The sequence below is a fragment of the Alteromonas aquimaris genome, assembly GCF_026183695.1.
Classification (GTDB): Bacteria; Pseudomonadota; Gammaproteobacteria; order Enterobacterales; family Alteromonadaceae; genus Alteromonas; species Alteromonas aquimaris.
On record NZ_JAPFRD010000010.1, the window covers coordinates 336,429 to 394,099 of the forward strand.

General features: G+C 44.1%; 55 protein-coding genes (1 of these 55 only partly in view). 24 read left to right on the forward strand and 31 right to left on the reverse strand.

Translation table 11 applies throughout. The features are described 5' to 3' along the window. On the forward strand, window positions 1-194 hold the final stretch of the coding sequence (gene sppA, locus OPS25_RS09135; protein WP_265617409.1) for a signal peptide peptidase SppA. It extends 1,669 nt beyond the left edge of the window; the window shows 194 of its 1,863 coding nt (coding positions 1,670-1,863); the start codon falls outside the window, past its left edge; the stop codon is at window positions 192-194. Continuing rightward, on the forward strand, window positions 179-721 hold the full coding sequence (locus OPS25_RS09140) for a SprT family zinc-dependent metalloprotease (RefSeq protein ID WP_265617410.1): 543 nt from the start codon (window positions 179-181) through the stop codon (window positions 719-721). The genes sppA and OPS25_RS09140 overlap by 16 nt, the downstream gene beginning before the upstream one ends. Window positions 722-742: 21 nt before the next feature. On the opposite strand, the gene yfbV is transcribed toward OPS25_RS09140, so the two are convergent. Next, the gene (yfbV, locus tag OPS25_RS09145) at window positions 743-1,192 is read right to left on the reverse strand and encodes a terminus macrodomain insulation protein YfbV (protein ID WP_265617411.1); all 450 of its coding nucleotides are present in this window, start codon (window positions 1,190-1,192) and stop codon (window positions 743-745) included. A 297-nt stretch (window positions 1,193-1,489) separates the two neighbouring features. Between yfbV and trxB the strand changes: the two genes are divergently transcribed. The 4 genes from trxB to infA all read left to right on the forward strand — a co-directional run bounded on the left by trxB (window position 1,490) and on the right by infA (window position 4,267). Then, the gene (trxB, locus tag OPS25_RS09150) at window positions 1,490-2,452 is read left to right on the forward strand and encodes a thioredoxin-disulfide reductase (protein WP_265617412.1); all 963 of its coding nucleotides are present in this window, start codon (window positions 1,490-1,492) and stop codon (window positions 2,450-2,452) included. Between the two features lie 66 nt (window positions 2,453-2,518). After that, the gene (gene aat / locus OPS25_RS09155) at window positions 2,519-3,262 is read left to right on the forward strand and encodes a leucyl/phenylalanyl-tRNA--protein transferase (RefSeq protein WP_265617413.1); all 744 of its coding nucleotides are present in this window, start codon (window positions 2,519-2,521) and stop codon (window positions 3,260-3,262) included. Then, window positions 3,259-3,972: an arginyltransferase gene (locus OPS25_RS09160; RefSeq protein WP_265617414.1), complete on the forward strand. Its 714-nt coding sequence runs from the start codon at window positions 3,259-3,261 to the stop codon at window positions 3,970-3,972. The genes aat and OPS25_RS09160 overlap by 4 nt, the downstream gene beginning before the upstream one ends. Window positions 3,973-4,048: 76 nt before the next feature. Continuing rightward, window positions 4,049-4,267, forward strand: a complete 219-nt coding sequence (gene infA, locus OPS25_RS09165; protein WP_008844395.1) for a translation initiation factor IF-1 — start codon at window positions 4,049-4,051, stop codon at window positions 4,265-4,267. Window positions 4,268-4,703: 436 nt separating this feature from the next. Here infA and OPS25_RS09170 read toward each other — a convergent pair whose 3' ends face one another. The 4 genes from OPS25_RS09170 to OPS25_RS09185 all read right to left on the reverse strand — a co-directional run bounded on the left by OPS25_RS09170 (window position 4,704) and on the right by OPS25_RS09185 (window position 11,023). Continuing rightward, entirely contained in the window at window positions 4,704-7,850 is a 3,147-nt protein-coding gene (locus OPS25_RS09170) for an efflux RND transporter permease subunit (protein WP_265617415.1), read from the reverse strand. Next, on the reverse strand, window positions 7,850-9,076 hold the full coding sequence (locus tag OPS25_RS09175) for an efflux RND transporter periplasmic adaptor subunit (RefSeq protein WP_265617583.1): 1,227 nt from the start codon (window positions 9,074-9,076) through the stop codon (window positions 7,850-7,852). Before OPS25_RS09175 ends, OPS25_RS09170 begins: the two co-directional genes overlap by 1 nt. Before the next feature lie 271 nt (window positions 9,077-9,347). Beyond that, window positions 9,348-10,274 (reverse strand): electron transfer flavoprotein subunit alpha/FixB family protein, encoded by a 927-nt coding sequence (locus OPS25_RS09180; protein WP_265617416.1) that lies wholly within the window; start codon window positions 10,272-10,274, stop codon window positions 9,348-9,350. Continuing rightward, a complete protein-coding gene (locus OPS25_RS09185) occupies window positions 10,274-11,023 on the reverse strand; it encodes an electron transfer flavoprotein subunit beta/FixA family protein (protein WP_265617417.1) in 750 nt (249 codons plus the stop codon). The genes OPS25_RS09180 and OPS25_RS09185 overlap by 1 nt, the downstream gene beginning before the upstream one ends. A 285-nt stretch (window positions 11,024-11,308) precedes the next feature. Between OPS25_RS09185 and OPS25_RS09190 the strand changes: the two genes are divergently transcribed. The 5 genes from OPS25_RS09190 to fldA all read left to right on the forward strand — a co-directional run bounded on the left by OPS25_RS09190 (window position 11,309) and on the right by fldA (window position 15,285). Continuing rightward, a complete protein-coding gene (locus OPS25_RS09190; protein ID WP_265617418.1) occupies window positions 11,309-12,955 on the forward strand; it encodes an electron transfer flavoprotein-ubiquinone oxidoreductase in 1,647 nt (548 codons plus the stop codon). Window positions 12,956-13,054: 99 nt separating this feature from the next. Further along, entirely contained in the window at window positions 13,055-13,456 is a 402-nt protein-coding gene (locus OPS25_RS09195) for an H-NS histone family protein (RefSeq protein WP_265617419.1), read from the forward strand. Window positions 13,457-13,579: 123 nt separating this feature from the next. Further along, window positions 13,580-14,365: an alpha/beta fold hydrolase gene (locus OPS25_RS09200; protein ID WP_265617420.1), complete on the forward strand. Its 786-nt coding sequence runs from the start codon at window positions 13,580-13,582 to the stop codon at window positions 14,363-14,365. 152 nt (window positions 14,366-14,517) lie between these two features. Then, window positions 14,518-14,736 (forward strand): DUF2788 domain-containing protein, encoded by a 219-nt coding sequence (locus tag OPS25_RS09205; RefSeq protein WP_265617421.1) that lies wholly within the window; start codon window positions 14,518-14,520, stop codon window positions 14,734-14,736. Between the two features lie 24 nt (window positions 14,737-14,760). After that, window positions 14,761-15,285, forward strand: a complete 525-nt coding sequence (fldA, locus tag OPS25_RS09210) for a flavodoxin FldA (protein ID WP_265617422.1) — start codon at window positions 14,761-14,763, stop codon at window positions 15,283-15,285. A 481-nt stretch (window positions 15,286-15,766) separates the two neighbouring features. Here fldA and OPS25_RS09215 read toward each other — a convergent pair whose 3' ends face one another. Further along, window positions 15,767-17,773: a methyl-accepting chemotaxis protein gene (locus OPS25_RS09215; RefSeq protein ID WP_265617423.1), complete on the reverse strand. Its 2,007-nt coding sequence runs from the start codon at window positions 17,771-17,773 to the stop codon at window positions 15,767-15,769. Between the two features lie 451 nt (window positions 17,774-18,224). Here OPS25_RS09215 and fur point away from each other — a divergent pair, with 451 nt between their 5' ends. Beyond that, on the forward strand, window positions 18,225-18,650 hold the full coding sequence (fur, locus tag OPS25_RS09220) for a ferric iron uptake transcriptional regulator (protein WP_265617424.1): 426 nt from the start codon (window positions 18,225-18,227) through the stop codon (window positions 18,648-18,650). Between the two features lie 71 nt (window positions 18,651-18,721). On the opposite strand, the gene OPS25_RS09225 is transcribed toward fur, so the two are convergent. The 4 genes from OPS25_RS09225 to OPS25_RS09240 are packed head-to-tail and all read right to left on the reverse strand — an operon-like array spanning window position 18,722 to window position 21,985. Continuing rightward, a complete protein-coding gene (locus OPS25_RS09225) occupies window positions 18,722-19,585 on the reverse strand; it encodes a D-amino acid aminotransferase (RefSeq protein ID WP_265617425.1) in 864 nt (287 codons plus the stop codon). Window positions 19,586-19,597: 12 nt separating this feature from the next. After that, the gene (locus OPS25_RS09230; RefSeq protein WP_265617426.1) at window positions 19,598-20,548 is read right to left on the reverse strand and encodes a 5-oxoprolinase subunit C family protein; all 951 of its coding nucleotides are present in this window, start codon (window positions 20,546-20,548) and stop codon (window positions 19,598-19,600) included. Further along, entirely contained in the window at window positions 20,538-21,227 is a 690-nt protein-coding gene (locus tag OPS25_RS09235) for a 5-oxoprolinase subunit B family protein (RefSeq protein ID WP_265617427.1), read from the reverse strand. Before OPS25_RS09235 ends, OPS25_RS09230 begins: the two co-directional genes overlap by 11 nt. 11 nt (window positions 21,228-21,238) lie before the next feature. Beyond that, window positions 21,239-21,985, reverse strand: a complete 747-nt coding sequence (locus OPS25_RS09240; protein WP_265617428.1) for a 5-oxoprolinase subunit PxpA — start codon at window positions 21,983-21,985, stop codon at window positions 21,239-21,241. 84 nt (window positions 21,986-22,069) lie between these two features. On the opposite strand from OPS25_RS09240, the gene OPS25_RS09245 reads away from it, so the two are divergent. From OPS25_RS09245 to OPS25_RS09265, 5 genes are all read left to right on the forward strand, one after another. After that, the gene (locus tag OPS25_RS09245) at window positions 22,070-22,906 is read left to right on the forward strand and encodes a CvfB family protein (protein ID WP_265617429.1); all 837 of its coding nucleotides are present in this window, start codon (window positions 22,070-22,072) and stop codon (window positions 22,904-22,906) included. Between the two features lie 5 nt (window positions 22,907-22,911). After that, window positions 22,912-23,310, forward strand: a complete 399-nt coding sequence (locus OPS25_RS09250) for an OsmC family protein (RefSeq protein WP_265617584.1) — start codon at window positions 22,912-22,914, stop codon at window positions 23,308-23,310. A 192-nt stretch (window positions 23,311-23,502) separates the two neighbouring features. Then, the gene (locus OPS25_RS09255) at window positions 23,503-24,588 is read left to right on the forward strand and encodes an efflux RND transporter periplasmic adaptor subunit (protein ID WP_265617430.1); all 1,086 of its coding nucleotides are present in this window, start codon (window positions 23,503-23,505) and stop codon (window positions 24,586-24,588) included. A gap of 34 nt (window positions 24,589-24,622) precedes the next feature. Further along, complete coding sequence (locus tag OPS25_RS09260) at window positions 24,623-27,952, forward strand: efflux RND transporter permease subunit (protein WP_265617431.1); 3,330 nt, start codon at window positions 24,623-24,625, stop codon at window positions 27,950-27,952. Further along, a complete protein-coding gene (locus tag OPS25_RS09265; RefSeq protein WP_265617432.1) occupies window positions 27,945-31,010 on the forward strand; it encodes an efflux RND transporter permease subunit in 3,066 nt (1,021 codons plus the stop codon). The genes OPS25_RS09260 and OPS25_RS09265 overlap by 8 nt, the downstream gene beginning before the upstream one ends. Before the next feature lie 630 nt (window positions 31,011-31,640). Here OPS25_RS09265 and OPS25_RS09270 read toward each other — a convergent pair. The 3 genes from OPS25_RS09270 to OPS25_RS09280 form a co-directional block, all read right to left on the reverse strand. Next, window positions 31,641-32,435 (reverse strand): DUF2189 domain-containing protein, encoded by a 795-nt coding sequence (locus OPS25_RS09270; RefSeq protein ID WP_265617433.1) that lies wholly within the window; start codon window positions 32,433-32,435, stop codon window positions 31,641-31,643. Between the two features lie 620 nt (window positions 32,436-33,055). Then, window positions 33,056-34,195, reverse strand: a complete 1,140-nt coding sequence (locus tag OPS25_RS09275) for an energy transducer TonB (protein ID WP_265617434.1) — start codon at window positions 34,193-34,195, stop codon at window positions 33,056-33,058. Window positions 34,196-34,316: 121 nt separating this feature from the next. Next, entirely contained in the window at window positions 34,317-34,838 is a 522-nt protein-coding gene (locus tag OPS25_RS09280; protein ID WP_265617435.1) for a lecithin retinol acyltransferase family protein, read from the reverse strand. Window positions 34,839-35,137: 299 nt separating this feature from the next. Between OPS25_RS09280 and OPS25_RS09285 the strand changes: the two genes are divergently transcribed. The 6 genes from OPS25_RS09285 (at window position 35,138) to OPS25_RS09310 (ending at window position 42,019) form a co-directional block, all read left to right on the forward strand. Further along, window positions 35,138-36,361, forward strand: a complete 1,224-nt coding sequence (locus OPS25_RS09285) for a pyridoxal phosphate-dependent aminotransferase (RefSeq protein ID WP_265617436.1) — start codon at window positions 35,138-35,140, stop codon at window positions 36,359-36,361. Window positions 36,362-36,363: 2 nt separating this feature from the next. Continuing rightward, entirely contained in the window at window positions 36,364-37,005 is a 642-nt protein-coding gene (gene yfbR / locus OPS25_RS09290; RefSeq protein WP_265617437.1) for a 5'-deoxynucleotidase, read from the forward strand. 14 nt (window positions 37,006-37,019) lie between these two features. Then, the gene (locus OPS25_RS09295; RefSeq protein ID WP_407080227.1) at window positions 37,020-38,378 is read left to right on the forward strand and encodes an anti-phage deoxyguanosine triphosphatase; all 1,359 of its coding nucleotides are present in this window, start codon (window positions 37,020-37,022) and stop codon (window positions 38,376-38,378) included. Between the two features lie 764 nt (window positions 38,379-39,142). After that, a complete protein-coding gene (locus OPS25_RS09300) occupies window positions 39,143-39,517 on the forward strand; it encodes a deoxyguanosinetriphosphate triphosphohydrolase (protein WP_265617438.1) in 375 nt (124 codons plus the stop codon). Between the two features lie 43 nt (window positions 39,518-39,560). Continuing rightward, window positions 39,561-40,031, forward strand: coding sequence for a YchJ family protein (locus OPS25_RS09305; protein ID WP_265617439.1), 471 nt, complete (start codon window positions 39,561-39,563; stop codon window positions 40,029-40,031). Between the two features lie 164 nt (window positions 40,032-40,195). Continuing rightward, on the forward strand, window positions 40,196-42,019 hold the full coding sequence (locus tag OPS25_RS09310; protein WP_265617440.1) for a M2 family metallopeptidase: 1,824 nt from the start codon (window positions 40,196-40,198) through the stop codon (window positions 42,017-42,019). A 310-nt stretch (window positions 42,020-42,329) separates the two neighbouring features. On the opposite strand, the gene OPS25_RS09315 is transcribed toward OPS25_RS09310, so the two are convergent. The 16 genes from OPS25_RS09315 to yceD all read right to left on the reverse strand — a co-directional run bounded on the left by OPS25_RS09315 (window position 42,330) and on the right by yceD (window position 54,764). After that, entirely contained in the window at window positions 42,330-42,827 is a 498-nt protein-coding gene (locus OPS25_RS09315) for a flavodoxin family protein (protein ID WP_265617441.1), read from the reverse strand. Beyond that, a complete protein-coding gene (locus OPS25_RS09320) occupies window positions 42,827-43,252 on the reverse strand; it encodes a VOC family protein (RefSeq protein ID WP_265617442.1) in 426 nt (141 codons plus the stop codon). The genes OPS25_RS09315 and OPS25_RS09320 overlap by 1 nt, the downstream gene beginning before the upstream one ends. A gap of 442 nt (window positions 43,253-43,694) precedes the next feature. Continuing rightward, window positions 43,695-44,258 carry a pyridoxamine 5'-phosphate oxidase family protein gene (locus tag OPS25_RS09325; RefSeq protein ID WP_265617443.1) on the reverse strand — a complete coding sequence of 188 codons (564 nt, stop codon included), beginning with the start codon at window positions 44,256-44,258 and terminating at the stop codon, window positions 43,695-43,697. Further along, on the reverse strand, window positions 44,251-45,024 hold the full coding sequence (locus OPS25_RS09330) for a TatD family hydrolase (protein ID WP_265617444.1): 774 nt from the start codon (window positions 45,022-45,024) through the stop codon (window positions 44,251-44,253). The genes OPS25_RS09325 and OPS25_RS09330 overlap by 8 nt, the downstream gene beginning before the upstream one ends. 12 nt (window positions 45,025-45,036) lie before the next feature. Beyond that, a complete protein-coding gene (gene holB / locus OPS25_RS09335; RefSeq protein WP_265617445.1) occupies window positions 45,037-45,924 on the reverse strand; it encodes a DNA polymerase III subunit delta' in 888 nt (295 codons plus the stop codon). Continuing rightward, window positions 45,924-46,541 carry a dTMP kinase gene (tmk, locus tag OPS25_RS09340; protein WP_265617446.1) on the reverse strand — a complete coding sequence of 206 codons (618 nt, stop codon included), beginning with the start codon at window positions 46,539-46,541 and terminating at the stop codon, window positions 45,924-45,926. Before tmk ends, holB begins: the two co-directional genes overlap by 1 nt. 3 nt (window positions 46,542-46,544) lie before the next feature. Continuing rightward, window positions 46,545-47,567, reverse strand: a complete 1,023-nt coding sequence (mltG, locus tag OPS25_RS09345) for an endolytic transglycosylase MltG (RefSeq protein ID WP_265617447.1) — start codon at window positions 47,565-47,567, stop codon at window positions 46,545-46,547. Continuing rightward, window positions 47,551-48,360 carry an aminodeoxychorismate lyase gene (pabC, locus tag OPS25_RS09350; RefSeq protein ID WP_265617448.1) on the reverse strand — a complete coding sequence of 270 codons (810 nt, stop codon included), beginning with the start codon at window positions 48,358-48,360 and terminating at the stop codon, window positions 47,551-47,553. Before pabC ends, mltG begins: the two co-directional genes overlap by 17 nt. 229 nt (window positions 48,361-48,589) lie before the next feature. Further along, the gene (fabF, locus tag OPS25_RS09355; RefSeq protein ID WP_265617449.1) at window positions 48,590-49,831 is read right to left on the reverse strand and encodes a beta-ketoacyl-ACP synthase II; all 1,242 of its coding nucleotides are present in this window, start codon (window positions 49,829-49,831) and stop codon (window positions 48,590-48,592) included. Between the two features lie 73 nt (window positions 49,832-49,904). Beyond that, entirely contained in the window at window positions 49,905-50,144 is a 240-nt protein-coding gene (acpP, locus tag OPS25_RS09360; protein WP_044056889.1) for an acyl carrier protein, read from the reverse strand. 196 nt (window positions 50,145-50,340) lie between these two features. Then, window positions 50,341-51,084 carry a 3-oxoacyl-ACP reductase FabG gene (fabG, locus tag OPS25_RS09365; protein ID WP_265617450.1) on the reverse strand — a complete coding sequence of 248 codons (744 nt, stop codon included), beginning with the start codon at window positions 51,082-51,084 and terminating at the stop codon, window positions 50,341-50,343. A 22-nt stretch (window positions 51,085-51,106) separates the two neighbouring features. Further along, window positions 51,107-52,030 carry an ACP S-malonyltransferase gene (gene fabD, locus OPS25_RS09370; protein WP_265617451.1) on the reverse strand — a complete coding sequence of 308 codons (924 nt, stop codon included), beginning with the start codon at window positions 52,028-52,030 and terminating at the stop codon, window positions 51,107-51,109. A 27-nt stretch (window positions 52,031-52,057) separates the two neighbouring features. Beyond that, on the reverse strand, window positions 52,058-53,023 hold the full coding sequence (locus OPS25_RS09375) for a beta-ketoacyl-ACP synthase III (RefSeq protein ID WP_265617452.1): 966 nt from the start codon (window positions 53,021-53,023) through the stop codon (window positions 52,058-52,060). Next, window positions 53,020-54,045, reverse strand: a complete 1,026-nt coding sequence (plsX, locus tag OPS25_RS09380) for a phosphate acyltransferase PlsX (RefSeq protein WP_265617453.1) — start codon at window positions 54,043-54,045, stop codon at window positions 53,020-53,022. Before plsX ends, OPS25_RS09375 begins: the two co-directional genes overlap by 4 nt. A 17-nt stretch (window positions 54,046-54,062) precedes the next feature. Further along, window positions 54,063-54,233 (reverse strand): 50S ribosomal protein L32, encoded by a 171-nt coding sequence (gene rpmF / locus OPS25_RS09385; RefSeq protein WP_169209236.1) that lies wholly within the window; start codon window positions 54,231-54,233, stop codon window positions 54,063-54,065. Window positions 54,234-54,236: 3 nt separating this feature from the next. Next, window positions 54,237-54,764, reverse strand: a complete 528-nt coding sequence (yceD, locus tag OPS25_RS09390; protein WP_265617454.1) for a 23S rRNA accumulation protein YceD — start codon at window positions 54,762-54,764, stop codon at window positions 54,237-54,239. 162 nt (window positions 54,765-54,926) lie between these two features. On the opposite strand from yceD, the gene OPS25_RS09395 reads away from it, so the two are divergent. Further along, window positions 54,927-55,544: a Maf family protein gene (locus tag OPS25_RS09395; protein WP_265617455.1), complete on the forward strand. Its 618-nt coding sequence runs from the start codon at window positions 54,927-54,929 to the stop codon at window positions 55,542-55,544. Here the strand turns inward: OPS25_RS09395 and OPS25_RS09400 are convergent. Then, complete coding sequence (locus tag OPS25_RS09400; protein WP_265617456.1) at window positions 55,529-56,197, reverse strand: HAD family hydrolase; 669 nt, start codon at window positions 56,195-56,197, stop codon at window positions 55,529-55,531. The genes OPS25_RS09395 and OPS25_RS09400 overlap by 16 nt on opposite strands. After that, on the reverse strand, window positions 56,194-57,138 hold the full coding sequence (gene rluC, locus OPS25_RS09405; RefSeq protein WP_265617457.1) for a 23S rRNA pseudouridine(955/2504/2580) synthase RluC: 945 nt from the start codon (window positions 57,136-57,138) through the stop codon (window positions 56,194-56,196). The genes OPS25_RS09400 and rluC overlap by 4 nt, the downstream gene beginning before the upstream one ends. Window positions 57,139-57,671: the final 533 nt, after the last annotated feature.

A 57,671-nucleotide genomic window follows, 5' to 3' on the forward strand; every position in this document is an offset into this window, starting at 1 on the left:
TAACTCCCCATGAACAATTCTGGAATGAATTTTTTGGACAAGCAATGATCTGGGCAGCAAAACTTCAGTTCTCCAATTCTAATAGTGCGTTGGCAGGAATAGTAAGAACGGTGGTTAATGAGTTTAATGTAGTTAATCAGCTCAATGATCCGCAGGGCGTTTACGTCCTGTGTATACAATGTCAGGTAAAATAAAACTTAGCGAAATGCAAGTTGACTTGGTGCACCAACGCAGTAGCCAGTTGGTGCATCAAGCGTCTAAATATTTTCAACAAAGCTTCCCTGCCCCAACAATTTCATTTCGACGGTCGGGAAAAAATGCTGGCACTGCTTTTTTACAACAAAATCGTATTAACTTACATCCCGTTTTATTAAAAGAGAACTGGCAGGAATATTTCGATCAAGTTATTCCCCATGAAATAGCGCACCTAATCGTATTTCAACACTTTGGTCTGCAACGGGTGATAAAAACGGGATTATTTCGAAAGCAGTCTGTCACTGTGAAACCACACGGAGAGGAGTGGCAACATGTAATGAAAACAGTATTTGGTGCAGAAGCTCACACTACCCATAGTCTTGATACTTCTTCCTTACAAATCAAAACATTTGCCTACCGCTGTCAATGCCAAAAAGTGGAATTAACGCAGCGAAGACATAATCGAATATGTAAAGGGACTACCTACCGATGTCGACGTTGTAAAGAAGACTTAATACCTTGCTGAGCAGAGATACATTAAGGTGTATTATTTGAACCAATTGCGGGTAAACATTTTATCAACATCCTCAAACGCTACTTTTAGGAGTTGAGCTAGTTCTCTGTATTGAGGCCGCGATTTTAACGAACTTAATTGACACCCCTGGGCACGCATTTTAGCGTGAATATCGTGGTACCAATGTTTAAGTTGCGGAGGCAATGTTTGGTTGGAGCGATGCCCTAACCAAAAGAGTCCTTGCATAGGTAGGCTTAAGAAAAACGCACCAATTGCCAGAGACTGTGGTAAATAGTCGAGTCCAAAGGTGTTAATCATAATCGCGCAGGCAAGCACCGCCATTGGTGGCATAGTCTTCAGGGCGAATTTAGTCGTTGCGACGACACGACTATCGGGAAAGTAAGCGTATAATTCCTTTCTGACAGGCCAGGTGTTCATATAGGATTGGCCTTCCCGGAAAATATTAGCTACAGATTGAGACACATTGCACCCCGCTATTACTACGAACTCAATGGCAAGCGTTACCATCTCATAAAAAAACATTTATATAATACGCGACTTTTCTCAGTATAGCCTAGAAAGTTGTTCAAAATTACAAAAATGTAAAGTTTCTTGTGGCCTATTATATGACCCATGGCTTTCAGAAACTCGTTTCACTGCTTTCATCCCTTGGCTTCAGATCTTTCTAATAACGTTAGAAAATAGGCATCTTCCATTGAATGTGCTAAATTCGGCCCCACAAATCTGAGACAGTTTCATGAAAAATTTTTGGAGAAAAAAATGGCAGAAAGCAGACATGTGCGCCTTTTAATTTTAGGATCGGGTCCTGCGGGCTATTCAGCCGCAGTATATGCAGCGCGTGCAAATCTGGAACCTGTTTTATTAACCGGTATCCAACAAGGCGGTCAGCTAACTACCACTACGGATGTTGAAAACTGGCCCGGCGACCCAGAGGGATTAACAGGACCTGATCTGATGGTCAGAATGCAAAAGCATGCGGAGAAGTTTGATACTGAAATTATCTTTGACCATATCAACAAAACAGACCTCTCAAAGCGTCCTTACACTCTTCATGGCGACAATGGCACGTATACCTGTGATGCCTTAATCATTGCCACCGGCGCATCCGCAAAGTATCTTGGACTTGAATCTGAACAAGCATTTATGGGTAAAGGTGTATCTGCCTGCGCTACCTGTGATGGCTTTTTCTATCGCAACCAAAAGGTTGCCGTTGTGGGGGGCGGTAATACAGCAGTGGAGGAAGCACTATATCTATCCAACATCGCTTCTGAAGTGCATGTTATTCATCGTCGTGAAACGTTTCGCAGCGAGAAAATTCTTGAACAACGTCTTCGTGAAAAAGCAGAAAATGGCAACGTAGTCCTTCATTTAAATCGCACTCTTGATGAAGTATTGGGAGACGAAATGGGGGTAAATAAAATTCGTATTGCTGACACCCAATCTGATGCAAAAGAAGAACTGGACGTCATGGGTTTATTTATAGCTATCGGACACAAACCTAATACCGATATTTTCGCCGGCCAACTTGAAATGAAAGATGGCTATATTATTGTCAATAGCGGACTTAACGGTAATGCGACGCAAACCAGTGTCGAAGGTGTATTTGCGGCTGGTGATGTCAGCGACCATGTTTATCGTCAGGCGATAACATCTGCAGGAACCGGCTGTATGGCGGCCCTTGATGCCGAGAAATATCTTGATGGTATTAAAATGGAGCAGTAGGGTGTTGTTTATTACAGGCTAAGGTGCTTTACCTTAGCCTAATTTTCTTATTCCATCTCTTTACCTATGATTGAAATTCCGTATCTACATCCTAAAAGTCCCTTCCCTGAGGTATCGACTGCTCTTGACGAGCCAAACGGGTTACTTGCGTTTGGTGGCGGACTCGATGTGAGTCGTCTGTTTACTGCTTACTCACAGGGTATCTTTCCGTGGTTTAGCGAAGAAGAACCTATTCTCTGGTGGTCCCCTGATCCGCGCGCTATTATTTATTTAAATGAGTTTCATATTTCTCGCTCCTTACGTAAGTTAGCCAATAAAAAGCGTTACCAGGTAACCCTTAATCGGAACTTTAAGGCGGTAATTGCAAAGTGTGCTGAAATTCCTCGCCACCTGCCAGGGAGCACTGAGCTTAGCGGTACCTGGATTACCGAGGATATGGTCACTGCTTATCGTGCGTTGCACGAATCTGGACTCGCCCATTCGGTTGAAGTGTGGGATGAAGACCAACTGGTAGGGGGACTGTACGGCGTGGGAATTGGCAAGGTTTTTTGTGGTGAATCAATGTTTCACACGCGCACAGATAGTTCGAAACTTGCATTAATGGCTTTGGTAAAACATATGCAAAAATTTGAAATGGCATTTATTGATTGTCAGCTTCCTACTCCGCATTTAAAGAGTCTGGGAGCCAAAACCGTGCAGCGTGACCAATTTATTCATTCATTGCACAAAAATAATGCGACAGTAGACGAAGAGGGATATTTACTTGATGCATATTGTGATGCCTGGAAAGCACAGGAAATCACGCCATGAAATTTGGCATCACGCAAGCTTTTTCATGTAGTTATCTGCCCGACGAACATGAGCAGCTACTTGTGTTTGCTGGTGAAGAAAAACTTATCGCTTACCGTTATGCGCAACTTATTCAAGTGGGGTTTCGCCGCAGTGGTGAACAAATTTATCGGCCTCACTGCCCACACTGTCACGCCTGCGAATCCATAAGGGTGCCTGTTTCTCAATTTGTTCCCTCAAAAAGTCAAAAACGCATTCTTTCTCGCAATAAAATGATTAGAACGGTACTAAGCAGCGCTCCTCAACCATCATATTATCCACTTTACGAAAACTACATTTCGACTCGCCATATAGATGGCAGCATGTACCCGCCCAGTGAAGAGCAATTTGAAAGTTTTATTACCTGTTCGTGGCAACCGCCTATGTTTATTGAAGCGTATGACGATCAACAATTAATTGCTGTTGCGGTAACTGACGTTATTGAAGATGGTTTTGGTCATTCCGGTTTCTCAGCGCTTTATACTTTTTTTAACCCGGCATACGCGGACCGGTCAATCGGCACCTTCATGATTTTGCAACAAATTAAGTTTGCAGCCCGGCTAAATAAAAATTGGCTATACTTAGGCTATCAGGTAGATGGATGTAAAAAAATGAATTATAAGACACGTTTTTTACCTCACGAGAGGTTTAGTGAAGGAAAATGGTGTAGAATAGATAAAAAATCGGCCTAAGCGCTTTACACATGGAGCCAGATTGGTTAATGTCTGCGCGGCAAAAAATATAGACTTACTGAGGTAACTGCTTTCAATGGCAAAAGAAGATTGTATCGAAATGGAAGGGACGGTATTGGATACCCTGCCAAACACCATGTTTCGCGTAGAGCTTGAAAACGGTCACGTAGTGACTGCTCATATTTCGGGAAAAATGCGCAAAAACTATATTCGTATTTTAACTGGCGATAAAGTGACGGTTGAAATGACACCCTACGATTTAACGAAAGGTCGTATAATCTATCGTGCCAGATAAGCATTGTGCCTATCAGCAATAAATCTCGATAAGTACAAAGCCTCCCCTGCTAACAGGTGAGGCTTTTTCTTATGTCAAATGCCGGTAATCCAGGTTCATCAGTATTTTAACAGCCGCCATTAATTCCAAATATGGCCCTCTCCGATTGCCAGACATTGTTTTAGATAACTAGCGAGAAGTATTGCTGACACCACTGACTGGCTTTATCGATTTCATAACCGACTATCTGCATGGCGTCTCTGGCCCCCTTTATCATTTGGCCGCGTAGATAAGCATCGCCCCGATTGCCTGTTCCCCAACATGGGTTTTTCTCCCGTTCTAGGGTGTTTGGGTACTAGCCCCCGCCACGCCGATAAATGCCGCCCGCTTTAAACCCTTGCCCCTGACCGACTCCGGCAAACAAAGCGGGTTAGTGCTAGTACTCCGTTTTGACTGCCTATTGCGGGATAGAGACAGTGTCAGTCACCTTCTCTTTCTGGCGTTTCCTGAATAATCCGCGTACATCGTCAAGGATAAGATACAGAGATGGAACTAACAGCAGCGTGATAACGGTGGCAAACAAAATACCAAAAGCCAGAGATATCGCCATCGGTATCACTATTTGCGCCTGTAAGCTACGCTCAAAAACAATAGGGAGCAAGCCCATAAATGTTGTCAGCGATGTCAGAATTATCGCTCTGAAGCGTTGTGTTCCAGCACTTATCGCTGCTTCTATTAGGCTATGTCCCTCTTTCCGCGCACGGTTAACGAAGTCCACCATAATCAAGCTGTCATTAACGACTACCCCGGATAGTGCGATGATACCGCAGATAGACAACACACTCACCGCTTTACCCAACAAAAGGTGTCCAACAATAGCTCCGACAATACCAAAGGGTATCACTGACATGATGATTAAAGGCTGCGAATATGAGCGTAACGGAATGGCCAACAATGCATAAATTGCGAATAATGCGAAGAGCAAGCCTTTAGCTAGACTGAGCATCGCTTCGCCCTGCTCTCTTGACGCTCCTTGCAACTGAAAGTTGACCTGAGGATAGCGTGCTTTTAACTCTGGCATAACGGTAGTAATGACTTCTCGAGTAACTTCGCTAGGATCAAGCAATGCTTTATCTACCTTCGCCGTCACCGTAACAGATCGATCACCATCTACCCGAATAATCGAATCAAAGCCTTTGCCTACGGTCATTTCTCCCACTTCTTCAAACGGTATATCATCACCGTTGGGCGCTCTGACCCGCATTGATTCTAAATGTTCAATTGAATTGCGCTCAGATTCCGGATAACGAACCATAACTTTGATTTCTTCTTCGTCACGCTGTAAACGTTGAACCTCAGCACCGTAAAAACCATAGCGTACTTGTTGACCTAATTGTTGCAAGGTAATTCCAAGGGCATCGGCTTGAGCTTTAAGGGAGAGCTGAACTTCGTCACTGCCGCCGGCAAACGTATCATTAATATCTGCAACACCATCGTAAGTAGCTAGTTTGTCCTTGAGTTCATCACTGATGCTTCGCAGGGCTTCGATATCATTAGAGGAAAATTCGAAACTTAAGTCAGCCCCTCCTCCTGGTCCACCGGGCGCACCAATATTGAATGACTTAACCCCCGGGATTTCCACCATTTCATCACGCCACTTTTGATGGATGTCGAAATCCGTCATGTCTCGATTTTCACCCTTAGTGAGTTCCACAAAGATTTGCCCCCCAAGGTTTCCAGTATCAAAGGCGATAGCGTGTTGCACCACCTTTTCACCATTTTCTTTTTTGATTTTATCATCCATGCGATGCATCGCTTTTTGCAAACTGGCGATGGCGTTGTCACGTTGTGAAAGTGATGAGCCAGGTTCCATTTCTACCGTCGCCATCATGAAGTCGCTCGGAATATCAGGGAAAAACACAAATCTTACCAAGCCCCCACCAAATAAGCCTATGGTTAAAATCAACATCGCTATAAACGTGGCAAGGGTCGTGTAGCGATTTTTTATCGCCTTTTTTAAAAATGGGGCGTAACGATACTCTACGAAGGTTTTAATGCCTTCACTAAAGATATCTCTGAATCGTTGTAATCGGTTAGCTTTTTGCGGGTCATAAGGCTTCATATTCATATGCACTAAATGAGCCGGCAGAATTAACTTCGATTCAATTAATGAGAATATTAAACAGATAATGACCACTGCGCCTATGGTTTTCCAAATTACGCCAAACGGACCAGAAACCATTAGCATGGGTGAAAAGGCAGCGATAGTGGTTAGTACACCAAAGGTCGCGGGCATGGCCACCTTTTTAACTCCTGCAATAACGTTGTCGGTACTATGACCTTTGCGGTCAATTTCAGAATACGCCGACTCGCCCATTATAATGGCGTCATCCACCACTATCCCCAGTACAAGAATAAACGCAAACAAACTTAACAGGTTAATTGAGACACCAACCATATCAAGTGGCAATACAAGCAGCGTACCTAAGAAGCAAACCGGTAAACCTACAATTACCCAGAATGCTAACTTGATCTTCAAAAATAGCGACAAAACCAAAAATACTAACAACGCGCCAAAAAACATATTTTCCAGCATCATGTTCAGGCGATCGGCGAGATAAAATGAGCTATCCCCCCATGTGGCGGCTTTAATGTGAGCAGGAAACGTCTTTTCTGCCTCTTCAATATATCCGTTCACGGCTTTGGATATTTCCAGCGCATTTTGGTCGCCAACGGCTCTGACCCGCATACTTACGGAGGGTTTGCCGTCGAACAAAGAATACTGATTTTCCTGTACAAAACCGTCATTAATACGCGCTATATCACCTAGACTAACCCGGCTTCCTGCTTCGTTATTGAGTAACACGATTTGTGCGAAGTCCCAACCTGTGTAAGCCTGCCCTTTTGTTCGAAGCAAAATATCGCCATTTTCGGTACGAATTGAACCACCAGGTAAATCAATACTAGATTGTCTGATTTTGTTGACAACTTCAGCGAAGGTTAGGTTGTACTTTTGCAGATCAACTTCCGACAACTCGATGGATATCTCATAGTCTCGCGCTCCAACTACTTCCACACTGGAAATGCCCGGCAGATTAGCGATGGTATCCCGCATGTCTTTGGCAAACTCTTTAAGTTCGCGTTCCGATGCATCACCATATACCGACACCCAAATTACATCCTGCTGAATCTTTTGCCGGTAAACCACAGGCTTTTCTGTATTCAACGGAAAGGTAGGAATCGCATCCACCTGCACCTTAACTTCGTCCAAAACATCTTGAACGTCATAGTCTTCTTCTACTTCTATGGAAACTGTTCCCATTCCCTCAGTAGCGGTCGAGGTGATTTGTTTTATGCCCTCAAGGTTTTTTACCGCCTCTTCTATTTTAACAATGACACCTTCTTCCACTTCCTGAGGCGCCGCCCCTAAATACGGTACCCTTACATTGATAATATTGATGTCGAACGCAGGGAAAATTTGCTTCTGGATACCGAAGGCGCCCATTATCCCACCAACAATGAGGATCCACATCAATAAGTTAGCTGCGACCGAATTGCGAGCAAACCATGCGATGATGCCATGCTGAGTATCGATTTTATCCATCAGTTGGCCGCCTCTTGTGCAGCAATACTGGAAGTATCATCCTCTTTGTCATTCTCTGGAGATGCACTTGCAGGAACTTCATCACCGGGTAAACGCACTTTCATCCCATCATAAGGATTAGGTACAGCGCTGGTAATAACCTGACTCTCTTCATCCAAACCTGATGAAATATAAACATGCTGGGCGTTTGTACGCACTACTTCTACCGGACTGATTTTGACTTCGCGGGCGTCCGTAACCTGTAACACAGTATTGTCAAGGCGAAGTACATTTCGCGGCAGCACAAATAATCGTTGAGATTGAGTTCCGGTAATTTCAGCTTGTACAAACTGGCCAAACCTTAGTGGCGTTTTATCAATGTCTTCTCTGGCATATGGGTCGTCCAGTTGAGCGATAACATAGATAACACGGCTCCCCGCATCTAGAATTCCTTCTGAACGAACAAGCTCAGCTTCCCACGCTTTTTTCTTTCCTGCCACCGAGGCTGTCAGGGTAACTGGTGCGGCCTTATTTATTTGACGTTTAAGGTCAATAAACGCCATCTCGCTGTCTGGAATAGGCAGTCGTATCTCAGCTTGGTCGGTTGAATAAATGCTGCCGACAATAGAACCAGTTGAGATAAACTGACCTAAATCAACATTTCGTGAAACCACTAAACCGTCATATGGTGCTCTTATTTCTGTGCGCTTAAGGTTGCGCTTAGCACGTTCAAATTTTGCTTCAGCCGCCTTTACATTCGCCTGTGCGGTAGCTAACTGAGGCTTTCTCAGCCCTAGTTCTGGGGCGACAGTGGAGTTTACCGAACGCCATTCTTGCTCAGCCACTTTACTTCGTGCCTTTTCTTCGGTTAGGGCAGCTTTAGCCTGCGCTAACTCTGCTTCTGCCAACTTAAGATCAGTAGCGTAATCTTCCTGTTCCAGGCGAACCAGAAGATCCCCTTTTTTAAATAAGCCCCCCGCCACAAACGTTTCAGAGACTTCCACAACTTTTCCGCTTACCTGCGTACTGATATTGGTTTGGTGCTTTGGTAACACATTCCCTTGCGAATATACTTTGAAGCGTACGTCTTCGCTGTTGATCTGCTGGGCGTCGACTAAAAACGCCTTCGTTTCTACAGGTTTTTGCTCTGGAGGCTTTTTTGCACTAATCAAAAGTGCCGCCGCAAAAATTGCAACTAGAATGATAAGTAAAGGAATACCGCTTTTCATTAACATGGAATTTCGCAATGCCATTCTTTTTCCCTTTAAGGCAATTAACTGGAATGTGTAATAACGTGTGACTTTTACATCCACACCATAACAGCGGTTAAATTTTTATTGTCTGCTATACAGGTCCACTGTCATACATTTATCTTAAAAATGCACAGGTTAGTTTATCGGGAATATTTAAAAGAGGCTTGTGATAGATTGTTAGAAAATGTGTATTAGAGAAATAAAAAAGGTGGCACTACAATGTGCCACCTTTTTTAGTTAAAAGCTGAATTTTACGGAGGACTTTTTAAAGTTTACTCTCCAATTCAGGCAAAACTTCAAATAGGTCGGCTACCAGCCCGTAATCAGCGACCTGAAAAATAGGCGCCTCTTCATCTTTATTAATAGCAACAATAACCTTTGAATCTTTCATACCGGCCAAATGCTGTATTGCTCCCGATATGCCCACCGCAATGTAAAGCTGTGGTGCAACTATTTTACCTGTCTGCCCCACTTGCATATCGTTAGGTACAAAACCCGCATCCACTGCTGCACGCGATGCCCCTATAGCTGCGCCAAGTTTATCTGCAATACCTTCAAGCAACTTAAAGTTTTCACCATTCTGCATGCCGCGCCCACCAGATATAACGACCTCTGCAGCTGTTAATTCAGGACGCTCGGATTCAGTTAATTCTTCTTTGACGAATGCTGATTTCTCCGCTTCTATTACTTCATCGATACTTTCAATGGGCGCAGAATTATTTGATCCAACCGAATCAAATGCCGATGCTCGCACTGTCAACACTTTTACCGTGTCCTCTGATTGTACCGTCGCGATAGCATTTCCTGCATAAATCGGGCGCACAAAGGTATCAGCAGTTTCTACCTCAATAACATCAGAAATTTGTGCTACGTCCAACAAAGCAGCAACCCGAGGCATAAAGTTCTTGCCTGTAGTAGTGGCGGCGGCAAGGATATGGGTGTATCCCTGTGCCAATGAAACCATTAGATCTGCAATGTTTTCTGCAAGTTGGTGACCGTAGGCAGCATTATCTGCCAATAACACTTTTTTAACCCCATCTATTTTTGCAGCAGTCTCTGCCACCGCGTGGCAATTTTCACCCACCACTAATACGTGAATGTCATCGCCCATTTTCGCAGCAGAACCAACAACTTTAGCAGTCTCAGGCTTAAGATGAATATTATCGTGTTCAGCGTAAATTAAAATAGACATCAGATCACCTTCGCTTCGTTTTTGAGTTTATCAACCAGTTCTGCCACATCTGCTACTTTTACCCCACCCTCACGCTTAGGCGGTGGTGTTACTTTGATAATTTTCACCTTGGATTCCAACGGCACGCCATAGTCAGCAGCAGATTTAACATCCAAAGGCTTACGTTTGGCTTTCATAATATTAGGTAGTGATGCGTAACGAGGTTCGTTCAAGCGTAAATCGGTAGTGACGACTGCAGGTAGATTGAGCGCGACAGTTTGCAATCCACCATCTATTTCACGGGTGACATTGACTTTGTCGCCTTCAATGGTCACTTCAGATGCAAATGTCCCCTGCGGCATGCCGGTTAACGCAGCTAGCATTTGACCGGTCTGATTATTGTCAGAATCGATACTTTGCTTCCCTAAAATAACCAACTGGGGCTGTTCTTCTTCGACCACTTTCGCAAGCAACTTGGCGACTTGAAGTGAGTCCAAGTTGCTATCAACCTCAATCTGCAGGCCACGGTCAGCACCTAAAGCTAAAGCGGTTCTAATCTGCTCTTGACAACTTTTGTCACCTATCGAGACGACAACCACTTCTGTGGCTACGCCTTTTTCTTTTAAACGTACGGCTTCTTCAACCGCAATTTCACAAAATGGGTTAATCGCCATTTTTGCATTAGTCAGGTCGACGCCGGATTCATCGGCTTTTACTCTCACCTTGACGTTATAATCGATAGCTCGTTTTACCGGGACGAGTATTTTCATGATTTACCTCAATCGTTGAGTTTTAAGGCATTGCGGATCTTACGTGTTATCCAATTATTTGGTTGGATCTATTTAAAAAAACACGACAAAAACACATTACTTACCTATGCCTTATCTTATGTAGGGAGTTTACGTTAACGTAAACTGGATTGAAATGTACTTACTGTTGACGTAAACGTCAACCTGCTTTACCTTTCCCACCCAATATAATTACATAAAATTGACAACTGCATTGCTGCTTTCAGCTATAGTGCAGATATAAATAACGAAAATGAGGAGCCGGTTGTGGAACGAGAATCGATGGAATTTGACGTGGTGATTGTTGGTGCAGGCCCAGCAGGACTTTCAACTGCCTGTCGATTGATGCAATTGGCGAAAGAAAATGACCAGGAGCTCATGGTCTGCGTGGTTGAAAAAGGCTCTGAAGTTGGGGCCCATATCCTTTCAGGTGCAGTATTTGAGCCCCGGGCACTGAACGAACTTTTTCCTGATTGGAAAGAAAAAGGAGCGCCGCTTAATACACCGGTTACCAAAGATGAAATTTACCTGCTTTCTAACGAGAATGATGCGAAAAAACTTCCTATTGCTATGACGCCTAAAACCATGCATAACGATGGCAATTATATCGTTTCCATGGGTAACGTTTGTCGTTGGCTAGCAGAACAAGCAGAATCTTTAGGCGTTGAAGTGTTTCCCGGTTTCCCAGCCGCACAAATTATTTACAATGACGACGGAAGTGTGGGCGGCGTTATCACTGGGGACATGGGAGTGGGTGCCAATGGTGAACGCAAAGATAGTTACATGCCAGGGATGGAATTGCGTGCAAAATACACCGTTTTTGCGGAAGGAAGCCGGGGCCATCTGGGTAAGGAGCTCATAGAGAAATTTGACCTTGATAAGGAAGCCACAGCCCAGCATTACGCAATCGGATTTAAAGAAATTTGGGATATTGACCCATCCTTACACCAGCCAGGTTTGGTCGTACATAGCGCCGGGTGGCCATTGGATAGCGCCTCAGGTGGTAGTTATTTGTATCATGCTGAAGACAACCAGGTCCTGGTAGGCCTAATTGTCGATTTAGATTATAAAAATCCTTATTTAAGCCCCTTTCACGAGTTTCAGCGATTAAAGCACCACCCTTTGTTTAGTCAGTATCTAAAGGGGGGAAAACGAGTATGCTATGGTGCCAGGGCCATCACCAAAGGAGGGTTGAACTCGCTACCTAAAATGACCTTCCCTGGGGGTTTACTTGTGGGTTGTAATGCAGGCACACTGAACTTCGCGAAAATCAAAGGCAATCACACAGCGATGAAATCGGGAATGTTGGCCGCCGAAGCTATTTTCGAGTCCTTAAATGAAGCTGATAGCGCTCCTGTTGAAATTACTTCATTTTCGGAGAAATTCAAACAATCTTGGGTGCACGAAGAGCTCTATAAATCCCGTAATTTTGGTCCTGCTATTCATAAATTCGGTAATTTCTGGGGTGGAGCATTTAATACCATTGAGCAAAATCTCTTCGGGGGTAATATGTTTGTCACCCTTAAAGATGACACCAAAGATTTCGCGAAAATGGAAACCGTTGACGCCCACGAAAAAATTTCATATCCGAAGCCAGATGGCGAGTTGAGTTTTGATAAACTGTCGTCTGTCTTCCTTTCAAACACCAATCACGAAGAAGACCAACCTTGTCACTTGCAGTTAAAAGATGAATCAATTCCGATTGAAGTAAATTTACCTAAATTTGACGAGCCAGCACAACGGTACTGTCCGGCCGGTGTTTATGAGGTGGTGGAAGAAGCGGGCCAACCAAAATTTCAAATCAATGCGCAAAACTGTATACACTGTAAAACCTGCGATATAAAAGATCCTTCACAAAATATTCGGTGGGTAACACCGGAAGGTACGGGTGGACCAAATTATCCAAATATGTAAAGTTAATTAATTTTAAAAAGCGGATAATATCCGCTTTTTTTTTAGGTCAATTTTACATAATATAAATTTGGACTGGTGTTCAAATTTTAAGGCTTTTAAATGAATGATTTTTTAAATGTACTGACCCATGGAAGACGTTTACAGGGAGCCGTTAAAGATTTAACCATCGCTGAATTAGAAGACGTTCAGCAAAAATTGAATGCAATATTACAAAAGAAAAAGGCTAAAGAAGAGAAACTTCAACAAGAAGAAAAAGAACGACTTGCCAGCGCTGAAAAAATACATTCTCAGATGAAAGCAATGGGTGTGAACTTTGAAGATTTGCAGAAGCTAAATGCGGTTAAGGGTACCACGGGTAAACCTAAAAAGAAACGGCCTGTCAAATACCAAATTAAAGACAACCAAGGTGAACTTCACTCTTGGACTGGCATAGGCCGGATGCCTAAAGTCTTTAAAGAAGCTTTAGAAAAAGGTAAAAAATTAGAAAACTTTTCTATTTAAATCCCTTTTGCCGATATTTTCTGCTCTACCGTTTCCATAACCAAAAACGGATTCTAATAACCATGTATTAGGCAGGTGGCTCAGCCACCTGCCTAATATTTATTCTTGCGAAAATATATTGATATGTTAGAAACATTACATGCTGAAAAGCATCAAATTGATAAAAATGCCCCCTGGTTAATTCTTCTTCATGGATTATTTGGAAGTCTGGATAATCTTGCCGTGGTAAAACGCCACTTTGCATCATCCTATAATATCTTGAATATCGATTTACCTGATCACGGCGGTTCACTCAAGCTTGATCATTTTTCTTTTAAGCTGTGGGTTGATTTATTGGCTTCAACCTTAACAGCCCATCAGATAGAAACCTGCTATGTTCTCGGTCATTCACTGGGGGGGAAACTGGCAATGCAATTGGCGTTAGCAATGCCGGATAGGGTTAAAGGCTTAATTGTTGCTGATATAGCGCCAGTGCGGTATCCCCCTCGTCACCGTCAGGTTTTTCAAGGTCTGAACAATGTTGAGTTAACGCAAATCACTACGCGCAAGGCGGCCGAAAAGCAGTTAGCCGTTTACATTCCTGAGGTCGGTGTCAGACAATTTTTGCTCAAAAGTCTGGTTCAAGATGATGATAAAAGGTGGCAATGGCGCTTTAACCTGCAAAATCTAATAGCCCATTATGATGATATTTGCGATTGGCCCGCCAGTCAGCAGTCTTACCTCGGGCCCACCCTTTTTATAAAAGGTGCATTGTCAGATTATTTAACTCTCAAACATCAGACACAGGTACTTCAATACTTTCCCAACTCGAGTGCAAAAGTATTGCAGGGGGCCGGGCATTGGCTACATGCCGAAAAACCACAGGCATTCAATCGAAGTGTTGAACACTTTTTAGAACAGCAGGTTTGATTTAAAACTTTTTCACCTATTCCAAACCACTTTTTGTAGTTACGTAATGCGAATGATTTTCTGTTGCCAAATATCAGCTATACACTACGCGACATACATAGTTTGTGCTATAGTTGCCGCCCTATCGAATTGAGCAAAACATATTAAACTGTATGATTGCCGAAAATTACGAAACAATTGAAACCGTTGTATTGTATGTAACCCTATTCGGGCTATTTGCGCTGATGAGCTATGCAGTTCACGACGTGTTAAAGAAGAACGATGTTCCGTTAATCGGCCGCATTGTTGCTTACGGCGTGCTAGGTTTGGGCGCATTGGGTTTTGTGGCAAAAGGTGTTATTGAGTTATTCTGGCTCAGTACTGGGGTATAATTTTTAGTTTTTAAGAGGTTAAATATGGCAAGCGTTGGCCTATTTTTTGGCAGCGATACGGGAAATACCGAACACGTTGCTAAGATGATTCAGAAAGAATTAGGTAAACAGCTAATAGATGTGCGAGATATTGCAAAGAGTACGAAAGAAGATATCGCAAATTTTGACCTATTAATTTTTGGCATACCAACTTGGTACTATGGTGAAGCGCAGTGTGATTGGGATGACTTTTTCCCTGAATTGGAAGAGATTGATTTTACCGATAAATTAGTAGCTATCTTTGGTTGTGGTGATCAAGAAGATTACGCTGAATATTTCTTAGATGCGATGGGGATGATAAGAGACATTGTCGAGCCCAAAGGCGCAATATTAGTAGGTGCCTGGCCTACAGAAGGTTATGATTTTGAAGCTTCTAAAGGCTTACAGGATGACAACCATTTTGTTGGTTTAGGGATTGATGAAGACCGTCAGCCAGAGTTAACCGATCAGCGTGTTAAGACATGGTGTAAACAATTGCACGAAGAACTCTGTTTAGCAGAATTAGCCTAACCTGGGGAAGGCTCCACTTCATTTCTTATGAAAGAGCCTTACCAGAGTCCCTTCTATTGAGTTAACGCTACCATCACAAAGAACTAGCATAAGCCGCCTTCGCTCATCTGAGCGCAATTTAATTCAACTAGAATTCCCAAACGCAAATCAGCTCGTCCTTCCCGCCCAGGCGGGAACCTCTTAAACGGAAGTTATAGACCCAAAAAGCACTTTTTAATTACCGAGGAGTAACAACCAGATCCTCCGCCTGCGCGGAGGAAGACGGAATATAATACCTGCGCGGAGGAAGACGGAATATAACACCTGCGCGGAGGAAGGAATATAATACCTGCGCGGAGGAATACGGGATCCAACGCCTGGGCGGGGGAAGACGCTGGCTTTATGCAGATATATCAGAGAAGGTCGCTAAAAGGACGTGCTGTAATAACTAAATTCACTCGCGGTTAGTGCGTGTATATAGTTTACTACGACTCGCTAATGTCTACAGTGTAAACCTTTCCACGGCGCGTTTGAGAGATTCGACCTGAGCGTCTAATCGCATGACGGATTCGTTTGATAAACGGGTACTTTCTGCGCTTGAATCGGCCAGGCTGACAATCGTATTCAGACTATCCGCCACATCGGCCAGTAACTTATCCTGCATACGCGTATCGTCAACGATATGGTGATTTATTTGACTGAGTGCTTCGATAATTTTGCGGATGTCGTCTACTTGCTCACTTACCTGGCTGGTAATGGTGACTCCATCCTTAGCTTGTTCACGTCCAAGGTTGATGGCTTTTACTGCTTGTGCGGCATCTTGTTGTACATTTCCTATCATCGATTCAATTTCTTCAGTTGAATCATGTGTTCTTGTGGCTAAGGTGCGTACTTCATCTGCCACCACCGCAAACCCTCTACCTTGTTCCCCTGCTCGTGCCGCTTCGATAGCAGCATTCAGGGCCAGTAAGTTAGTCTGTTCTGCAATGGTTTTGATCACATCTAAAATACTGCCGATATTGCGGCTGTTCTGATCCAAGCGATGGATGATAGTAGCAGACTCTTCGGCCTGAGAAGCCTGACTTTCAACCTGCCTACGGTTTTCCTGAACCAACTGAAAAATATGATCGCTTTGTTTTGATACCGAATTCAGCTTTTCCATCGCAAGATTAATTTGTTCTAGATTACTTCTGCTGGTGCTTTGCACATTTTCTGTATTCCTGGAGGTGAGTTGCACCTGTTCACGTTGCTGGTCAACATCCTGTAAACTTCGCTCTCCCATAGAAACACTTTCTTTGGTAACGGCAATAAGCTGCTTTTCCTGTTTTAGAATATTACCAATAAGCTCACGCAGATTATCCGTTAAACTGTTTACTTTGCGTGCTAAATCGGAAAATTCGTCATTACCTTCGTCCCGCAACTTTTTAGATAGATCACCTTTACTCAACATGGTTAAACCACGATTTATTCTTGCAAGAGGTCTGGCTATACTGCGGGTTGAGATAACCGCCAGAATTGCTGCGGCAATGAGTCCAAAGACTGAAACAATGACATTTCTGACAAGGTTGTTTTGTACTGTTTCCAAGATGTCGTTCTGTCCATCAAGGCTCGATTGACGGACGTTTTCAAACAAGGTATTGATATTTTCAAGGGCCACATTCAGGGCTTCAGAAGCTAATTCGCGATGGCGATTACTTGCTGCTATTTGCTCCAGCTTTTGCAATTGCAATGACACTAGACTGTTCTCTCCCTGCAGCCCATCCAGTAGCTGCTCATACTGTTCATTGAACATAGCCACAGTTCCACCATCATCCACATCTTGAGCTAATCTATTTAAATAATCCTTATCTACTTGCAAATTACTTAGTTGGTACTTTAAATCTTCCACAATGTTTTGCGTAACTTGTTCGTCATTTGTCGTACCTAGCTCGCTGATAGCGGTATTCATCGTGAGCAGCTTATTGTCAATGGTTGTTCCAGCACCAATTAATGTATTTACCGTTGGGTCATCGCTATCCAGATAAGACAAGTCAAGCATCAGCGCACTCCCCTCGTCAGCAACACGCAACACTTCTTCTAACTTTGTCGCTAATTGCGCCTCTAACGTGAGCCGTTGTCCAATTGCTTCATACATCGCAACGCTTTCTTTTAAATACTTATCACTGGACGCGACCGCTGATTTTAGCGTATCGCTGGATTCGATAAGAGAGACAAGTTGGTTACGTTGTTGAACAAAGGTTTCAGCTTTGGTTTCAAACTCATTGCGGTTACCAAGCAGTCCTTCTGCCGTTGATTCGTGATACCCGTTTGCGGTGATTCGAGCAAGATTAAGTATGTCGGTTTTAACTTCAACCATTTGCGCCTGCACGGGCATTTTTTCTTCTACCACCACCACAGCTGACTGACGAATATCGTTCAAGCCAAAGTACGATAAAATACTGGTTAATAATAATAAGCAACCGAAAAGCGCAAATCCCAAGGTGATTTTTTTAACGACAGTTAACTGCATGCAATGTCTCACTCATGTTGTTTCCTATTTCCACTTTTTATTATGAGTTGTCGGGTGGAAACGAATTTACTTTTCTTTACGTTACCCGACTAATTAAAGCAGACGGCTGCTAGTAAATAAGTCACGTAAACGGATAAAGTTAATACAAGTATACGCGCACGAATTTATTCGCCATATTAGGCCTGAATTAGTTTTCTGGTTGTGCACGATTGGATATTAAAATACCCAAAACTTATACCACAAAAAATACAGCTTTATTAAAGTTATCGTAACTTTTTTATAAATCTTAAGAAACATTCGGCGATTTAATCATCTTTTTCACACCGCTTACTCGCCATCAACGAGCGTGCTAATTTTGAGCAGTTGTCATTTTCTGGGCGGCTTTTACTTCCAAATCTGACCAAGTTACCTATAATAGAAGCTATCTTTAAGCAGCCAGCTATTACAATCTATGGATCAAAATAAAGAATTAAAAAAAGCGGGACTAAAAGTTACCCTTCCAAGATTGAAAATTTTGCAAATTCTCCAAGAACCGGAAAACCAACACATTAGCGCTGAAGATGTGTATAAAATTTTGATCGAACACGGGGAAGAAATTGGGCTGGCAACGGTATACCGCGTGCTAAACCAATTTGATGATGCAGGAATCCTCAATCGTCACCACTTTGAAGGCGGTAAATCAGTCTTTGAGATTAGCCATAAAGCACATCATGATCATCTTGTCTGTTTAAAGTGTGGCAAAGTTATAGAATTTGAAGACGACATCATCGAGCAACGCCAAGTAGAAGTGGCCAAGAGAAATAATATGACTCTCACTCACCATAGTCTTTATTTATATGGTGAATGCAATCTCGGCAATTGTGAAGAGCAAGATTAGTCAGTTTCTTTCTAATAAAAAGCCTGCTCATGAGCAGGCTTTTTTTATGTATTGATCAATGAAAACAAATCTTAGTTAAATTTATAGCGATCGTACGCGAGCAACGCTTTGCGCCAAAGCGGCCCAGGCTTTCCATCTCCAATCAAATTATCATCAACGCTTACCACGGGCGCCACCTCTTTACTCGAGCTGGTTAGCCAAATTTCGTCAGCATTCATTAATTTTTCAGTTGAAATAGTTACTTCTTCAACTTGGATATTTTCATTAATTAAACTTTCGATGAGCAGCTTTCGAGTAATCCCCGGTAACAGCTGATTATCCAGCGGGGGGGTCCTTACAATACCCTGTTCTACAATAAACACGTTACTCGTTGTGGCTTCGGTTATTTCGTTTTGGTGGTTAAACAATATAGATTCGTGCTTACCATCTCGTTTTGCTTCCTGAAAATGCAAAACGTTCCCTAATAATGACGTTGACTTGATATGACAACGCTGCCAGCGCAAATCTTTCGCTAATGAAACATGTAACCCCTTAACTTCATCAGGGTGCGCCGACTGTGAAGGTGGTATCCGAAAAGCAAACGCGAATACCGTTGGCGTTAAATTCTCACTGTAGCCATGATTACGGGTCATTTCCATCCCCCGGCTAACATGAAGGTACACGCCAATGCTGGGCCCCAAATGCGCGCCATTTTTATCTAACAAAGACTGAATAACCCTCTGCCAGCTTTCACGATCAAAAGGATTCTCTATTTCCAATGCTCGTAACCCATTTTCCATGCGTTGCATATGAGCAGAAAAGCCCACTATTCGCCCGCCAAAGCTCGGTATAACCTCATAAATACCATCTCCAAATAAAAACCCTCTATCCATCGGGGATATTTTGGCTTCACTCAACGGCAAATACTGGTGGTTTAAAAATGCTATAGTCGTCATATGATTTTTTTCTTATAAACTCTCTGTTAAATAGCGTACTCTTTTAGACCTAGCGAGCAGCCAGTTGGTTCGCGCATCATCCGCTGCGCGCTCTTGGAAACACACTACACCATCGACCGGGGTTTGCACTAATCGCGGTATATCATAAGGTGCAACACAGCCTATTTTAGGGTATCCACCCAGGGTCTGGCGATCTCTTAGCATGATGATAGGCTGACCATCGGAAGGAAATTGAATAGCCCCAAAATTTATCCCTTCTGAACGCATATTGCTTATCTTAGAGGACACCGCTGGTCCTTGTAGACGGTACCCCATGCGATTAATATCTGAGGTGACTTTATAATCCGCAGAAAAAAACCGTCTACGCGCTAACGGTAGAAACTCCTCAACCTGGTAACCCGGTATGACATCAATGGGTTTCATAGAATCGTAAGCAGGTATCAGCCAGGCGGGCACTTCTTTGCTCTCGATGCTACCTACTCTGATAGGAATAGTATCACCCGTCACCAGGGGTTTACCATTTCCGTGTAAGCCGCCTATGCCTTCTCGCATGACGGTGCACACGCTGCCCATTACATGTTTTAGCAGCCATTTTCCGCCCAAGGCGACATACATTTTTGCCGTCGGGCAGTCCGCAGAGATCACTACCTTATCTGCTGGCACCACCGCATGCGTTTTCCACGAAGAACACTCCTCTCCATTGATCACCACTTTTACTGCGGGGCCCGTGACCGCGATTGCCATTGAGGCGTTAACCGTAAACGCGAGTGATCCAATGCATTCAAGTGTTGGTTCGGACTCCTCATTGCCACACAACCAGTTAGCCCAAAAATAAGCCTCCTCATCCATTGGGCCAGCTTCAGAAAATCCCCGTTCCTGCCCGTAGAGTCGCCCCTTATCGACAATAATTGCACATAAACCGGGGTCATCAATGACAATTCCAATAGGCAATTTATTTGTCACTTGCAATCTCCTCAAACTGTTCCTGCGTGATCGCAAAAAAAGTAACGTGATCTCCCACGGCAAATTCAGGTAAATCTCCGGGATCGTTTAAATTATGGTACCACGGGCAAAGGCCCAATAAATTCCATCCTCCTGGCGAACTAAAGGGATAAATAGCAGTTTGTCTTTCGGCAATTGCGACAGCGCCTTGCGGGACTTTTTTACGAGGGGTGGCCAGTCGCGGGCAAATGAGTTCATCCGGTAACTCTCCCATATAAGCAAAACCTGGCGCGAACCCTACCGCAAATACCTGGAAAGTATGGGTGGTATGCAGGTCGATAATTTCTTCTCTTTCTAGCCCAGTATGATTTTTTATTTGTTCAAAATCATCCGTTTGGGGTGCACTATACCAAACAGGAATTTGGTGATGTGAGCTCTCTTCATGCATAGTCGTTTCGACTGCAAGTTCGGCAAGGTATCGGTAGACAAAGTGGCTATCAACCCTGAAACAATCGAAACATACCAGCAATGAATCGTACGCTGGAACTACCGATCTAATCCACTTAGGCTGAGCGGTGGTTATGGCGAGTAAATACTGCTGAACGCGTTGATTTGCCAGTAGTGGATCCCCGGAAAAATAGACAATCATGCCGTCAATCCCAGCATGCTCAATTTTTCTCACGTGTTTAAATAATTTCATTCCAACATTCACTAGACAGCTGTGTCAGGATTGTCTATTAGATGACGCAGGGCTTGCGCCATCTTTATTGCATCGTGGGTGTCACCATGGACACAAAGCGTTTCAGCGTGCAGCAACAGACTATTGCCACTCTCAGTAATAACACATCCTTCCTGTATAAGTTTTTTACTCTGTTGTAAGGCTTTCTCGAATGACAGAACCGCGTGTTTCTCACGACGTGAAACCAGTGCACCCTGGTCGGTGTAGCAACGATCAGCAAAGGCTTCGAAACGTATAGTCACCCCTTTATCAAGCCCCTCCTTTTGAAATAAGTTGAAATCTGGGTGGGCTGGCATAACCAACTCTAAGTTAGCCCCTTTAAAATTGGCCACTGCATCCATGACCGCATGGCGGACTAAGGGTAACCTCAACATATCGTTGTAAAGCGCACCATGGGGTTTTACGAAAGAGATAGCGATTTCCTCACATACGGCCATACCATGCAACGCACTTATCTGATAGTGCAACATGGCAATTATCTCCTCGGCGTTCATCGCCAAACTTCGTCTACCGAATCCCTGCAGATCAGGATACGCGGGGTGCGCGCCCACCTCCACATTGTGCAGTTTTGCTAGCCTTAGCGCCTGTTGTATCGCTAACGGGTCGCCAGCATGAAAACCGCAGGCTATATTTGCCTGGTCGATTATCGGCATAATTGCCTCCTCCACCGGCATTCTCCATGCACCAAAACTTTCACCCAAATCACAATTTAATTTCATAAATGTTCAGCTTATCCCTACATTTAGTTATCATTGCATGCGTAATTCTATCCACATATGGCCCTTATGATAAACATTGGCAAGATGAATCGACTAACAGTTTCTGCTGAACTCCCCTTTGGCTTTCACCTTTCTACGCCCGAGGAAGCAGATCGTTTAGTTACATTGATGATTGAAGATGCACCCGCTAACATAAAACAAGGGGATGAAGTCGATGTGTTTGTTGGCACTGATGAACACGGCGAACTGATTGCTTTTCCCACCGCTCCCAGAGTGATGCTTGACGAAGCAGCTGTGCTTACGGCCGTTTCCGTGACTGACTTTGGTGCTTTTTTCGATTGGGGGCTTGCAAAAGATCTACTCGTAAAACCCCGTCAACAGGAATTCCCAATCCATCAGGGCATGCGTTGCCTAGTTCACGTTTACCTGGATGAGCAAACGGGCAGAATAATGGGTGCCACACGTCTTCACCCATTTTATCAGGAGCAGAACCATTACCTCAAAGAAGGTGATGAAGTGCGCTGTCAGGTTTATGCCAAGACCCCGCTTGGCTACAAGATACTCATCAATCAGAACTGTCTGGGCTTAATTTTTCAAAGCGATGCTTTTAAGCCCTTGCAAATTGGCGATGAAACAGCGGGCTTTATTAAAACAATTCGCGAAGATGGTAAAATTGATGTGGCTTTACAACCCAAGTTGCACAAAGGTCGAGCGAGTTTAGAACAACAGATTCTTGATGATTTAGATGCCCATGGAGGCTTCTCAACAATAACCGACAAAAGCCCTGCTGATGATATCTATAAGCGGTTCAATGTGAGCAAGGGAGCCTATAAAAAGGCGCTTGGGTCGTTATATAAACAACGCCGCATAACAATCAATCCAAACATGATAAAACTTAACCAGGAAACTGCGAAAAAATGAGTACCATGCAAGCACAAGTTAAATGGGACAAAGATCTTACCTTTACCGGACAAACCGACTCAGGTTATAAAACGGTGATGGATGGCAGCGGACAAGCCGTGTCACCGATGGAGTCAGTATTGGTTGCTACAGGTGCATGTTCAAGTATCGACGTCGTAGACATATTGAAAAAAGGACGTTTTGAAATCAATCACTGCGAATGTGAGCTACGCGCAGAACGTGCTGATTCACCGCCAAAAGTTTTCACGAAAATTCACGCACATTATAAGGTTGAAGGAACGGGCTTGACAGACAAGGCTGTGGCACGAGCTGTTGATTTGTCTGTTGAAAAATACTGTTCGGTAATGTTGATGCTGAAAGATGCAGTAAAAATCTCAACATCCTATGAAATTATCACCACTTAACTAATTTGGTGATAAACACCATCATTTGGCGAAATCAGCTATCTTTGTGTCTAAGCTGATTTCCACCCCCCTTCTCGAATATACGTAACCCGTTGATTTAATATAGAAATATTAATAACTACATCTATGGCACAGCGAATGCTATTTGGTGTTATTCATATTATATGACACTAAAACGTAAAGGTTACGTCCATGGATAAGCCACTAACTAAGATAACTAAAGCAATTCTGTTTAGCGCCCTTTTCACCTCCCCCTTCCTTCTTACTGGTTGCGGTAATGCTGATGCCACCTTATCCGCTGAATCGGCAAAAGCTGAAGAGCAAAAAGTGCTGTCGATTCCGGTGGAGGTGTATGAAGCTCGACTAGGCAAAATTGCTTCAAATTACACCACAACCGCTATCCTTGAAGCCAAAGAAGAAGCATTTGTTGTGGCACGTGCGTCGGGCATTATTGAAAACATCTACGTAGAAGAAGGTGATTACGTAGAAAAAGGCCAGGTTCTTGCTCAGCTCGACCCTAATCGTTATGAGTTGAGTCTTAAAAAGGCCCGCGCTGATTTAAGAGGCATTGAGCAAGAGTTGGCCAAAATAGATAAGGTATATTCAAAAAAGCTCGTCAGCGATGATACCTATGACAAACTCTCTGCCCAATATGAATCGATTAAAGCAACTGTCAAGTTAGCGGAACTGGATCTGAAAGAAGCCACTATTGTTGCGCCTATCAGTGGATATATCGCTGAACGCAATGCCAAGGTAGGTAACCTTACTGAGTCATTTCAACGCGAACGCATGTTCCATATTGTCCAACAAGACATATTTCAAGGTGTCGTATATCTACCAGAGAGTGAGTTACCAAGGATCCGCAAAGATCAACAGGCTTCGCTTATCGTACCCGCTTTAAGTAGCACTGCTATCCCCGCATATATTGAACGCATCAGCCCGGTCATTGACGCCAAAACAGGTACATTTAAAGTCACTTTAAATGTACCAAACGAAAATTCGCAGCTGATGGCAGGAATGTTTACTGAAGTAGCAATCAATTACGATACGCACGAAAATGCGACGTTATTGCCTCGCCAGGCAATAATTTCAATCGATAACACGAATAGTGTGTTTGTCGTAGAAGATGGCGTGGCAAAAAAACGTGACGTTACACTGGGTTATGAAGAAGGCAATACCATAGAGATCTTATCTGGGGTAAAACACTCAGAACGCGTTGTTACTGTTGGTCATCAGAATCTAAAAGACAGTGCGCCTGTTGAAGTGGTAAGCAGCTAGTTAGCATCAGATAATAATACTTGGAGCCAGAACCATGCGCATTGTTGATATTGCTGTAAAACGTCCCGTGGCCGTTGCTATGTTTACGTTTGCCATCCTATTGTTTGGGATGGTAGCGTTGAATAGACTCTCGGTTAACTTACTGCCCGATTTGTCCTATCCTACTTTAACTATCCGTACCGACTACACAGGTGCAGCTCCAACTGAAGTTGAACAACTGGTTTCAAAGCCAATTGAAGAAGCGATTGGAGTGGTGAAAGCCGTCCGTAACGTGAAATCGGTTTCCCGCCCAGAGCAGTCCGATGTTATTTTAGAGTTTGCCTGGGGAACAGATATGGACTTCGCCAGTCTGGAGGTACGAGAGAAGCTAGACATTCTTCAGTTACCTTTAGATGTAGACAAGCCAAGGCTGTTACGCTTTAACCCTAGCTTTGACCCTGTTTTAAAAATGGGCCTGGGGCTCAGCGAAAGTAATCAGCAAGCAGATGAGGCTTCTTTCGTTTATGCAATGAAATCGATGCGCTTATTTGCAGAAAAACAAATTAAGCGAGATCTTGAGTCAATTGAAGGGGTTGCCTCAGTTAAAGTAGGTGGGGGGCTGGAAAACGAAATTCAAATCCTTATCGATCAACGCAAAGCCAGTCAACTTAATATCAAACTCAAAACAATTGTCGACCGATTAAAAAGCGAAAACGTGAATGCTGCTGGGGGCCGTATAAACGATGGTAGTCAGACTTACCTAGTCAGAACGCTAAACCAATTCTCTTCTCTTGATGAAATTGAACAACTCTACATTGGCCATGTGGAAGGCCGTGCATTGCAACTTAAAGATGTTGCTACTGTAACGTCTGGATTCAAAGAACGCGACGCAGTTACACGTTTTGATGGTCTAGAAGGAATCGAAATCGCTATCTATAAAGAAGGCGATGCTAATGCAGTAGACGTTTCTCGTCGCGTTCAGGAACGCCTGGACAATATCAAACAATCAATGCCGCCACTTTATGAGCTAAAAACCACTTATGATCAAAGTATTTTTATTAAAGGGGCTATAGCGGATGTCAAATCGGCCGCCTTAGTAGGCGGTCTTCTGGCTATGTTGGTGCTATACCTGTTTCTGCGCGAGTTCTGGCCTACGCTGATAATTTCAATTTCTATCCCCGTATCAGTCATCGCGACGTTCAACCTGATGTACGGACACGATATCAGCCTAAATATAATGAGTTTAGGAGGGATCGCTTTGGCCGTAGGACTGCTGGTAGATAACAGTATCGTGGTGCTGGAAAATATAGATCGGCATAAACAAAAACAGCGCGCGATGGGTGAAGTGCAGACCGCTGACGCCGCTGCTACCGGAACGAAAGAAGTGTCTTCTGCCATCTTGGCTTCCACGCTAACCACACTAGCAGTGTTTGTGCCGTTAATCTTTGTAGAAGGCATTGCGGGCCAGCTTTTCCGTGATCAGGCTTTAACAGTTTCCTTCGCTTTAGTGGCATCATTGGTTATTGCATTAACCCTTATTCCCTGCCTGGCCAGCAGAAAAAAAAGCCACTCTCCCGCTCACGCAGATGTATTTTTAACGACCAAAGCGAAAACAACGCCGCAGACACGAGTGGGTAAAATTCTTTTTTGGCTATTTTTTCCCATTACTTTCTTGTTACGTTTCGTTTTCATCTATCTCCCTGCAGGATTAATGACAATACTCATTGGTATGTGGCGGATTGGCAGTCGCGCAGTGCACCTCATTTTTACACCTTTTTGCTGGGCGTTTACGGCAGGGTTCCGTGTCCTTGAAAATTTCTATAATGGCCTCCTGAAGGTTGCTCTCTCAGCCAGAATTGTTGTACTAACAATCACCATAGCCATCACAGCTGGAGCCTTGATGCTTATCCCAAGACTGGGTATGGAGTTGATCCCCACCATGTCGCAGGGAGAGTTTTATGTTGACGTTACCTTACCGGCCGGCTCCACAGTAGAGCAAACCGATAGAGCGTTAGCTGATTTAGCGCGCCATACAGAAAACTTCGAAGAGGTGGCACGAAGCTATTCTCTTGCAGGTACCGGCAGCTTATTAAGTGCCTCTCCCACCCAAGGTGGCGACCATTGGGGACGCTTAAATGTAGTGATGGAGCCTGGCAGTAATGAGGACGCCTTACTGAATGTAAAAGATGCGATGCGAAAACACCTGCTTCGCCAACCTGGTGTGCAGAGCACTTTCGGCGAGCCTGAGTTATTCTCTTTTGCTGCGCCTATTCAAATTGAATTACAGGGTTATGATCTGATGCAATTGCAGGCTTATAGTCAACAAATTCAACAACGACTCACGGAGAGTAAGCGTTTCGCCGATGTTACACGAACTTTGCGCGATGGAACCCCTGAACTTAAAGTGGTATTTGACCACCCTCGCCTTGCACAGCTCAACCTAAATGCTGCTGACATTTCAGAACTGATTGCTACCCAGGTCGGAGGACGCGTGGCGACTCAATTCAGTTTTGATGAGCGAAAAATAGACGTGCTCGTGCGGACCAATGATAACCAACGGGATGATATTCAAGATGTCAGGGCTATTATCGTTAATCCAGAGAGCGAGCATCCCATCCCACTCGAAGCCGTTGCCGATGTATTTATGAGCTCAGGACCAAGCGAAATCACTCGAGTAGGTCAGCAACGCGTGGTGCTAATCGAAGCCAACCTTGCTTTTGGTGATTTAAATCAAGGTGTTGCAGAAGCACAAAGTCTTCTTAATTCTTTAACCTTGCCGGTGGCGCTAACAGCGTCTATTGCAGGACAAAGCGAAGACATGCAAAACAGTTTTCGGTCACTCCAATTTGCGTTGTTATCGGCGGTTTTCATGGTATATCTGGTGATGGCAGCGCAGTTCGAGTCTTTGTTGCATCCTCTTCTTATTCTATTTGCCGTTCCACTCGCTGCGGCTGGCTCTATTTATGGTTTGTGGTTGACTGGTACGACAGTCAGCGTGGTTGTGTTTATCGGGCTGATTATGCTTAGCGGGATTGTCGTCAATAACGCTATCGTGCTGGTTGATCGCATCAACCAGCTACGCAATCAGGGCATGGATAAACACTATGCAATCATTGATGCGGCCAGAAGTCGTTTAAGACCTATCGTAATGACATCATTAACCACTATTCTGGGTTTGATACCATTAACAATTGGTTTTGGTGATGGCGCAGAGGTTCGCGCCCCAATGGCAGTCACGGTCATTTCCGGCTTACTGTTTGCCACCTTGCTTACCCTTGTGCTAATCCCGGTGTTATACAGCCTGTTTGACGTAAAACGCTACGCGGACATTTCTACGGTTCAGCTGGTGCCACGTGATAATAATGAGGAGCGTACCTATGGATAAGTTTGCAGTGGCCGGTGCCGGCTTAGCGCGATTTGCCATGAAACGTCCCGTTACTGTGTGTATGGTTTTCTTTTCGCTGTTAATTTTTGGCATTACCGCAGGAAAGTTGCTGCCATTGGAGAAATTCCCTGGCATCGACATCCCACAGATGGTTGTTCAGGTGCCTTATCAAAATGCCACGCCTTCTGAAATTGAACGTCTCATCACTCGTCCGGTAGAAGAAGCCATAGCAACGATGTCAGGTATAAAACGCCTACAAGCCACTTCATTTGAAGATCGTGCTGAAATTATGGTTGAGTTCGCCTGGGATGAAAATATCAAAGCAAAAAGTATTGAAGCAAGGGAGAAAGTGGATGCAATTCGTCATCTGCTACCTGACGATGTTGAACGGGTGATGGTATTTAAATTTAATACCAATGATATGCCTATCTTTCAGCTCCGCGTATCCAGTGAAAGAGACTTATCCAATGCCTACGATTTATTAGATCGTAATTTAAAACGTCAAATAGAGCGTGTACCTGGCGTATCCAAGGTCGAATTATACGGCGTGCTACAAAAACAAGTTGCCATACGCCTCATTCCTGAGCGTATCGCCTCATTACATGTCGATACTGCGCAACTTTATGATGCCCTAAGCAAAGCGAATTTTTCCCTGACAGCCGGACATTTACGTGGCGAAGGTCAAAACATTCTGGTTAATCCCGTAGGGCAATTCACCGATTTAAACGATTATAAACAGCTAATTATTCAACCGGGTCTTCAGTTACAGGATATTGCCAACATTACATATGAGACGCCTCGCAGAACTGAAGGGCGGCATTTGGATCGAACCTTTGCAGTAGGTTTCAATGTGTTTCGTGAATCGAGCAGTAATCTGGTGGAAGTATCCAATGCGGTGATGAGAGTTGTAGAAAATGCTAAACAGGATCCCGCGTTTAACGGCATCAATCTGTTTGTCATGGACGATATAGCCAAAAGTGTCACCTCTTCACTTTCTGATTTGATAAAAGCCGGCCTGCTGGGAGCAGCGTTATCAATTGTCGTGCTGTTCTTGTTTCTTCGGCAAATAACAACAACTTTGATTGTAGTCTTGTCTGTTCCCTTCTCCATATGTATTACGCTAGGCGCGATGTATATGTTCGGCTACACCCTCAACGTTTTATCATTGATGGGTCTGTTACTGGCGGTAGGCATGTTAGTAGATAACGCGGTGGTAGTCACTGAAAGCATTTTTCAGGAACGTGAACATCACACCAATACCGCCGCCGCGACGCAGGCCGGAGTGAGTAAAGTGAGCCTCGCCGTGATTGCAGGAACTGCCACCACCGCCATCGTTTTTTTACCTAACATCGTGGGAGTGAAAATTGATGTCACCATCTTTTTAGAACACGTTGCGATTGCGATTTGCATCTCATTATTTGCTTCGTTAATTATTTCGCAAACGCTGATCCCGCTGTTGACCAGCAAGTTGCCAGTTCAGCGTCAAAAAGCATCACCAGTGCCGGGCTATATCAACAGGTACCGTCTCATCTTGGGTTGGACAATGAAAAATCAGGGCAAAACAGCGATTGTCGCGCTGTTAATTCTGGTGAGCACGGTCATTCCCATGCAAGTAGTAACGGGTGACGAAGAAGGAAATAATGATCCGCAAAGAGTCTGGCTTAATTATCATATAACGCATAACTACAGTCTGGAAGAGGTAGAGCGAACCGTTAACAAAATGGAAGCGTTTTTGTACGCAAATCAAAATAAATTCTATATAAAACAAGTTTATTCATATTTTACCGCAGGCTACGCAGTTTCCGGTATTACGTTGCACGACAATCTGCCTGTTGATGTAAATCAGCTAAAAAAACAGATCCGCGAAGCCATGCCAGCGTTTGCCCGAGCACGCCCTTCCTTTCAGTGGGACGAAGGCAATGGCGGCGGTGTTAAGCTTACCTTGTTGGGAGAATCCTCTGAACGGTTGCGTGAAATAGCAAACGACATTACTCCGATTATAGCGTCGATAGAAGGCTTAGCCGATGTGCGTCCTGATTTTGGCGGCGAGCGGCAGGAAATTCAAATCCGCTTGGACAGAGAAAAAATTAATCGCTACCAGTTAAATACCGCCGATGTTGCGCAGTTAATATCGACTGCCCTGAGAGGGAGAAATTTACGCACATTTCGTTACGCAGAGGTTGGCGAGATCAATGTGAGTTTGATGTACGGTAAGGATATGCAGGAGTCGGTAGAAAGCTTGAAGAACCTGCATTTAACTTACCTTGATGGTAAAACGCTAACGCTAAACATGATTGCAGACATTACCGTGAAACCACAACCCTCCGTGATTACGCGGAATTTCCGACAGAATGCTATTACCATCGGCGGCAATCTCGAAAGTGAGCTGACAATGGAGCAAGCGCGTGAACGAATTGAAGCGGCTATGGCGTATGTTGCGCTCCCCAATGGTTATTCATGGACACTTGATGGTAGCTTTAGCCGACAAGACGAGGCGAACGGTGTCATGCAAATGAATCTTTTGTTGGCGGTGTGTATGATTTATGTAGTGATGGCAGCCCTGTTCGAATCACTACTGCTTCCATCAGCGGTGATCACCTCCTTACTCTTCTCGTTTACTGGTGTGTTCTGGGCATTTATGCTCACAGGAACACCCATGTCGATTATGGGAATGATTGGTATGCTGATCCTTATGGGGATCGTCGTGAACAATGGCATCGTGTTGGTGGACAGGGTCAATCAACTCATTGCTGACGGGAAGCCTCTTTATGATGCCGTAATAGATGGCTGTGCTTCACGCATCCGGCCCATTCTAATGACTGTGGCCACAACTGTGTTAGGGTTAGTGCCGCTGGCAATTGGTGCCACGCGCATCGGCGGCGATGGCCCCCCCTATTCGCCTATGGCCATCGCAATTATTGGCGGACTGTTATTTTCAACGCTAACCAGCTTATTTCTGGTCCCTCTTACCTATGTTGCGTTGCTAAAACTTAGATGCCACAGTCAAAAGTTGCTACTCGAAAGCCGCGCGAGGGTTACCCGCTGGGTAAGAATATGAGCTAATTCTCCCTAGCCCCCCTGCCGCAAATTAACTTAATCGGCTGCTTCGTTATGCAGCCTTTTGACTTCAATGTTAAGTTTCGTTGGCAAGTAAGACCCGCATGTGAAAAGTGATGCACTTTGCGCGCCCCATCATTTTTGCAAAATGAGTAAGGTTGACCTCGGTGCTTCAGGTCGAATTTTCGCTGTCACCTGCTTCACATCTGCCTGGTCCGTACTAGCCACACTTCCCCCCTGCGAGCCAGGGTGTCCGTTAGCATATAATCGTCATATTAAGCTAAGCTGTGGCGGCAGCCTTTATATTAGGTGTCACAGCTTTGTAGATGGGTAGTTGCATTGGGGAATCGAATCAGCCAATGCGATCATTAAGTACTCTTGCGCCTATATAATCAGTCAACGCGTTGTTGGCGTGAAATCCCCCCTAAATAAAAAACTTCTCCCAACACCTCTGTCTCAACGAGGGGATGGAAAAATTTTCTGCACATTTTGCGAATGCGTTATCCGTTCTCACTTTGTACAGCTCTAAATTTACTACTGCAGCGGAAGTGGGGACGAAAAGAGATAAGAAAGCAGATTTCCGACGTGCTCACTTGTCGGAAATCCTATGTTGCTAAAAATGTTTAACAAATTATACGTAATTGCGTGGTTTTTTGGTGGTGATAGCATCTATGTATGCATGCCAGGAAGCATAGCCGAGCAATGGCATTAAAAAGATAAAGCCAATAAATGCCGTCAAAAAGCCCAGGACAACGCAAGAAAATATTATGCCTGCCCAAATAAACATAGGTAGCTTATTTTCCCATACAGCGTTGACGCTGGTTAATACGGCCGTGGCTAAATCAACTTTTCTTTCCATTAATATCGGTTGGGTAAAGGCGCTTATGAATAATAAGATTACGGTAAATATCATACCGACAAAGGTACCAACGGCTAAAAACGGTATAAAACTTTGATATGTCTCGTCATAGCTTGGAGGGTAAAGTGCATGGATGAGCGAGGCTACCCGTAGCCAAAATATCATAAGCACAATGAGTAGTACGGCAAAGCCCCACTCATGCACTGCATTTCGCTTCATTGCCCGCAGTGAATGTCGCAAGCTGGGTTTATGCTGCTTTTCCATCTCCCAACTGACATCATATAACCCAGCCGCTAAAAACGGGCCAAGTAACATAAAACAGACTATGGCCGGCATAATGACCAAGTGCCACCCTGTCATCGCGACCAGTGCGGTGATAGCCCATGGAATAAGTGCAAACATAATTCCGTAAAACAACGAGATTCCTGGAGCGCGCTTCATATCCTGAAAGCCTAGCGATAACCACTTTATCGGATCGCTTATATCTAACTCTTTGCATGGGATAACCCTTGCTATGCCACTTTCTGTGATGGCGTTCCGTGGTGTTTCTTTAAAGTGCTGCGACATATTTCCCCCGAAAAATAATGATCAGGTATAACCGATGCGATAATTCACAACTTACCTACATTTACGATAGGCACAGATCGGTAGCTTCTCAACTTTTTCACAAATATTTAAACACTTTTGAGGAAAGAAGGAACTTTCCTCTTCGATAAATGTTCAGCTCTACTCTCTTTTGAAAATATTCCGGGGAGTCAAAAGCCGATAAAGAAATGATTTTGGAAATATAAGTTAAGTTCGTCCTCGCCATGTTTGTTGGAGAAAGATTTCGCCCTATCCACAAGTGGAGCACACCACCTATCGCTCATAGCGTTCTATTATCCTATTGCTTTGATGGGAAGATATCTGTGCTCGCATTCTTAGTGTGCAAACTTTGTCTCTCGTACACTTGTTCACGAAAATAATTATGTTAAACGACGCATTATTTAATTTAGCAAATACCGTAAGGGCTGACGTTATATCAGCTAAAGATGTTTTACGAAGCAGGACTCACTTTATCGCGTATCCCTATTTAATTGTTCAAGGCCTGCGAACGTGCAGGCACTTTAGTCAGCCGTGTTGATTTAACTGAGAGGAACGAGATTACCGGCTCTGTACCATTCTGTCTGGTATTGAATCAACGCATTTTAGAGGTTGAATCGTCTGACAAAAAAACGATAATTGGTTTGCTGCCCTTTAACTGACACCGCTTTACCTTCGACAAACTTAGGTGCAAAGCGCCATTTCTCTATCGCTTTTTTCGCGGCCTCACCAAACAAACTGCCTCCCTGTGTTGCCTTAATCTCAGCGTTTCTTACAAACCCTTTGTCATCAATTTCGTAGCTGATCAGCGCACTGCCTTCTTTTTGTAACGATTCATAATTGTTAGGGTAATCTGCTTCAATTCGATAGATGGGCTGAGCATACTGATTTTCATTCCAAGGGGTCATTTTACCAATTGCCACGCAGTGTTCCGTTGCCTTTTCAGACTCACCAGCATCTTCAAAGAAGGCAACTAAACGCCCACGAGACAAGAGCGCTAAGCGGTGATTGGCCTCGCCGAGGTGTTCAAATGATTGAACGATATTTTCTAATTGGGCGATGGCCTTATCTTCGTCACCTGCGATCTTCAAAAAGTCAGCTTGTAAGAACTGCACCATTATCAGCCTTTCGTCCTGTATATTCAGGTGCTTGCTCATCATAGCAATTGCTCTATCCATATATTTTACAATGGAGGAATTGAATGAAGGGAGATAAGCCGCCGACTTAATCGCTAAAGCCCCCTGATAGTAAAGCGCAATAGCCGCTTCAGGATCGCCTAAATCATCTAATGCGCCAGGCATTTTCAGAATGATTTTTCTAAGATAGTCAACATGCTGCTTACGGAAGAGTCGCTCGGTTTTTTCATCCAGCGAATCCATCGCATCTACTATGGTGATATAAAGTTCAAACAGCTCCGCAGAGTATTTTCCATAACGCTTTTCATACCGGCGTTCTACCTCCATAAAGACTGAGATGGCATCTTTATACTGATAGTTCGCTACCAACATATTGCCATAATTAAAAATTAAGGCTTCAGTATTTACACTATTCTCTCCAAACTTTTCTACCCCTAAATGATAGGATTTTTCGGCTAGTTTTAGTGCCTTTTTATGTTGGTTAGCTGCGAGCGCCGATTGAAACTCACTGTAGACATCAGAGAAAGCATCGGCGTAGGCAAAAAGACTGACAGAATAAAGGATAAGCGCACTGCAGGAGGTCAATAAAGTGGGGCGAATTTGCGACATTGGTTTTCTTATTTTTTATAGGTTTTTGGTTACTATACAACCTTTAATCGCTTATGTGTAATTTTTAGTCAGAGCCTGCCTCAAAGTAGTTGGGGCGCTAAAGGAGGCTGCTGAAAATGATTTAAAAGCACGCTAATTGCCAATTCACGGGCGTTGAATAGTGCCTTGAGATAGAGGCGTTAAGCTGAGCGAAGCGCGTTATGGCTGGGTTGGTACCAGTCATACATCGGTTTACATAACGATTACAGTTGTTTTCTACCACATCATATTTTGAATACTGAAAAATTGTTTGTGCAGTACGCCGGATTATGTCGGGGCTGGTAAGGGCATTCAACTTTTTATCGCAGGCAACAAATATTTTCTCACCGCTGCGGTTTGCTAAGAATCGCGCTGGCGAAATTGCCCGGATAAGCCCTGTTCCAGCTAGTTCGACAATTTTTCCATCTAACCATATGCCGGTATGTTGAAACACGCCATAAATCCCACAACACACAATGGCTCCGTCCACCGGCTCAACTTCGCCTTTACATTCGCCGGGAAAGACTCGCACATCACCCGATGCCTTTTGTTGCTCACGGGCATATTCGACACCTGCCGCTGCGGCAACTAAACCCGCCCCAAGCCAAATCAATGGTATAGGCATAACACCTCACTAAAATTTACCGTCATCAATAGTGCCCCGCTATGTATATATATATGTGCTGGCTAGTCTGAGTTCAAAGGGTACTTTGTAACGGAATATTATTTGATGTTTGCAATTTCATACTAACCTATGATGGCGAAGACAAAGATATTTCTGGTTAAAATAATTCTAATCAATACCAGTGTAGAAGAAATCTTAGTCACCTTGCTGAATGATTACTATTTCATTTAAAAATAGTACTTAACACTACACCCCACGGTACGATACTCTGATCCCACTACTATTGAATTGTGGATTCTATGAAATCTGTATCTCGCTCTCACAAATTGGATAATGTTTGTTATGACATTCGCGGTCCTATCGCGGTTCAAGCCAGGAAAATGGAGGATGAAGGTCATCGTATTCTCAAGCTGAATATTGGCAACCCTGCTCCATTTGGGTTTGACGCACCAGATGATATTTTGCGAGACGTCATTCACAACCTGCCGACTTCGCAGGGATACTCAGACTCTGCAGGTATCTATGCGGCGCGTGTAGCTGTCATGCAGTACTATCAACAGATGAACATCAAAGATATTCGCGTAGATGATGTATTTATTGGCAATGGTGTATCAGAGATGATCATGATTGCAATGCAGGCCTTGCTCAATACCGGTGACGAAGTGTTACTGCCCAGCCCGGATTACCCATTGTGGACTGCGGCTGTTAGTCTCTCTTCAGGAACGCCTGTTCACTATGTTTGCGACGAACACGCTGACTGGTTTCCTGATATAGACGATATCAAAAGTAAGTTAACACCGAATACGCGGGCCATCGTCCTGATTAACCCCAATAACCCGACTGGCGCGGTATACAGTAAGGCGCTTTTAGAAGACATCATTGAACTGGCCCGGCAGCATAGCTTAATTGTATTTAGCGACGAAATTTACGACAAAATCTTATATGACAAAGCAGAACATACCTGCATTGCATCGCTGTCAGACGAGATATTTTGTGTGACCCTGGGTGGCTTATCCAAGAATTATCGCGTCGCCGGTTTTCGGGCTGGCTGGTTAGTAGTGAGTGGTAATAAACGGGTAGCCAAAGATTATATCGATGGCATTAATATGCTCTGTTCTATGCGGATGTGCGCAAATGTTCCCTGCCAAACAGCCATTCAAACGGCGTTAGGCGGGTACCAAAGCATTAACGACTTAATCGCTGAAGGCGGCCGACTGAAAATGCAGCGTGATCTCGCCACTTCAATGCTTAATGAAATAGATGGCATTCATTGCGTAAAACCGATGGGTGCAATGTATTGTTTCGCCCGGGTTGATGAGAAGAAGTTCAGTATAAAAAATGATGAACAAATGGTGTTAGATCTCTTAAGCTCAGAGAAGATATTGCTGGTGCACGGCCGCGCATTTAATATGCGTCAGGGCACCTATTTTCGTTTAGTATTTTTACCTCATAGCGATATTCTTGGACCTGCGCTTTCGCGTATCCAGAACTTTTTCAAACATTACCAGCAAATTGGGACGTAAACGTGGAACAAGGTAGTCATTTTTTTGCGCATTTAGCGCGTATGAAACTTATACATCGCTGGCCATTGATGCACAATGTTCGTATTGAAAATGTGCAGGAACACAGCTTACAGGTAGCCATGGTGGCCCATGCGTTGGCACTTATTAAGAACCGTTTTTTCGAAGGCGAGCTGAATCCCGATCGCATTGCCACGCTGGCAATGTTTCACGACGTTTCTGAGGTATTGACCGGCGATTTACCTACACCTGTAAAGTATTTTAATCCAGCGATTAAAGAAGAGTATAAAAAGATTGAGACAGCGGCTGAACAGGCGTTGATCGACATGGCTCCCGAAGCATTTAAAGATGATTATGCGCGCCTGATAGACGGGGCGTATCATAGTAAAGAAGAAGCTTTTATCGTCAAAGCCGCTGATGTTCTATGTGCTTATTTGAAAACGTTAGAAGAGTTAGCGGCAGGAAACAGAGAGTTTAAGTTGGCCAAAAAACGACTCGATAAAATGCTGAAAGAATATCATTCTCCTGAGGTCGATTATTTTCTGACCCAATATGTGCCGAGTTTTTCGTTGAGTCTGGACGAGATAACTCAGGAGGAAAGCGAATTTGTGAAACGCAGTGCCGATACAACTAACCAGGAAGAATAAAGGACTTTATGACTATGCCTACAGGCAACAAACCTATGAATGCTGATTGGGACACCGCCTGGTTGGAGCGACATCTTCCACGCACACAGAACAGAGATGGCGATCATCGCAATCCCTTTCAGCGGGATAAAGCGCGAGTACTTCATTCGGCCGCTTTTCGGCGCCTGCAGGCGAAAACGCAAGTCTTGGGTGTGGGTATTAGCGATTTTTACCGCACCCGACTTACCCATTCTCTGGAAGCCGCCCAAATAGGTACGGGTATCGCAGCGCAATTACAGCAAAAGTTTCCCGCTGAGACTCAGCTACTTAAACTGGATGGTAATTTAATCGAAACCTTGTGTCTTGCACACGATATTGGCCACCCTCCATTTGGGCATGGTGGCGAAATCGCACTGCACTTCATGATGCAGGAACATGGCGGTTTTGAGGGCAACGGGCAGACCTTCCGGATAGTTACCCGTTTAGAACCTTACACTGAGCATCACGGGATGAACCTGTGCCGCCGCAGTATACTAGGGTTGATAAAGTATCCTAACTTCATCGACGTGTTAACCCATCACCAATCAGCCGCACGTCCAGCATCATTACGCAAAGTGAAAGCTGAGCATGGTAAGCCCCCAAAGGGGCTATATCGTTGTGATGAGGCTTTATTTAATTGGTTGCTGGAGCCCTTACCTGACGCAGATAAAGCCCTGTTCATGAACATTCATGAGTATGAAGACGGTCATCACAAGACGCGATTTAAGTCTTTCGATTGTTCCATCATGGAGCTTGCAGACGATATCGCTTATGGCATTCACGATCTAGAAGATGCCATAGCCATGCAGATGATTAGTTTCAACGATTTTATTGTCGGCGTAGCGGATCCAGTAAGGGGATTTGAGATCCCGTGGCTTTCAAATGAAATCCATTTACTATCAGAAAAGCTTTTTAGTCGTTATCAGTTTGAACGAAAAAATGCGATAGGAGCGCTGGTAAATTGCTTTATTACCGCCATAAAGGTTCATCGCAATGAGCAATTCGAGCACCCTCTACTTGCGTACAATGCCCACCTTCCAGAGACACATCTACATGCGTTAGGCCAATTTAAGCGTTTTGTGTTCGAAAAAGTGATTCGAAAACCTGAAGTTCAGTTACTTGAATATAAAGGTCAACAGATAGTGATGGAATTGTTTGAGGCCTTTTCCTCTGATCCTGAGCGCTTATTACCTGAAAGTACCCGCGAGCAGTGGCGTGAAGCGGAAAAAAGTGAGAATGGCCCGCGCGTAATTGCCGATTATATTTCTGGGATGACTGACGAGTTTGCAGCGCGATTGTACGCCACAATGTTTATTCCCAAGCACGGTAGCGGCAAAGAAGTATTAACACCTTAATTGTAAAACTGATCCCCAAGCCCAAGTCGGGGTCGAAATGAAAGATATACGAGCTAGCCTGACCAGAGCGTGATTTAATCGAACTCAACTAATGCTGCTCAAAAGTGTAAAGAGCCTCGCCCACTGGGAGATAGAGGCGAATATCAATTACGCATTATATTGGCTCGAAGGGCGCTAGTTTAACATTCACTTTTCAGCATAGCGCCTTGATTAGATACTCGCCTTTATACCCTGAATTGGTCAAACATTAACGCAGCTTGGTATTAAAAGGGCTGCTGTGGGTTTGTGCTCTAGCTCATTTCCTTACTCATATTATCTTTGCTCGACAGCTTCGGAGCGAATGTGTGGGGAAAACGAATAGACCCCCTCATATACCAGTCGACTTTTGCATGCTCATTATACTCGTTTGCTTGCCCGGACCTTGCCCAATCCACTCCCCAGAAAAATATGTAAACACGGGTAACCGCTGCATGAATTTAATCTTTCTCACTGTAATTAAGCCATAGTTCACTGCGGGGAGTCGTCAAATGTCATAGCGTTCCCTACCCTGACTATCTCACCAATGGACTTCTCCTCTAGTTACTTAGAAAGCGCAAATTACGCAAGCAGTTACGCTGGAACAGCGGTAAATAAGCGCAAGACCAGTGGATACGATTAGCTTTTCTTTCTTCGCATGGTGAACATTTTCAAAATTTTTCTTGCACAGTAGTAATTTTTAAAATACTGTATATTCGTACACTGTATAAATAAACAAGGAAATCGCTATGACCGCTAACGTTTTTCAATTACCTTTGCCTATAGAGTATCAACCCCAACCTAAAAAGGCTCCCGTTACAGGTAAACCGAAAGGCTGGTCTTATCTTTTAGCAAAAACGCTCGCATTCTCCAAAGATGCCACCCATGCCATACGTATTCAGCAGCCAAGTCAGGAAGTGATACCTTGTTGGATAAAAAAACTCATTATGGCGGGACAATGCAACACTATTTTTGTGGAAGATATGCAGCTGCCCTTAAACGAGCAACAGCAGATTATCGAATTATGCAGTTTACATTCTGTAGCACTGATTAGTGTCAGAAAAAATTCCGCGTTTACATCTCCCAGCTTTCATAACATTTGTTCGGGGACTTGGCTTAATTAACTTAGCCCGCTAGACTCGTGTCCACAAATGTGGAGTAAATAGTATGGCGAGCAATTGTTATTGCAGCAGTGGTAAAAAATTTCAAAACTGTTGCCAACCCATTTTGAATGGGGAACAAAGTGCAAATTCAGCTGAAGCGCTTATGCGGTCGCGCTACACAGCGTATTGCACGCATAATTATTTCTACATACTCAATACGTATGCCAGCGTAAAACGACAGCAGTTATCTCAAAAAGAACTGGAGGACGCCGCCCAAGATACTATTTGGCTTCATCTTGAAATTGTCTCGCCTGCTATTGGGCAAGATGATCAGGTTGAATTTAAGGCTTGGTCGAAAGAGCGGAATACAGTGTTTCTGCTACACGAAACATCTCGTTTTATAAAGGAACAAGAGCAGTGGCGTTATTTGGATGGGCAACTCCACCAGGATTGCGGTAAAGTGACGATCGGCAGGAACGAGCCCTGTTTTTGTAGTAGTGGAAAAAAATATAAACAATGCTGCTTACGGCGGTAGCAGTAATTCATCTTTTTATACTTACCAAACTTTTACAATTCTATTAAAGTAACTAACAACAACTGCCCTTGGCGGCATTAGCTGTATTTCGGAGAGAAATAATATCTGGCTCAGCTAATATTGATTTAAAAACGATAACGATAATCGACACTCAAGGAATGTCTATGGAACTCATTCAAAAGAAAACCCTTATTGCGGCAATAATTGGCGCCAGCCTTCTGTCCGCCAATGCAATAGCCCATAATGAATCCCCTGACCAGCGTCTCACTGCTTCCGATGCAAAAGCTTTCTTAGACAATGCGCAAGCGGAAATTGAAAAAATTCAAACGCCTTCCGCACACGCGCAGTGGAGCTACGCAACTAACATTAATATCGATACTGCTGCGGTCAGTGCGTATCTAAATGAGATGTATTCGAATAAAGTCGCCCAATTCGCCAAGGAAGCGGCAAAATTTAATGACGTCAAGGTGGATGCAGACACGCGTCGTAAATTAAATTTATTGCGTAATGGATTAACCATGCCACCGCCTGCAGACGACAAGAAATCTGAACGTCTGGCAGAAATTAATTCCAAGCTGGAAGGTATGTATGGAGCAGGTGAATATTGCCGTACCGAAAATGACTGTATCAATCTGGTAGACATGAGCGCTGAAATGGCTACTTCCCGTGATAAGGATCTTTTGCTTGAGTACTGGAAGGGTTGGCGTGAAGTATCAGTACCAATGAAAGAACTATATTCAGAGCAGGTAGCCATCGCCAATGAAGGAGCCAAAGAACTCGGGTTTAAAAATGTGAGCGAGTTATGGCGCGGGAAGTATGATATGCCTGCTGACGAATTCCCAAAAGAGCTCGACCGTTTATGGGGTCAGGTTCAACCCTTTTATGAATCGCTGCATTGCCATGTGCGGGCCAAATTGGGCGAACATTATGGGACCGATGTAGTGCCACAGGACCAACCCATTCCTGCGCACCTATTAGGCAATATGTGGGCGCAAACTTGGGGCAACATCTATGATTTGGTTAAACCGGAACAGGAAATGAAAGTACCGGATGTAACCAAAGCGTTAAAAGAACAACAGTACGATGAAATTAAAATGGTCAAACAGGCTGAGTCGTTCTTCTCTTCCCTGGGTTTTGAAGAATTACCGGAAACATTCTGGGAACGCTCACTGTTTCAGAAGCCTGAAGACCGTGATGTGCAATGTCATGCCTCAGCGTGGAATTTGGATGATAAAGAAGATTTACGCATTAAAATGTGCATTCAGAAGACCGGTGAGGAATTCAATGTTATTCATCACGAATTAGGTCACAATTATTATCAGCGCGCATACAAGGACCAACCTCTTCTTTACCGGGGATCGGCTAACGACGGATTCCACGAAGCAATCGGCGATACTATTGCACTTAGCATTACACCCAAGTACTTAAAGCAGATTGGTTTGATCGATACCATTCCTGATGAATCAAATGATATCGGGATGTTGTTGCAGGTAGCATTGGACAAGATTGCATTTATTCCATTTGGACTCATGGTTGACCAGTGGCGCTGGAAGGTGCTTTCTGGTGAGGTCACGCCGGAAAACTATAATGACGTTTGGTGGGAATTACGAAACAAATACCAAGGAGTAATGGCCCCTATTGAACGTGACGCTGAAGCGTTCGATCCTGGAGCAAAATATCATGTCCCTGCTAATGTACCTTATACCCGTTACTTTTTAGCGCATATATTGCAATTCCAATTCCACAAGGCCTTATGTGATATTGCAAACGATCAAGGCCCGCTAAACCGCTGTTCTATCTATGGTAGTAAAGAAGCAGGAAAAGCATTGAATGATATGCTTGAAATGGGTATGAGCGAACCTTGGCAAAACGCCCTGGAAAAGCTGACGGGTACCAAGCAGATGGACGCCAGCACAATCCAGGCTTATTTTGCGCCACTGAAAAAATGGCTGGATGAGCAGAATCAGGGCCGTCAGTGCGGCTGGTAATGATTTCCCATTGAGCCAAAAAGCACTGGTACCTACCGGTGCTTTTTTAGTCGTATAAGGAAATCCTCGGCCTGCTTGGAGGATGACGCTGTTTAATTTTGTCATTTCCACGAAAGTGGGAATCTGCGTCAACCCCCAACTGGCCACACTGACGAAAAAAGAGTCCGTTTTTAAATCGACGAAGGAGACCATCTTCCCTGCGTGTACTGCGCCAACATACTACGAATACTCTACAACAATATTACTCGTTATCCGCTTTGTTCAAAATAGACTTGCTCATAGACTCCATGTTAATTTTTGACCACAGTATTTAAGTCATACAGTTTGCAAAATTTTTAACATTGGTCACATGATCAGTGATTTCAAAGGTGTCGGGCGTACAACAATACCCCATACCTTTATAATCCATGCCTAAATATTCAAAAGTCAGTTTGAACATTTGTTCAAAACTATCGGGCGCCCTTGTCTCTATACCTGTAGCAAGCAAACCAACCCCCTTTCCACGTAGTCTGCGACCTTGACGTTGGTGGAAATTAAGCAAGTCAGTTAATCGATCCATAAACACCTTCATTTGTGCACTAGCGGCATACCAGTATACAGGTGAAGCAAAAATCAGTTTTTTGTAACAGAGGAGCTGGTTAATTAGAGGTAAAAAATCATCCTGATACTTATTATGGTAATCGAACGGTTCAATTTTATAGCGCGCCAAATCATAAAAATCCGCTGCAAGCAGTTTTTTAACCTCATGGGCTAATCCGCTCGTATTTCCCTGGGAGCAGCTAGAGCCAAAAATAATCGCAGTTTTCATCAGTTCACCTCGTAAAGATTGCGTTCTGCAGGTAAGTCAGACAGGTACTCCACAAACTCAACTTCATATCCGTTAGGGTCGATAAAATAACAATTTTTACGAAAGCGTCCGTTAGCACCCGCTTTTTCTACTGTATATCCGGCATCTTTCAACCTGCCGACCACCGCATCAATATTATCTGCAACAAATGCAAAATGAGCTAATCCCATATTATTGCTCTGCAGATTTCTATTCACACCCAGACCATTGTCGTTAAAGGTGAGATAATTATGATCATCACCAAAATGTAACCACCTGCGCATAATACCGTACCATTCACCTTCACCCTCGCCACGAATTCTCCAATGAGGGAACGCAGCCTGATAAAAGTGAAGTGTAGAATCCATGTACTTCACGATCAGATTTAGGTGTTCAAGTTTTATCATTTATTTCTCCTACTTTTTTTATAGTTCGGAGACAGACTAAAACCTTAATATAAGTTGAGGTAAAGCGTTGATTCGTAGATATTTTTACACCCCCTCATATTGAACAGACTTGATTGTTCACCAGGAGGTTCACAAATGAGTACGAATTTAGACGCTTAAATACCATGACTACGCAACCAGCGATTTCACTGATGTCACGTTAATACGTCTTAATCTTACGCCGTTAAGGGATTCAAATAGAGATGTAGTGCACTTAGCCTCATTATTGCCTCAATGTCCCAGGAAGAACCGTCATACCTATAGCAGAGGCTCTCACGACAAAAGCGGTGAAGGCATCGCATGGTTGGTCCTGAATTAAATCATAAAAGCTGTGGTTCTTTAGCGGTATTTCTCATATATATAGGAACGCAGTCTAAGGCAAGCTAGCAGAAAAAAGAATTTGTTAAGCGACAACAGGTTTCGCTTGCCAGTGATGATTATCGAGCTTATAAAGTATCCGTACATGAGGCAATTCACTCACATTCAGGTATTCCGCCGCGTGTATCCTGAAGCGAATGACTGCAAAATTTGGTGGCGGTAAATCTGTGTTAGAAACTACCAAAACGTCTTTACTTGTCAACCGCTGCCCGGGCGGAGCCCCAAAAAAATGTAAGCGGTTTTTATTTGGTAGCTTATCCCAATAATGCTTTATTTTAGTCACTTCAATATATTGATGAAAAATTTTAGCACTACAACCCAAGCGATACTGCTCACGCGTGGCTGCAAAATACCAACATATCGATGCATTGATATTGCTTTCCAACTGACGACACTTCTCACTACGCAAATCAGTAATAATATCAATCGATTCTGCATTTGAATTAAACCGCCGACATACCACCGTACGAATATTAGGTCGACCATCTCGGTCAACTGTGGCTAACTGAAAGAAACGCGAAACGGGGTCATTTTGGGTTTTATCCAAAGAACGAATTAGTTTATCCTGCCAGCTTTCGATTTCAGACACGTTTAACCATTGGAAACAGTTTATAGAAGTTTTCGGTAGTTATTTTTGCCACGTCTTCTACGCTCACACCTTTTAATTCGGCAATAAACTCAGCCACCTCTACCACATAGCCAGGTTGATTTTCTTTGCCTCGATGGGGAACGGGGGCGAGCCAAGGAGAATCCGTCTCTATCAGCAGTTTATCAAGCGGTAACTGTTTAACTACTTCGCGTAATTCGCCAGCAGAATTGAATGTCACTATACCGGAGATGGATATATAAAATCCTAGTTCGATAGCCGCCTTGGCCATTTCAAGCGATTCAGTAAAGCAATGAAGAACCCCCTGGGTTTGCTTGTTTTTGTGCTCTTTCAGTAAGCTGATAGTATCTTTACGGGCATCGCGGGTGTGAATAATCAAAGGCTTACCAAGCGCATTCGCGACCTTGATATGATCAATAAAAGACTGACGTTGCACTTCCTGGGTATCTGCACTGTAAAAGTAATCCAGCCCGGTCTCGCCCACCGCCACCACCCGCGGATTGTCGGCTTTAGCTAATAACTCTTCATAGCTGCACGCATCATCCTGATGCAATGGGTGAACACCACAAGAAACAGACACATCTTCATATCGTTGGACCTTGGCAAGCATGTCATCAAACTCACGCACCGAAACAGAAACGCACAAAAAATGCTGCACGCCTCGCTTACGGGCGAATTCAATAACCTCATCCAGGTCCGTATCAGCGGTTTTCAATCTATCTAAGTGACAATGTGAATCAATGAACAAAATAACTCCAAATTACGTCATATCCAGATGGGAAAACTGAGCTAACAAAGTGCTCAATACTAACTTTTTGTTTACACCAGGATTTTGTAAATGTACGTGGGCTTTTATGCATTCGTTATAAACGGAAAATGCCGATTGACTTTGGTTGCGAATGTACAGCTGATGAACGTAGTGCTGACACCAACTGACTACCCGTTTAGCTTCATCCTGCCACTCACCTGCAAATTGCATTTCATCCCCTTTACCAGCAATTATATTGTCTAATGCCGCCACAAAGTCTGTGTATTGAATGCCACTTTCCGTAGATAAACTGCGTTGCACTTTCAGCGGTGCATTTCCATATGCATGTAATTGAGCCTCTGTTACCTCCCCCATTCCCTGTTGCTTGAGCCAGCTCAGACTTTGTTCCGTAGAAGGGGGGACAAGCACGTGTTTTTCGCACCGGCTTAGTATAGTGGGTAACATTCTGGAAAGCTGATGGGTAACTAAAATTAAATAGGTATTCGCGGTCGGCTCTTCCAGGGTTTTTAATAAGGCGTTGGCCGCTGCTTCCGTCATGCTTTCCGCCGCGGGAATGATCAGTACTTTATTACCACTTAACTGTGATGTGCGACTAAGTTTACTTATGCCTTCACGCACCAAGTCCACACCAATCTGTCTTTCGCTTTGCAATATATGAAAATCAGGATGTGTACCTGCTGCAAATAATTGACAACTCTGACAGCGTTGACAAGCTTGCTCATCTACCGGCATTTTGCATAACATGAATTTGGCAATATGCTCAGCCAGCTGCAGTTTACCAATACCTTCGGTTCCGGCTAACAAAAGCGCATGATGCAAACGATTGGCGCTAAGGCGACTGACTATCGTGTGATAATAGGAAACAAACCAGGGCAACATTAATTTAGATATCTCAACAACACGTTTTTGACTTTGTTATGTACCCAGCTCATTTCCTGATTCGCATCCACTCTCACTATAGCAGGATTGTCGGCGGTTAATTCAAGATAGCGCTGGCGAGTTCGTTTAAAAAACTCCATGCCTGCTTGTTCTATCCTGTCCAGCTCACCTCGGCCCCGTGCGCGCTTGAGCCCTACTTCTGGCTCCACATCCATATAAATAATCAAATCTGGTGAAAAGTCTTTCAGTGTCATTTTGCGGAGCGACGCCAGTACATCCTCGGATACGCCGCGTCCCCCGCCTTGGTATGCTTGAGTGGACAAATCATGTCGATCACCTACTACCCATACGTTTTTTTCTAACGTGGGTTTGATGGTGTTATTTAAGAGCTGAAGCCGAGCTGCATACATCAACAACAGCTCTGTTTCTACCGCTACCTCTTCTTCCCAGTTGTGCTTGACACAATCTCGTATCGATTCGGCCATTGGGGTACCGCCAGGCTCTCGGGTACTGATTGATTGGATATCGTGAGCAGCCAACGTTTCTCTGATCAAACGAATAACTGAGCTTTTGCCTGCTCCTTCCAACCCTTCTACAACGATGAACTTACCTTTCATAATTTACTGTTCACTTCTTTTTATCTGGTACTTATACACTGCATCGTTGTGCGCTTGCAACGTTGCTGAAAAGTGGTGTGAACCATCTCCTTTTGCCACGAAATAGAGGTTCTCAGTTTCACTAGGATGTAACACAGCTTCGATTGCTGGTTTTCCAGCCATGGCGATGGGTGTCGGCGGCAACCCTTTTATGCGATAGGTATTATAGGGTGTGCGTTGCTTAAGATGCTTACGGGTAAGATTACCATCAAAATCAGGTCCGATCCCATAGATGACTGTAGGATCGGTCTGTAATCGCATATTGGCTTCCAGCCGATTAACAAATACGCCGGCTATTTCATTTCGTTCGGCCGCAACCGCCGTTTCTTTTTCTACAATAGAAGCCATTATAAGTGCTTCGTAAACTGTTTCGAAAGGCAAGCCCGCCACCCTGTTTGCCCATGCTTTTTCAAGGTAATGCTGCATTGCACGCATGGCTCGTTTTAAGATATCGCTTGCTTTGGTTCCTGCAGTGAAATAATAAGTATCCGCTAACAACAATCCTTCCAGATTCACCAACCCATCCATAGGCTGCCAGGGCCAGGCATCCATGAGTGCCTGCGTCGTATTTGCATCGATGTCATGCACCAGTTGAGGGTGACTAGCAAGAGTGCTCAACCACTGGGAATATGTCAGCCCTTCAACCAAACTCACTGAAAACTGATACTCATCTCCATTGGCAAAATGGTCGAATACCTCAGGCACTGTCATATCTGTCTCCAGTTGATAAGTACCCGCCTTTGCAGATTGACCACGGTAACCAAACTTCATCCATAATTTTATCGAGTGCGGATTGGAAGCCAGCCAGCCTTGTTGTTCCAGTTGATTCAATAACGCATGACCGCTACTGCCTTGCGCAACCGTAAATAAAACGGGAGTATCCAAATTTAAAGGTTTATTGATATCATTCAACCACCAATAAAAGGCGGCGATAACCATGACAAAAAAGAGCAGGCATCCCGCCACGACTTTAACTAAACGAGACATATTCTTCCTTAAACTTTGATTCAATTGTCTGTTGAAGCCTACTGACTACTGCCTGATCGTACTCTGTCAGCGTATTTTCCCATTCTAATGTTCTTACCGGAACCAGCTTCATTAATGAATTACACATGAAAATTGTATCTGCGTTCGCCAACTCTTTAACCGCGGACGCGCAGATAACTATGTGGTTGCCCTGATGGGTTAAATAATCCAGCATAAAACTTCGCATTACACCCGCTACACCTGCGCGCGTTACTGAAGGTGTGAACCACATATCATTAATACACCAAAACAGGTTTGCGGCACTCGCTTCTATTACATGGCCATCATAATCACAGACGATCACATCATCAAAATTTGTTTGGGCCAGTGATTGTTTTATCATCACCTGTTCTAAACGATTTAAATGCTTACTTCCAGCCAGTAAGGGTTGAGAGGCAAGATGAATATCGCTTACCCCTAGATTCACACCTTGTTGCTGCCACTTTGAGTAGCTCGCCGGGAGGGTATGCTTGCTAAAATGAAACCCTGGACTGGTCGAGTTACCGCGCAAATATCCGCGTCCTCCCTCACCGCTGCTAATTAGCAGTTTCAGCACGCCGCTTTCGCAGGTGGAGACCTCATTAGCTATAGCTCGTCGAAGTTCATCTTCATTCACGTTTAAGCGAAGTTTGCTACTGTCTGATAGTAATCGACTTACGTGGCGTTCAAACAATGCTACCGCGCCGTTTTCAACCAGCATGGTAGTGAATATTCCATCACCATAGTTGGCCGCACGGTCATTGCTAGTAAACATAAATTCTAATAGATTAAATGCGTGAATAGTGAAAACAGCTTGGCAGTATATCAAGGATAAACGAACAATCCAGTTCAATACTTATCTGATAGTAATTGTGCTCAAACAATTCTATGACGATTAAATCTTTTAAAATTGATGAGGTCTTATTTTTTAATAAATTGAATCGAACAGCGTGAACGAGAATACTATGCGAAAAAGAGATAGCATACGCTATCTCTTTTAATCATCACTCTACACGTTTGAAAATAAGAGAACCATTGGTTCCCCCAAATCCAAATGAATTGCACAACGCATATTCATGCGAAAATGACTTCGCTTTGTGGGCGACAAAATCTAAGTCACACCCTTCACCGGGGTTATCCAGATTAATTGTAGGCGGAGCCATCTTATCTTTAAGTGCTAACACAGTAAAAATAGCTTCAACTGCACCAGCAGCACCAAGTAAGTGACCAGTCATAGACTTTGTGGAACTGACCAACAGTGATTTGGACATTTGACCAAACACCCGTTTTACCGCTGCTACTTCAGCCACATCGCCGGCAGGAGTGGATGTTCCGTGCGCATTGATATAGCCGATTTGGTCAACCGCTATATCAGCATCTTTAAGTGCATGCTCCATAGAAGCCGCCGCACCTTCTCCGGACTCTGGTGGTGAGGTCATATGATACGCATCACCACTCATGCCAAAGCCAACAAGTTCAGCATAAATGGTGGCGCCCCGCGCCTTAGCTGACTCGTACTCTTCAAGCATCACCACACCTGCACCTTCACCCATTACAAAGCCGTCACGGTCTTTATCCCACGGGCGACTCGCCGCTTTAGGATCATCATTACGACTGGATAATGCCCGCGCCGCAGCAAAACCTGAAACGCCTAATGGAGTAATAGAAGCTTCGGCCCCACCTGCCAACATGGCATCCGCATCCCCATAAGCGATGGTACGTGCTGCCACACCGATATTGTGAACCCCCGTTGTACAAGCGGTAACAATATTTAGGTTGGGCCCTTTCAGACCTTCCATAATGGACAAAAAGCCTGAAATCATATTCGTGATAGTCGAAGGGACAAAGAAAGGTGAAACCCTTTTAGGGCCGCTATTGAGTAACTTGGTATGATTCGCTTCAATCATCTCCAAACCACCAATACCTGAACCAATCGCCACACCTACTCGATGAGCATTGTTATTGTTCACCACTAAACCGGAATGTGCCAACGCCTGCTTACCCGCAGCCACGCCGAACTGGATAAACCGGTCCATTTTCTTTGCTTCTTTTTTATCAATATAATCCTGCGGGTCAAAGTCATTAACCTGACCTGCGAATCGGGTTGAATAGTTACTACAATCAAAAAGAGTGATATCCCCAATGCCACTTTCGCCCGCAAGCAAACGCTGCCAAGTCTGATCAACAGACTGACCAAGTGGAGATAACATGCCAAGACCAGTAACCACTACGCGACGTTTTGTCACAAAAAGCCCTCGCATTGGAACTAAGGTAGGTAAAATAGAAAACGGCTCGAAAGAGCCGCTTTGCTAGATAGTCTTACGCGTCTTTATTCGCGTTGATGTAGTCGATTGCAGACTGCACTGTAGTAATTTTCTCAGCTTCTTCGTCTGGAATCTCAGTATCAAACTCTTCTTCCAGCGCCATTACCAGCTCTACAGTGTCAAGTGAATCTGCGCCTAAGTCATCAACAAATGAGGCTTCAGGTTTTACTTCTTCTTCTTTCACGCCAAGCTGCTCAACGATGATCTTTTTAACGCGCTCTTCAATGTTACTCATAATTCTAGGTTTCCCTTAACGTCACTAGATATAAAATTTTCGCTAGTTTATTTTGCAAGGTATCAGCTTGCAAGTCCCAGTTGAAACTTCTTTTCTGGTCAAACCAGCGATCTACCAAAGTCTAATGAACAATCATTTAACGTGCAAGTACCTTAACCAATTGTTCACTAAAGAATTTAATTACGTTTTAACGTAATTAACTCATAAACATGCCACCATTCACGTGAATGGTTTCACCTGAGATATACGCTGCCCCTTCGCTTACTAAAAAGGCAACGGTTGCAGCAATTTCTTCTGGCTTCCCTAGCCTGTTGGCAGGAATGTCCTTAAAGATCGCCTCTCTTTGCTCATCTGTCAATGCTTTCGTCATGTCTGTATCAATAAAGCCTGGGGCCACCACATTAATCGTTATACCACGAGACGCAACTTCGCGCGCCATAGATTTGGTAAAGCCGACTACACCAGCTTTGGCGGCAGCATAATTTGCTTGTCCCGGGTTACCGGTGCTGCCCACTACTGAGCCCACGTTTACGATACGACCAAAGCGTTTTTTCATCATGCCTCGTAATACCGCTTTTGACAGTAAAAAGATAGAAGTCAGGTTGGTATCTAAAATCTCACTCCATTCCTCTTCTTTCATTCGCATCAACAAATTATCACGAGTAATGCCCGCATTATTAATCAAAATATCAATGCTGCCAAACTCGTCATTAATTGTTTTTAAACCATTATCAATAGAGGCTTTATCAGTAACGTTCATTACCAGACCTTTGCCTCCTGATGCAGTTAGATAGTCCGAAATAGCGTCTGCACCATTTTGTGAGGTTGCCGTACCGATCACCTTCGCCCCTTGACTGGCGAGTTGTTCAGCAATGGCTCTGCCGATGCCCCGGGACGCTCCCGTAACCAGCACCACTTTATCATTTAATTGATTTTGCATAATTATTTGTTTGCCTTTTATTTTACAGCTCTGCAAGTGATTCGGGTGTATTAATCGCCGTTGCATGTAACGACTTATCGATGCGTTTAGCCAGGCCAGTTAATACTTTTCCAGGTCCAACTTCGAGTAGCTTCGTCACACCTTTGGCGGCCATGAATTCAACGCTGCGTGTCCACTGCACCGGACAGTATAATTGGCGGACTAACGCATTTTTAATTGCAGCCGGATCGGTTTCAATAGCCACATCTACATTATTGATAACTGCAATCTCAGGTGTCGATAATTCAATAGATTGCAGCGCTTGTTCAAGTTGTTCAGCTGCGGGATGCATCAAATCACAATGCGAAGGTACACTGACGGCTAAGGGTAAGGCTCTTTTTGCCCCCGCATCTTTACACGCATTGCCTGCTCTTTCGGCCGCATTTTTCTCACCCGCTATGACAACCTGACCTGGAGAGTTAAAGTTAACTGGTGATACGACATTCCCAGTTTCCGCGGCGATCTGCTGACAAATTTGCGCGATTTTATCGTCTTCTAAACCAATAATCGCGTACATAGCACCAGTTCCGGCTGGCACGGCCTGTTGCATAAAATGACCACGCGCTTCAACTAGCTTCACGGCATCGGTAAACGCCAGCGCCCCTGAACACACTAACGCAGAATATTCACCTAAACTGTGACCTGCCAAATACGTAAACGTCGATTTATCCGCTTCCATGGCGCGCCAAATAGCGACACTTGCCGATAAAATTGCGGGCTGGGTAACGTGTGTTTCATCCAGTTTATTGTCTACATTTTCCTGAACCGCTTTCCACAAATCGTAACCAAGTACCTCTGACGCCTGATTGAATGTATCAATTACTACAGAATGAGACTGAGCAAGATCGCTAAGCATACCTTTAGACTGTGATCCCTGTCCGGGAAACACGCATGCAGTCATGGTCATAATTATTCCTTATCGCAAACTGATAACTTAATAACGGACAAGAGCAGAAGCCCAGGCGAATCCACCCCCAAAGGCTTCCAGTAACAAATGCTGACCACGCTTTATGCGACCATCTCTGATAGCTGTGTCCAGCGCTGTTGGAACTGTTGCTGCGGAAGTATTGCCATACTTTTCGAGGGTGAGAACCACCTGTTCCAAGGACATGTCCAGTTTTTTAGCTGTGGCTTTAATAATTCTGAAATTAGCCTGATGAGGTACTAGCCAATCCAAATCGGACTTCGCCATATTGTTTGCAGCTAACGTTTCTTCTACCACTTGTGATAGCTTGTTCACTGCTACTTTAAAAACTTCATTGCCTTTCATTACACCCCAGTTTTCATGAATCGACTTTTCGTCTCCACGAGTTGGGTTCCCCACATACAGCAAATTCCCGTAAGAACCTGCAGCGTGGATGTGGGTAGATAATATGCCCGGTTCATCACTGGCTTCGATGATCGTAGCACCGGCAGCATCACCGAATAGAATAACCATTGTACGATCAGACGGGTCGACAAGCCGGCTTAAACAATCGGTACCCACCACCAGTATGCGTTTTGCCATTCCAGATTTTATATACTGATCGGCCACACTCAATGCATAGCAGTAACCTGCGCACGCCGCAGCCACATCGAAGGCAGGAATACCATCCAAACCTAGGATTTGCTGAATTTCACAGGCACTCGAAGGTAACGCATAACGGCCGCTGGTAGTGGCGCATACGATCATATCGATGGATTTGGGATCAATATCAGCCGCTTCAAGCGCTTTTTTACTTGCTTCTGCACCCATGGTTGCAGCGCTTTCGTTTGCACCTATGATGCGGCGTTCTTTAATGCCGGTGCGGTCAGTTATCCACTTGTCGCTGGTATCCACCATTAGCTCAAGGTCAGCATTAGTTCTCACTTCGCTGGGATAATAACTGCCGGTTCCAATAATTCGGGAAAATTTGCTCAAAGCTGCTCCAACAAAACGGTTTCTATTTTGTTTTTTATTTTTTCTGGAACACCAATTCTCGCTTCCTTCATCGCTTCTAAAATAGCGTAGTAGAAAGCATCCGAAGAGGCATTTCCATGACTCTTTACAACAATTCCGCGCAATCCTATCAAACTGGCGCCGTTATACTGGTCGGGGTTCACCCGATTATAGATAGATTTTAATAAAGGTAAGGCGATTTTTGCCATCAGGCGAGTAAATATATTCGCCTGAGAGTGTTGCCGTAGCTCGTTTATCACCAATTTTGCCAATCCTTCGCTGGATTTTAATGCCACATTCCCAGTGAAGCCGTCGGTTACCACCACATCAGCATTATCGGTGAAAATATCATCACCTTCGACATAGCCAATATAATTTATTTCGGCCGCTTGTCTAAATAACTGATCCGCATGTTTGACCTGAGCGTTTCCTTTAATATCCTCTTCACCCACATTTAACAACGCCACCCTGGGACGCTGAATGCCACTTATTTGCTCTGCCAAAACCGATCCCATCACCCCATATTGAAAAAGAATTTCAGCAGTACAATTAACGTTTGCACCTAAGTCGAGTAAGAATACTTTATGATGATCCACCGTTGGCATCATGGATATGAGGGCCGGACGGTCTACCCCTGGTAAGGTCTTTAATATATAGAAAGCTAAGGTTAGCAACGCTCCCGTATTCCCCGCACTCACACAAGCATCGGCTACGCCTTCGTCGACAAGTTCGATTGCTTTGCGCATTGAAGAGGATTTTTTGGTTCGCAGTGCAGATCTGGGGGACTCGCCCATCTCTACCACTTGCTCACAATGAGCAATGCTTATTCGCTCACGCTGTTCAGTTGTCAACGATTGTAAACAAGGCGCAATGAGTGTTTCTTTACCGCATAAAATAAAATGAAGTTCAGAATGCTGCTGAATAGCTTTGAGGGCAGCAGGAAGAGTAACAGGGGGACCATGATCGCCCCCCATGATATCTAACGCTATGGTTAGTTTAGACAAAATTGTATACCGGTCGCTTAGCGATCGATGACTTTTTTGCCTTTATAGTAACCATCTACGGTTACGTGATGACGACGGTGTGTTTCGCCCGACGTTGAATCGACAGACAAAGTCGCGCCTGTCAATGCATCGTGTGAACGACGCATACCGCGCTTAGAACGCGTTTTACGATTTTGTTGTACTGCCATAACTTACTCCTGGTCTCGCTTAAGTTCTTTCAAAACCGCGAAAGGGTTTGGGCGCTCTTGTTCCGGTGAAATTTTGCCAAATTGCATATCGTCTTCACCTACTGGGCAATCCTCCTCTGCATGAAGGGCTACCAAAGGTAATGATAAAATCAATTCGTCTTCAAATAATTGAAGTAAATTAACTTCTCCGTGGTCGTTGACCTCAACCGGATCGTAAGCTTCGGGTAATACTTCAGTTTCTTCTGACCCCTGCACCGGGCTATAACAGAAATCCACATGAAGCGGGTAAGTAAACTCACCATTACACCGCTGACAGATAAGTGATACTTGTGTTGATAAGTTACCGTGAAAAACAGTAAGACCCTGCGCGTCTTTTTCGAACTGCACTTCCACTTCAACTGCATCATCACAAGTGACAACAGCATCTAACAGCCTTTCCATATCTTTGGATGCAACAATACCCTGATAGTCAGAGCGTTTCATTGCACTCTTGAATGGATCGACCGATTGCGGTAATTTCACTTTCTGCATAGGGCGCGCATAATATAGAGTCAACCGATTTATGTCAAAGGTTTGTTCATATTTGCCACTCATTTTTTATACTGAGTATTAACTCGCCTCAATACCTGTGAGCTAAACTAGGCACAGGTTAACCACTATGACACTTCACATGGGTTACCGGTCAATATAGTTATGTCACCAATACTTATCTTAGCAAGTTCATCACCGTACCGCAGACAACAGCTCACATCGCTGGGGTTGCAGGTCGAATCAGTAGCACCGAAGATTGACGAATCGGTCTTATCCGCTGAACATCCTCAAATCTTAGCGGAAAGATTAGCCCAGGCAAAGGCACAAAAAATAGCCCAGCAATATCCTGACGCAGTGATTATCGGCAGCGACCAGACCGCATGCGTTAATGTGGACGATAAATCGGTTATATTAGGCAAACCAGGTAATATCGAAAAAGCAACATTACAGCTTTTACAGTGTCAGGGTAAAACCGTGACCTTTTTTAGCGCCGTTTGTGTGCAGCATGCTCGCAATGCAAAAAGCATTGTGCGTACTGAAATAACCGAGGTAACATTCAGACCACTACATGAAGCGGACATTGTCGCCTACCTGGAAAGCGAACAACCTTACGACTGCGCCGGCAGTTTCAAGGCCGAAGGGAAAGGGATACTTCTCTTTGAACGCTTAAGTTCTCGTGATCCTAACGCATTAATTGGCATGCCGCTGATTTTACTGCGCGAAATACTGGCAGAATTTGAAATTGATTTACTTAAACTAAGTACTCAGGCCGAAGCCTGAACACGGTCTAATAGAAAGGCATCAAGTTCGGCAATATCGTGCACAATTTTAAGTGGTGAGTGGGCCTGTAAGTTCACCGGGGCATGGACGCCATACGAGACACCTATACGGTCCATGCCAATTGCTTGTGCCATCGACATATCATAAGTGGTATCTCCAACCATCAATGCCTTATCCGCAGTCACTCCAGTTTCATCCAGAATTTGCAGTAACATATCAGGAGAAGGCTTGGATGCTGCCTCATCGGCACAACGTGAAACAGAGAAAAAATGGCCGGTATTGGTATTGCGCCAGGCTCTCTCTAACCCTCGGCGCGCTTTACCTGTGGCAACGCCTAGCCGGCTTCCCTTTTCTATTAACCGCGACAGCATAGACTCTACACCGGCAAACAAAGGACAGGGAGTGGCATCCTGTTGTAGATAAGCATTTTTGTACGCGTGTGTTAGTCGCTCAGCCTGCGCGACATCTTCAAGCTTAAATAATTGCATTATTGCTGGCTTTAAACTTATTCCAATAATATGACTAACTTGTTCAAAGCCAGGGACCGGCATATCACACTCTTTTGCCGCAATCTGCATACAGCTGACAATTTTGGCAGCTGAGTCCATCAAAGTGCCATCCCAGTCGAAAATGATCAGTTCGTACTGTTTCATGTCAATTGCCTCAAAACGTTCTGTAGCTGCTCATCCAAGGGCGCTTCAAAAGAAATAGACTGTTCCGTTTTGGGGTGAAACAAACTGATTTTTGCAGCATGCAAAAATAAACGCTGCAAGCCCTTGGTTTGAACGTAAGCATCAAATTTTGCGTCACCGTATTTCGGGTCGCAGGCAATGGGATGTCCAGCATGCTGGCAATGCACCCTGATTTGATGGGTGCGACCAGTTATGGGCGAAGCTTCGACCAAGGTGGCGTTGTCAAACTGTTGCAATATGCGATAACGTGTTTCCGAGGGTTTTCCCTGTTCGTTCACGTTAACCAGACGCTCTCCAGACTGCAGGACATTTTTTTGCAACGGCGCTTTAACCTTAAATCGCGTTGCGGGCCACTTCCCCGCTACCAGAGCCTGATAGCGTTTATCCATTTGCCCGTTACGCAGTTGTTCATGCATATGACGCAGCGCTGAACGCCGTTTCGCGATAAGAATACAACCAGAGGTATCACGATCCAAACGATGCACTAACTCCAGAAACTTAGCTTCAGGACGTAACGCGCGCAATCCCTCTATCAAGCCAAAACTAAGTCCACTGCCGCCATGTACGGCGGTGCCAGAGGCCTTATTGATAACCAGTAGTCGGTCATCTTCAAATAAAATTTGCGATTCAAGCTCTGCCACTTTGTGTAATTTAGGCGAAGGCGTAGGCGTGCCTTCCGAAACTCTTACAGGGGGAACACGCACCACGTCCTGAGCACGAAGCTTATATTCAGGTTTGACCCGCCCCTTATTTACCCGCACCTCACCTTTGCGTAAGATCCGATAAATCATGCTTTTGGGCACGCCTTTTAATTGGTTCTTTAAAAAATTATCAATACGTTGACCGGCATATTCCTCGTCAACTTCGATAAATCGAACGGAATTATTTACTTCTGTATTCATGGCGCGCAGTATACTGCATTCAAGTATGGCAACGCTATGCTAATTATCTAACAAAGTAATCATACTTCGTTAATACTTGCCATTGGGGTGAGAAAAGTCAGGTTTTCTTATGAGCGAAAGTGAAAAGAGCAAAGGGATTTCTTGCTAAATTGCTAGAATTAATGCCATAATCCCTCTGTTTTATTTTCAGAAGTTAAAAAGAAAATAGAATCGGTTGAACAAACTGTAAAAAAGTAAACCATGCTCTTTCGCGTTGGCCAGCCTAAAAATGTAAGCGCCAAAGTAGTAAAAAATGCAGTACTAAAGCATTTTTGAACACCCTGCGATATGACGTAACAAACAATGAAGTTCGCCGTTTAGCATTACAGAATTGAATTGACAGCTACGCTGGCAAAAGAGTCCGTGTAGAATATGAGATATGAAAAGTTATCAGGGCCGTCGTTCCCGACACCTAAATGATGCGCTTACATGAGAATCTTAGCGCTACATAAAGTATTTATTAGGTAATACGACTCAACAACAAAGTCCCCGTC

Coding starts and splice junctions, on each gene's coding strand:
- OPS25_RS09140 (WP_265617410.1), top strand. CDS start 179: ATGTCAGGTAAAATAAAACTTAGCGAAATGCAAGTTGACTTGGTGCAC.
- trxB (WP_265617412.1), top strand. CDS start 1,490: ATGGCAGAAAGCAGACATGTGCGCCTTTTAATTTTAGGATCGGGTCCT.
- aat (WP_265617413.1), top strand. CDS start 2,519: ATGATTGAAATTCCGTATCTACATCCTAAAAGTCCCTTCCCTGAGGTA.
- OPS25_RS09160 (WP_265617414.1), top strand. CDS start 3,259: ATGAAATTTGGCATCACGCAAGCTTTTTCATGTAGTTATCTGCCCGAC.
- infA (WP_008844395.1), top strand. CDS start 4,049: ATGGCAAAAGAAGATTGTATCGAAATGGAAGGGACGGTATTGGATACC.
- OPS25_RS09170 (WP_265617415.1), bottom strand. CDS start 7,850: ATGGATAAAATCGATACTCAGCATGGCATCATCGCATGGTTTGCTCGC.
- OPS25_RS09180 (WP_265617416.1), bottom strand. CDS start 10,274: ATGTCTATTTTAATTTACGCTGAACACGATAATATTCATCTTAAGCCT.
- OPS25_RS09185 (WP_265617417.1), bottom strand. CDS start 11,023: ATGAAAATACTCGTCCCGGTAAAACGAGCTATCGATTATAACGTCAAG.
- OPS25_RS09195 (WP_265617419.1), top strand. CDS start 13,055: ATGAATGATTTTTTAAATGTACTGACCCATGGAAGACGTTTACAGGGA.
- OPS25_RS09200 (WP_265617420.1), top strand. CDS start 13,580: ATGTTAGAAACATTACATGCTGAAAAGCATCAAATTGATAAAAATGCC.
- OPS25_RS09205 (WP_265617421.1), top strand. CDS start 14,518: ATGATTGCCGAAAATTACGAAACAATTGAAACCGTTGTATTGTATGTA.
- fldA (WP_265617422.1), top strand. CDS start 14,761: ATGGCAAGCGTTGGCCTATTTTTTGGCAGCGATACGGGAAATACCGAA.
- OPS25_RS09215 (WP_265617423.1), bottom strand. CDS start 17,773: ATGCAGTTAACTGTCGTTAAAAAAATCACCTTGGGATTTGCGCTTTTC.
- fur (WP_265617424.1), top strand. CDS start 18,225: ATGGATCAAAATAAAGAATTAAAAAAAGCGGGACTAAAAGTTACCCTT.
- OPS25_RS09225 (WP_265617425.1), bottom strand. CDS start 19,585: ATGACGACTATAGCATTTTTAAACCACCAGTATTTGCCGTTGAGTGAA.
- OPS25_RS09235 (WP_265617427.1), bottom strand. CDS start 21,227: ATGAAATTATTTAAACACGTGAGAAAAATTGAGCATGCTGGGATTGAC.
- OPS25_RS09240 (WP_265617428.1), bottom strand. CDS start 21,985: ATGAAATTAAATTGTGATTTGGGTGAAAGTTTTGGTGCATGGAGAATG.
- OPS25_RS09245 (WP_265617429.1), top strand. CDS start 22,070: ATGAATCGACTAACAGTTTCTGCTGAACTCCCCTTTGGCTTTCACCTT.
- OPS25_RS09250 (WP_265617584.1), top strand. CDS start 22,912: ATGCAAGCACAAGTTAAATGGGACAAAGATCTTACCTTTACCGGACAA.
- OPS25_RS09255 (WP_265617430.1), top strand. CDS start 23,503: ATGGATAAGCCACTAACTAAGATAACTAAAGCAATTCTGTTTAGCGCC.
- OPS25_RS09260 (WP_265617431.1), top strand. CDS start 24,623: ATGCGCATTGTTGATATTGCTGTAAAACGTCCCGTGGCCGTTGCTATG.
- OPS25_RS09265 (WP_265617432.1), top strand. CDS start 27,945: ATGGATAAGTTTGCAGTGGCCGGTGCCGGCTTAGCGCGATTTGCCATG.
- OPS25_RS09270 (WP_265617433.1), bottom strand. CDS start 32,435: ATGTCGCAGCACTTTAAAGAAACACCACGGAACGCCATCACAGAAAGT.
- OPS25_RS09275 (WP_265617434.1), bottom strand. CDS start 34,195: ATGTCGCAAATTCGCCCCACTTTATTGACCTCCTGCAGTGCGCTTATC.
- OPS25_RS09280 (WP_265617435.1), bottom strand. CDS start 34,838: ATGCCTATACCATTGATTTGGCTTGGGGCGGGTTTAGTTGCCGCAGCG.
- OPS25_RS09285 (WP_265617436.1), top strand. CDS start 35,138: ATGAAATCTGTATCTCGCTCTCACAAATTGGATAATGTTTGTTATGAC.
- OPS25_RS09295 (WP_407080227.1), top strand. CDS start 37,020: ATGCCTACAGGCAACAAACCTATGAATGCTGATTGGGACACCGCCTGG.
- OPS25_RS09300 (WP_265617438.1), top strand. CDS start 39,143: ATGACCGCTAACGTTTTTCAATTACCTTTGCCTATAGAGTATCAACCC.
- OPS25_RS09305 (WP_265617439.1), top strand. CDS start 39,561: ATGGCGAGCAATTGTTATTGCAGCAGTGGTAAAAAATTTCAAAACTGT.
- OPS25_RS09310 (WP_265617440.1), top strand. CDS start 40,196: ATGGAACTCATTCAAAAGAAAACCCTTATTGCGGCAATAATTGGCGCC.
- OPS25_RS09315 (WP_265617441.1), bottom strand. CDS start 42,827: ATGAAAACTGCGATTATTTTTGGCTCTAGCTGCTCCCAGGGAAATACG.
- OPS25_RS09320 (WP_265617442.1), bottom strand. CDS start 43,252: ATGATAAAACTTGAACACCTAAATCTGATCGTGAAGTACATGGATTCT.
- holB (WP_265617445.1), bottom strand. CDS start 45,924: ATGTTGCCCTGGTTTGTTTCCTATTATCACACGATAGTCAGTCGCCTT.
- tmk (WP_265617446.1), bottom strand. CDS start 46,541: ATGAAAGGTAAGTTCATCGTTGTAGAAGGGTTGGAAGGAGCAGGCAAA.
- mltG (WP_265617447.1), bottom strand. CDS start 47,567: ATGTCTCGTTTAGTTAAAGTCGTGGCGGGATGCCTGCTCTTTTTTGTC.
- pabC (WP_265617448.1), bottom strand. CDS start 48,360: ATGTTTACTAGCAATGACCGTGCGGCCAACTATGGTGATGGAATATTC.
- acpP (WP_044056889.1), bottom strand. CDS start 50,144: ATGAGTAACATTGAAGAGCGCGTTAAAAAGATCATCGTTGAGCAGCTT.
- fabG (WP_265617450.1), bottom strand. CDS start 51,084: ATGCAAAATCAATTAAATGATAAAGTGGTGCTGGTTACGGGAGCGTCC.
- fabD (WP_265617451.1), bottom strand. CDS start 52,030: ATGACCATGACTGCATGCGTGTTTCCCGGACAGGGATCACAGTCTAAA.
- rpmF (WP_169209236.1), bottom strand. CDS start 54,233: ATGGCAGTACAACAAAATCGTAAAACGCGTTCTAAGCGCGGTATGCGT.
- yceD (WP_265617454.1), bottom strand. CDS start 54,764: ATGCAGAAAGTGAAATTACCGCAATCGGTCGATCCATTCAAGAGTGCA.
- OPS25_RS09395 (WP_265617455.1), top strand. CDS start 54,927: ATGTCACCAATACTTATCTTAGCAAGTTCATCACCGTACCGCAGACAA.
- OPS25_RS09400 (WP_265617456.1), bottom strand. CDS start 56,197: ATGAAACAGTACGAACTGATCATTTTCGACTGGGATGGCACTTTGATG.
- rluC (WP_265617457.1), bottom strand. CDS start 57,138: ATGAATACAGAAGTAAATAATTCCGTTCGATTTATCGAAGTTGACGAG.